At 49.3% G+C, this 56,865-nt stretch carries 57 protein-coding genes and 1 tRNA gene (1 of these 58 only partly in view); 31 read left to right on the plus strand and 27 right to left on the minus strand.

The features are described from left to right. On the minus strand, positions 1 to 235 hold a 235-nt coding region (locus tag KU392_RS09775), incomplete at its 3' end, for a hypothetical protein (RefSeq protein WP_217735265.1). On the opposite strand from KU392_RS09775, the gene KU392_RS09780 reads away from it, so the two are divergent. Both KU392_RS09780 and KU392_RS09785 read left to right on the plus strand, forming a co-directional pair. Continuing rightward, positions 157 to 924 carry a sulfite exporter TauE/SafE family protein gene (locus KU392_RS09780; RefSeq protein ID WP_217735190.1) on the plus strand — a complete coding sequence of 256 codons (768 nt, stop codon included), beginning with the start codon at positions 157 to 159 and terminating at the stop codon, positions 922 to 924. The two genes, KU392_RS09775 and KU392_RS09780, sit on opposite strands and share 79 nt — an antisense overlap. A gap of 288 nt (positions 925 to 1,212) precedes the next feature. Beyond that, the gene (locus KU392_RS09785; protein WP_246587423.1) at positions 1,213 to 1,866 is read left to right on the plus strand and encodes a class I SAM-dependent methyltransferase; all 654 of its coding nucleotides are present in this window, start codon (positions 1,213 to 1,215) and stop codon (positions 1,864 to 1,866) included. A 56-nt stretch (positions 1,867 to 1,922) separates the two neighbouring features. On the opposite strand, the gene KU392_RS09790 is transcribed toward KU392_RS09785, so the two are convergent. Further along, the gene (locus KU392_RS09790) at positions 1,923 to 2,396 is read right to left on the minus strand and encodes a T6SS immunity protein Tdi1 domain-containing protein (protein ID WP_169295002.1); all 474 of its coding nucleotides are present in this window, start codon (positions 2,394 to 2,396) and stop codon (positions 1,923 to 1,925) included. A 56-nt stretch (positions 2,397 to 2,452) separates the two neighbouring features. Then, complete coding sequence (locus tag KU392_RS09795; RefSeq protein WP_217735191.1) at positions 2,453 to 2,923, minus strand: TM2 domain-containing protein; 471 nt, start codon at positions 2,921 to 2,923, stop codon at positions 2,453 to 2,455. A 108-nt stretch (positions 2,924 to 3,031) separates the two neighbouring features. Here KU392_RS09795 and KU392_RS09800 point away from each other — a divergent pair, with 108 nt between their 5' ends. Together KU392_RS09800 and cueR are read left to right on the plus strand one after the other, a co-directional pair. Continuing rightward, positions 3,032 to 5,305, plus strand: a complete 2,274-nt coding sequence (locus KU392_RS09800) for a heavy metal translocating P-type ATPase (protein ID WP_217735192.1) — start codon at positions 3,032 to 3,034, stop codon at positions 5,303 to 5,305. An 18-nt stretch (positions 5,306 to 5,323) separates the two neighbouring features. Next, a complete protein-coding gene (gene cueR, locus KU392_RS09805) occupies positions 5,324 to 5,728 on the plus strand; it encodes a Cu(I)-responsive transcriptional regulator (RefSeq protein ID WP_169294999.1) in 405 nt (134 codons plus the stop codon). Here the strand turns inward: cueR and KU392_RS09810 are convergent. Together KU392_RS09810 and KU392_RS09815 are read right to left on the minus strand one after the other, a co-directional pair. Beyond that, a complete protein-coding gene (locus tag KU392_RS09810; protein ID WP_169294998.1) occupies positions 5,709 to 6,962 on the minus strand; it encodes a D-amino acid dehydrogenase in 1,254 nt (417 codons plus the stop codon). The two genes, cueR and KU392_RS09810, sit on opposite strands and share 20 nt — an antisense overlap. A gap of 23 nt (positions 6,963 to 6,985) precedes the next feature. Next, positions 6,986 to 7,777: a ferritin-like domain-containing protein gene (locus KU392_RS09815; protein ID WP_169294997.1), complete on the minus strand. Its 792-nt coding sequence runs from the start codon at positions 7,775 to 7,777 to the stop codon at positions 6,986 to 6,988. Positions 7,778 to 7,873: 96 nt separating this feature from the next. On the opposite strand from KU392_RS09815, the gene KU392_RS09820 reads away from it, so the two are divergent. The 5 genes from KU392_RS09820 (at position 7,874) to KU392_RS09840 (ending at position 13,884) form a co-directional block, all read left to right on the plus strand. After that, entirely contained in the window at positions 7,874 to 8,842 is a 969-nt protein-coding gene (locus tag KU392_RS09820) for a D-2-hydroxyacid dehydrogenase (RefSeq protein ID WP_217735193.1), read from the plus strand. 112 nt (positions 8,843 to 8,954) lie between these two features. Then, on the plus strand, positions 8,955 to 10,571 hold the full coding sequence (locus tag KU392_RS09825; RefSeq protein ID WP_169294995.1) for a GMC family oxidoreductase: 1,617 nt from the start codon (positions 8,955 to 8,957) through the stop codon (positions 10,569 to 10,571). Between the two features lie 202 nt (positions 10,572 to 10,773). Further along, positions 10,774 to 11,565 carry a phosphoadenylyl-sulfate reductase gene (locus tag KU392_RS09830; RefSeq protein WP_169294994.1) on the plus strand — a complete coding sequence of 264 codons (792 nt, stop codon included), beginning with the start codon at positions 10,774 to 10,776 and terminating at the stop codon, positions 11,563 to 11,565. A 39-nt stretch (positions 11,566 to 11,604) separates the two neighbouring features. Then, complete coding sequence (gene cysD, locus KU392_RS09835) at positions 11,605 to 12,555, plus strand: sulfate adenylyltransferase subunit CysD (protein WP_169294993.1); 951 nt, start codon at positions 11,605 to 11,607, stop codon at positions 12,553 to 12,555. Between the two features lie 24 nt (positions 12,556 to 12,579). Continuing rightward, positions 12,580 to 13,884 carry a sulfate adenylyltransferase subunit 1 gene (locus KU392_RS09840; RefSeq protein WP_169294992.1) on the plus strand — a complete coding sequence of 435 codons (1,305 nt, stop codon included), beginning with the start codon at positions 12,580 to 12,582 and terminating at the stop codon, positions 13,882 to 13,884. A gap of 192 nt (positions 13,885 to 14,076) precedes the next feature. Here the strand turns inward: KU392_RS09840 and KU392_RS09845 are convergent, their stop codons facing one another. From KU392_RS09845 to KU392_RS09860, 4 genes are read right to left on the minus strand one after another with little or no spacing between them, the layout of a single operon-like run. Then, the gene (locus KU392_RS09845; protein ID WP_217735194.1) at positions 14,077 to 15,144 is read right to left on the minus strand and encodes a sulfate/molybdate ABC transporter ATP-binding protein; all 1,068 of its coding nucleotides are present in this window, start codon (positions 15,142 to 15,144) and stop codon (positions 14,077 to 14,079) included. 12 nt (positions 15,145 to 15,156) lie between these two features. Continuing rightward, entirely contained in the window at positions 15,157 to 16,068 is a 912-nt protein-coding gene (gene cysW / locus KU392_RS09850) for a sulfate ABC transporter permease subunit CysW (RefSeq protein WP_169294990.1), read from the minus strand. A gap of 8 nt (positions 16,069 to 16,076) precedes the next feature. Beyond that, on the minus strand, positions 16,077 to 16,913 hold the full coding sequence (gene cysT / locus KU392_RS09855) for a sulfate ABC transporter permease subunit CysT (protein ID WP_217735195.1): 837 nt from the start codon (positions 16,911 to 16,913) through the stop codon (positions 16,077 to 16,079). Between the two features lie 22 nt (positions 16,914 to 16,935). Further along, positions 16,936 to 17,949 carry a sulfate ABC transporter substrate-binding protein gene (locus tag KU392_RS09860; protein WP_169294988.1) on the minus strand — a complete coding sequence of 338 codons (1,014 nt, stop codon included), beginning with the start codon at positions 17,947 to 17,949 and terminating at the stop codon, positions 16,936 to 16,938. Positions 17,950 to 18,226: 277 nt separating this feature from the next. Here KU392_RS09860 and KU392_RS09865 point away from each other — a divergent pair, with 277 nt between their 5' ends. After that, positions 18,227 to 20,029: an ABC transporter ATP-binding protein/permease gene (locus KU392_RS09865; protein WP_169294987.1), complete on the plus strand. Its 1,803-nt coding sequence runs from the start codon at positions 18,227 to 18,229 to the stop codon at positions 20,027 to 20,029. Positions 20,030 to 20,197: 168 nt separating this feature from the next. Here the strand turns inward: KU392_RS09865 and KU392_RS09870 are convergent, their stop codons facing one another. Next, on the minus strand, positions 20,198 to 20,578 hold the full coding sequence (locus KU392_RS09870; protein WP_169294986.1) for a SirB2 family protein: 381 nt from the start codon (positions 20,576 to 20,578) through the stop codon (positions 20,198 to 20,200). 148 nt (positions 20,579 to 20,726) lie between these two features. On the opposite strand from KU392_RS09870, the gene KU392_RS09875 reads away from it, so the two are divergent. From KU392_RS09875 to moaA, 6 genes are all read left to right on the plus strand, one after another. After that, a complete protein-coding gene (locus tag KU392_RS09875) occupies positions 20,727 to 21,488 on the plus strand; it encodes a TSUP family transporter (RefSeq protein ID WP_169294985.1) in 762 nt (253 codons plus the stop codon). Between the two features lie 142 nt (positions 21,489 to 21,630). Then, complete coding sequence (gene rnr, locus KU392_RS09880; protein ID WP_169294984.1) at positions 21,631 to 24,090, plus strand: ribonuclease R; 2,460 nt, start codon at positions 21,631 to 21,633, stop codon at positions 24,088 to 24,090. A gap of 21 nt (positions 24,091 to 24,111) precedes the next feature. Continuing rightward, on the plus strand, positions 24,112 to 24,852 hold the full coding sequence (gene rlmB, locus KU392_RS09885) for a 23S rRNA (guanosine(2251)-2'-O)-methyltransferase RlmB (RefSeq protein WP_217735196.1): 741 nt from the start codon (positions 24,112 to 24,114) through the stop codon (positions 24,850 to 24,852). Positions 24,853 to 24,881: 29 nt separating this feature from the next. Next, a complete protein-coding gene (locus KU392_RS09890) occupies positions 24,882 to 26,147 on the plus strand; it encodes a cystathionine gamma-synthase family protein (protein WP_169294982.1) in 1,266 nt (421 codons plus the stop codon). 192 nt (positions 26,148 to 26,339) lie between these two features. Then, positions 26,340 to 26,612 (plus strand): HU family DNA-binding protein, encoded by a 273-nt coding sequence (locus tag KU392_RS09895; RefSeq protein WP_169294981.1) that lies wholly within the window; start codon positions 26,340 to 26,342, stop codon positions 26,610 to 26,612. Between the two features lie 192 nt (positions 26,613 to 26,804). Then, the gene (moaA, locus tag KU392_RS09900; RefSeq protein ID WP_169294980.1) at positions 26,805 to 27,779 is read left to right on the plus strand and encodes a GTP 3',8-cyclase MoaA; all 975 of its coding nucleotides are present in this window, start codon (positions 26,805 to 26,807) and stop codon (positions 27,777 to 27,779) included. Between the two features lie 71 nt (positions 27,780 to 27,850). On the opposite strand, the gene mog is transcribed toward moaA, so the two are convergent. Beyond that, positions 27,851 to 28,414, minus strand: a complete 564-nt coding sequence (gene mog, locus KU392_RS09905; RefSeq protein WP_169294979.1) for a molybdopterin adenylyltransferase — start codon at positions 28,412 to 28,414, stop codon at positions 27,851 to 27,853. Between the two features lie 196 nt (positions 28,415 to 28,610). Between mog and moaC the strand changes: the two genes are divergently transcribed. The 9 genes from moaC (at position 28,611) to fdhE (ending at position 37,951) form a co-directional block, all read left to right on the plus strand. Then, positions 28,611 to 29,102: a cyclic pyranopterin monophosphate synthase MoaC gene (gene moaC / locus KU392_RS09910; protein ID WP_189385492.1), complete on the plus strand. Its 492-nt coding sequence runs from the start codon at positions 28,611 to 28,613 to the stop codon at positions 29,100 to 29,102. 108 nt (positions 29,103 to 29,210) lie between these two features. Then, positions 29,211 to 29,918 carry a molybdate ABC transporter substrate-binding protein gene (gene modA / locus KU392_RS09915; RefSeq protein WP_211182370.1) on the plus strand — a complete coding sequence of 236 codons (708 nt, stop codon included), beginning with the start codon at positions 29,211 to 29,213 and terminating at the stop codon, positions 29,916 to 29,918. 18 nt (positions 29,919 to 29,936) lie between these two features. Continuing rightward, positions 29,937 to 30,599, plus strand: a complete 663-nt coding sequence (gene modB / locus KU392_RS09920) for a molybdate ABC transporter permease subunit (protein WP_169294976.1) — start codon at positions 29,937 to 29,939, stop codon at positions 30,597 to 30,599. Between the two features lie 31 nt (positions 30,600 to 30,630). Then, positions 30,631 to 31,254, plus strand: coding sequence for an ATP-binding cassette domain-containing protein (locus KU392_RS09925; protein WP_246587424.1), 624 nt, complete (start codon positions 30,631 to 30,633; stop codon positions 31,252 to 31,254). A gap of 263 nt (positions 31,255 to 31,517) precedes the next feature. Further along, a complete protein-coding gene (gene fdnG, locus KU392_RS09930) occupies positions 31,518 to 34,634 on the plus strand; it encodes a formate dehydrogenase-N subunit alpha (protein WP_217735198.1) in 3,117 nt (1,038 codons plus the stop codon). Positions 34,635 to 34,645: 11 nt separating this feature from the next. After that, positions 34,646 to 35,560 (plus strand): formate dehydrogenase subunit beta, encoded by a 915-nt coding sequence (gene fdxH, locus KU392_RS09935; protein WP_169294973.1) that lies wholly within the window; start codon positions 34,646 to 34,648, stop codon positions 35,558 to 35,560. Then, positions 35,560 to 36,207 (plus strand): formate dehydrogenase subunit gamma, encoded by a 648-nt coding sequence (locus tag KU392_RS09940; protein ID WP_211182369.1) that lies wholly within the window; start codon positions 35,560 to 35,562, stop codon positions 36,205 to 36,207. The genes fdxH and KU392_RS09940 overlap by 1 nt, the downstream gene beginning before the upstream one ends. 1 nt (position 36,208) lies before the next feature. Beyond that, positions 36,209 to 37,015, plus strand: a complete 807-nt coding sequence (gene fdhD, locus KU392_RS09945; RefSeq protein ID WP_217735199.1) for a formate dehydrogenase accessory sulfurtransferase FdhD — start codon at positions 36,209 to 36,211, stop codon at positions 37,013 to 37,015. Positions 37,016 to 37,024: 9 nt separating this feature from the next. Beyond that, entirely contained in the window at positions 37,025 to 37,951 is a 927-nt protein-coding gene (gene fdhE / locus KU392_RS09950; RefSeq protein ID WP_169294971.1) for a formate dehydrogenase accessory protein FdhE, read from the plus strand. 125 nt (positions 37,952 to 38,076) lie between these two features. Here the strand turns inward: fdhE and KU392_RS09955 are convergent, their stop codons facing one another. Genes KU392_RS09955 through KU392_RS09970 form a run of 4 tightly spaced genes read right to left on the minus strand, consistent with a single transcriptional unit; the run spans position 38,077 to position 40,583 of the window. Beyond that, positions 38,077 to 39,285 carry a molybdopterin molybdotransferase MoeA gene (locus KU392_RS09955; protein ID WP_217735200.1) on the minus strand — a complete coding sequence of 403 codons (1,209 nt, stop codon included), beginning with the start codon at positions 39,283 to 39,285 and terminating at the stop codon, positions 38,077 to 38,079. Next, positions 39,285 to 39,890, minus strand: a complete 606-nt coding sequence (gene mobA, locus KU392_RS09960) for a molybdenum cofactor guanylyltransferase (protein WP_217735201.1) — start codon at positions 39,888 to 39,890, stop codon at positions 39,285 to 39,287. Before mobA ends, KU392_RS09955 begins: the two co-directional genes overlap by 1 nt. Continuing rightward, positions 39,887 to 40,348, minus strand: coding sequence for a molybdenum cofactor biosynthesis protein MoaE (locus tag KU392_RS09965; RefSeq protein WP_169294968.1), 462 nt, complete (start codon positions 40,346 to 40,348; stop codon positions 39,887 to 39,889). The genes mobA and KU392_RS09965 overlap by 4 nt, the downstream gene beginning before the upstream one ends. Positions 40,349 to 40,352: 4 nt before the next feature. Next, on the minus strand, positions 40,353 to 40,583 hold the full coding sequence (locus KU392_RS09970) for a MoaD/ThiS family protein (protein WP_246587425.1): 231 nt from the start codon (positions 40,581 to 40,583) through the stop codon (positions 40,353 to 40,355). A 249-nt stretch (positions 40,584 to 40,832) separates the two neighbouring features. On the opposite strand from KU392_RS09970, the gene KU392_RS09975 reads away from it, so the two are divergent. After that, positions 40,833 to 40,908 (plus strand) — tRNA-Val (locus tag KU392_RS09975). Between the two features lie 195 nt (positions 40,909 to 41,103). On the opposite strand, the gene KU392_RS09980 is transcribed toward KU392_RS09975, so the two are convergent. Then, positions 41,104 to 41,328, minus strand: a complete 225-nt coding sequence (locus KU392_RS09980) for a hypothetical protein (RefSeq protein WP_169294966.1) — start codon at positions 41,326 to 41,328, stop codon at positions 41,104 to 41,106. A gap of 270 nt (positions 41,329 to 41,598) precedes the next feature. Between KU392_RS09980 and KU392_RS09985 the strand changes: the two genes are divergently transcribed. Together KU392_RS09985 and KU392_RS09990 are read left to right on the plus strand one after the other, a co-directional pair. Beyond that, positions 41,599 to 42,768 carry an exonuclease SbcCD subunit D gene (locus KU392_RS09985; protein WP_211182367.1) on the plus strand — a complete coding sequence of 390 codons (1,170 nt, stop codon included), beginning with the start codon at positions 41,599 to 41,601 and terminating at the stop codon, positions 42,766 to 42,768. Next, positions 42,765 to 45,821, plus strand: a complete 3,057-nt coding sequence (locus KU392_RS09990; protein ID WP_217735203.1) for an AAA family ATPase — start codon at positions 42,765 to 42,767, stop codon at positions 45,819 to 45,821. Before KU392_RS09985 ends, KU392_RS09990 begins: the two co-directional genes overlap by 4 nt. Positions 45,822 to 45,848: 27 nt before the next feature. Here KU392_RS09990 and arsC read toward each other — a convergent pair whose 3' ends face one another. Together arsC and ogt are read right to left on the minus strand one after the other, a co-directional pair. Next, positions 45,849 to 46,277, minus strand: coding sequence for an arsenate reductase (glutaredoxin) (arsC, locus tag KU392_RS09995; protein WP_217735204.1), 429 nt, complete (start codon positions 46,275 to 46,277; stop codon positions 45,849 to 45,851). An 11-nt stretch (positions 46,278 to 46,288) separates the two neighbouring features. Further along, entirely contained in the window at positions 46,289 to 46,825 is a 537-nt protein-coding gene (gene ogt, locus KU392_RS10000) for a methylated-DNA--[protein]-cysteine S-methyltransferase (protein ID WP_246587426.1), read from the minus strand. A gap of 82 nt (positions 46,826 to 46,907) precedes the next feature. On the opposite strand from ogt, the gene KU392_RS10005 reads away from it, so the two are divergent. Both KU392_RS10005 and KU392_RS10010 read left to right on the plus strand, forming a co-directional pair. Next, positions 46,908 to 47,582 (plus strand): response regulator, encoded by a 675-nt coding sequence (locus KU392_RS10005; protein ID WP_169294962.1) that lies wholly within the window; start codon positions 46,908 to 46,910, stop codon positions 47,580 to 47,582. 62 nt (positions 47,583 to 47,644) lie between these two features. Further along, a complete protein-coding gene (locus KU392_RS10010; protein ID WP_169294961.1) occupies positions 47,645 to 48,772 on the plus strand; it encodes a sensor histidine kinase in 1,128 nt (375 codons plus the stop codon). 52 nt (positions 48,773 to 48,824) lie between these two features. On the opposite strand, the gene argG is transcribed toward KU392_RS10010, so the two are convergent. Continuing rightward, positions 48,825 to 50,168, minus strand: coding sequence for an argininosuccinate synthase (argG, locus tag KU392_RS10015; protein ID WP_217735205.1), 1,344 nt, complete (start codon positions 50,166 to 50,168; stop codon positions 48,825 to 48,827). A gap of 56 nt (positions 50,169 to 50,224) precedes the next feature. After that, on the minus strand, positions 50,225 to 51,169 hold the full coding sequence (argF, locus tag KU392_RS10020) for an ornithine carbamoyltransferase (RefSeq protein WP_169294959.1): 945 nt from the start codon (positions 51,167 to 51,169) through the stop codon (positions 50,225 to 50,227). A 154-nt stretch (positions 51,170 to 51,323) separates the two neighbouring features. Between argF and KU392_RS10025 the strand changes: the two genes are divergently transcribed. Continuing rightward, positions 51,324 to 51,638: a DUF3579 domain-containing protein gene (locus KU392_RS10025; RefSeq protein ID WP_169294958.1), complete on the plus strand. Its 315-nt coding sequence runs from the start codon at positions 51,324 to 51,326 to the stop codon at positions 51,636 to 51,638. Between the two features lie 61 nt (positions 51,639 to 51,699). On the opposite strand, the gene rpsT is transcribed toward KU392_RS10025, so the two are convergent. The 7 genes from rpsT to lpxK form a co-directional block, all read right to left on the minus strand. Next, complete coding sequence (gene rpsT, locus KU392_RS10030) at positions 51,700 to 51,963, minus strand: 30S ribosomal protein S20 (RefSeq protein WP_169294957.1); 264 nt, start codon at positions 51,961 to 51,963, stop codon at positions 51,700 to 51,702. A 139-nt stretch (positions 51,964 to 52,102) separates the two neighbouring features. Next, entirely contained in the window at positions 52,103 to 53,719 is a 1,617-nt protein-coding gene (gene murJ, locus KU392_RS10035; RefSeq protein WP_169294956.1) for a murein biosynthesis integral membrane protein MurJ, read from the minus strand. Positions 53,720 to 53,811: 92 nt separating this feature from the next. Continuing rightward, entirely contained in the window at positions 53,812 to 54,570 is a 759-nt protein-coding gene (locus tag KU392_RS10040) for a 3-hydroxyacyl-CoA dehydrogenase (protein ID WP_217735206.1), read from the minus strand. A 16-nt stretch (positions 54,571 to 54,586) separates the two neighbouring features. After that, the gene (gene adk, locus KU392_RS10045; protein ID WP_169294954.1) at positions 54,587 to 55,243 is read right to left on the minus strand and encodes an adenylate kinase; all 657 of its coding nucleotides are present in this window, start codon (positions 55,241 to 55,243) and stop codon (positions 54,587 to 54,589) included. 72 nt (positions 55,244 to 55,315) lie between these two features. After that, complete coding sequence (gene kdsB / locus KU392_RS10050; RefSeq protein ID WP_217735207.1) at positions 55,316 to 56,080, minus strand: 3-deoxy-manno-octulosonate cytidylyltransferase; 765 nt, start codon at positions 56,078 to 56,080, stop codon at positions 55,316 to 55,318. Continuing rightward, positions 56,077 to 56,265 (minus strand): Trm112 family protein, encoded by a 189-nt coding sequence (locus KU392_RS10055; RefSeq protein WP_169294952.1) that lies wholly within the window; start codon positions 56,263 to 56,265, stop codon positions 56,077 to 56,079. Before KU392_RS10055 ends, kdsB begins: the two co-directional genes overlap by 4 nt. 20 nt (positions 56,266 to 56,285) lie before the next feature. Further along, positions 56,286 to 56,865, minus strand: the 3' portion of a protein-coding gene (gene lpxK, locus KU392_RS10060) for a tetraacyldisaccharide 4'-kinase (RefSeq protein ID WP_217735208.1). Its footprint extends 479 nt past the window's final position; the window shows 580 of its 1,059 coding nt (coding positions 480-1,059); its start codon lies off the right edge, out of view — the gene reads right to left on this strand; the stop codon is at positions 56,286 to 56,288.

A 56,865-nucleotide genomic window follows, 5' to 3' on the forward strand; every position in this document is an offset into this window, starting at 1 on the left:
CCCGAACAGGACAGTGAAACGCCTTCGCGCCGATGATAGTGGATGGACATCCGTGAAAGTAGGTCATCGTCAGGCTCTTTATTACGAAAAACCCCTTCAGCACTACTGAAGGGGTTTTTTTATTGCCGGTCAAACTTGCTAAAAGGATGAAAATAAATGTTTGAATGGCTGTTTTTACCTGAAGAAATAAGCAGAACTTTTGCAATTGTACTGATTTTTGCCAGTTTTTTAACATCTGCTTTAACAGCAGCCATGGGACTTGGCGGTGGGGTTGCCTTATTGGCCTTGATGGGGACTGGTATGCCAGTGGCTAGTGTGCTTCCAGTTCATGCTATTGTGCAATTGGGTTCAAACCTGGGACGAACCGTTATTCAGTTCAAATATATTGTCTGGCCATTGGTCTTATGGTTTGTGGTTGGCAGTATCGTTGGCGTGGCAATGGGTGGGCCGGTTGTCATGTATATTCCGGATACCTTTGCCAAACTCTTATTAGCGGCTTTTATTTTATGGTCTGTTTTTGGTGCCAAAATTAAACAGGCTTCATCTATTAGCAAAACATATTTTATTCTGGGGGGAGCATTAACCAGTTTTGCTGCCATGATTGTTGGCGCTGCAGGGCCTATGGTGGCGGCCTTGATCGCCTCCAAGGGATATATTAAACAGCCTTTGGTGGCAACACATGCGACTTGCATGGTTTTTCAGCATGGACTGAAAATTTTGGCCTTTGGTGCCTTGGGCTTCGCATTCGCCCAATGGGTGCCCATGCTTATTGCCATGATTGTCAGTGGTTTGGTGGGAACCTATGTGGGTACCCGTTTACTTGATAATTTACCCGATAAAATCTTCCGATTGGGTTTCAGGGTAACAATGGTATTGTTAAGCTTGCAAATGATTTGGGGAGCTCTTCAATCTTTTTGGTTTTAATTTGTTTTCCATATCATTACAGGCCTTTGATATAGGGAATAAGAAAAACCATTTTAATTAAAAATCCGTTAAATTGCATTTATTTTTAATTAAATATCCGAAAAAATCCATTAAATTGCGGCTATCTTTTTGGTTTTTGCTAAATAAGATTTATTTATGAAAATATGGGGTATAGTAACCAATGTGTATATTGAATTGCAGGGGGCTATGCTTACATCCATACCATATAAAACCAAATTACGTACTATTCATATTCCAGGGCAAGCACCCTTGGAAATTTTCACTTTATTGGATAAACAGCAATATTACGATCCCAATGGGGCTGCCCAGCGTTTGGGAATTTGTTCAGCCGCCTGGCCACTGTTTGGCATGTTATGGCCCTCAGGTTTGCAGCTGGCCATTAAAGTGACTAAAGAGCCGATAGACCCTGAACAGCGTATTTTGGAAATAGGGTGCGGTTTGGGGCTGGCCAGCATGACGGCTCATCGCTTGGGTCGAAATGTAACCGCGAGTGACCGGCATCCATTGGCAAAGCATTTTTTATATAAAAATCTTAAAAACAATGATTTACCGCCCATCAACTACCGTTATGGCCAGTGGGGCCCTAATAGGCCGGTTTCTTTGGCAGATACGGGCGCGCCGGTGTTATCTGGCCGCTATGACCTGATCATGGGTAGTGATTTGCTTTATGAGCCCAGCAGTCCGGGGCAGGTGGCGAAATATATCCATGAGCATGCGCAGGCCTGCTCGGAAGTTTGGGTGATGGATCCAAACAGGGGGTATAGAAACCGCTTCACAAGAGAAATGTCAGCGTATGGCTTTGAATTGGCGGAAGATAAAAAAATCCACCGTCCTTACGCTTTTAAGATTGATAATGTGCCCGAATCCTATTCGGGAAGATTCCTGCGCTATCAACGGGATATCAGCCCTTCATTGCTATAAGAGGGGGCCAGGCAAAAGCCTGGCAGGCATTGGATCAAAAAAGCGTATGAAGATGGCTATTCTTCACGGTTTTCAGTACCTTCTTCATCCATGTCTATCTTGCCAATTTCCTCCCATAGCATACCCATGTCTGAAAAGTGATGTTCAACATCAAATATTTCCAGATTGTCGCTGTGGTATTGGCCGCCCAGTACCGGTGGTGTTTTGAGGCCGTAAACGGTATTCGGTGGCAATTGATGATGCAATAATGGGGCGATCAGTTCACAGGAAAAATAATCAATCACAAAGGCTTCATCTTCGAGTAACTGCTGGAAGGACTCAAGGGAGTCGGCCAGTACTTCAAGTTCGCCGTCCAGGGTATCCAGGAAAAGGATGGCACCGTTATCTTTTTCGATCAGGAATGCATCACCGGTTTGGGTAATCATGATGATTTCCGTTTCAAAAGGAATGAGCCATTCCCAGGCTTTCAGCAGCTTTTTGCTGTCAATGGTGGAAGTGTCAATCACCAGGTCTTTGATATTTAATTGCATGGTATGAAAAACCGGGCTTGTGCCCGGTTGTAATAATGGATTAAGGATAGTTAAGATTATGCCTTAATATTGGCTTTGTATTCTTCATCATTCATGAAAATGTATCTGACAGCATCAATCAGGCCCAGAAATACCGATAATGGCAGCCAAATAAAACTGAGTAGCAGGTACAACAAACCCATACCTATATGACCGGCATAGAAACGGTGCGCACCCAGCCAGCCCAGAAAAACAGCCAGAAAAATGCCTATTTTTCGTGAGTTGGCCTGGTTGTTCATTTCCTCACCCTTGTTTTTGTAAATCCAGATACAAACAATGGCGGTAATGACAATGGCAACCACAATTTTCACCGGATGTCTCGAAACATAAAGTGAAATTGTCCAGTAAAGATCCTGGAAATTATAAATAACGATACCGGTAATTTGACTTAACCATTGTGCCAGGGCTGTAAACACACCTTCTCCGAAGGTCAGGCCGATGAGCACGATGATAAATACAATCACCGGTAGCAAAAGTTTTTGCAGCATTAACAGTTTCTCCGTATGAGTCGGGCGCAAAACAGCTTGACCTTCCCATAGTGTGAGGGTTGATAATAAATCAGTTAATATGGATTATCCTTTATTTTTGTGATTATCATGACAAATTCAAAGTCCTTAGATGTTTCTCCCCATTACGAGTTCGTGGTTCATGGCATGACGTGCGCCTCTTGTGTAAGGCGAGTTGAAAGATCGATTGCCAAAATCGAGGGTGTTGAGAAAGTTAATGTTAACCTGGCCTCGGAAACCGCCCATGTTGAATTGAGCAATCCCGCGGTCCAGGCCGGGCAGATTATCGCCGTTATTGGCAAGGCCGGTTACGAAGCCGCGCTTGTTGAACGGGCAGACAAGCAGACCCAGGAGCAAATAGAACATCGTCAACGTGAGATTGCAGACCTGAAACGGGACTTGATGGTCGCAGCTGTTTTTACGATTCCTGTCTTTATTCTTGAAATGGGCGGGCATGTCATTCCCGGTTTTCATCATTGGTTGCATGCTTTTCTGCCCATGCAAACCAGCTGGATCATTCAATGGGTTCTGACCACGATTGTACTGGCTTTTCCTGGGCGGCGCTTTTTTACACTAGGGGTAAAAAGCTTCATGCAAAAATCGCCGGACATGAATGCCCTGGTGGCCATTGGTGCCGGTAGTGCGTATGTTTATTCAGCCATTGTGACGGTCATGCCCGGGTTGATCCCTGAAAATTCCCGTTTTGTGTATTTTGAGGCGGCTGCAGTGGTTAGCACCCTGATCTTGTTGGGCCGTTACCTGGAAGCCCGCAGCAAGGGACAAACCGGTCAGGCGATTGCCCGTCTGATTGGTTTACAGGCTAAAACAGCGCACCTGATCGAAAACGGCCAGGTGCGCGATATCCCGCTGGACGAATTAAAGGTGAACGATACGGTGCTGGTCCGGCCTGGGGAAACCGTGCCGGCCGATGGGGTCGTGATCAGTGGCCAGGCGCATATTAATGAATCCATGATGACCGGTGAACCCTTGCCGGTTAGCAAGACAAGCGGTGATAAAGTGGTGGGCAGCACGGTCAGCACCAATGGCAGCTTAACAGTCAAAGTGGAGCAGGTGGGTGAAAACACGGTCTTGGCCAATATCATCAGGATGGTGCAGCAGGCCCAGGCCGATAAATTGCCGATCCAAAATATTCTGGATGTGGTAACCAGCCGCTTTGTGCCGGCGGTGCTGCTGGTGGCCGTCTTCACGTTTATGGCCTGGATGATTTGGGGCCCTGAACCTTTGCTGCCGCATGCCTTGACTGCTACTGTAGCTGTGTTGATTATTGCATGCCCATGCGCCATGGGTCTGGCCGTGCCGGTTTCCATTATGGTGGCAACAGGTCGTGCGGCACAGCTGAATATCCTGTTTCGCAAAGCCAGTGCCCTGCAGCTATTAAAAGACACCAAAGTGGTCGTATTTGATAAAACGGGTACTTTGACGCATGGCTGTCCCGAATTGACCGATTTATATGTGGTGGAGGGTTTTGAGCAGGCACAGCTATTGGCTCATGTCGCCGCTATTGAGCAGCAATCCGAACACCCGATTGCCCTGGCGATTGTGAAAGCGTCACAAGAACAGGCGCTGCATTTACCACAGGTGGATGACTTTCGCAATATTCTGGGGGCCGGCATTCAGGCCCGTATTGGTCATGATGCTTACTTGATTGGATCGGAAACATTCCTGGCCAGCCAGGGGGTGGATATAAGGGATCTGGCTGAAAAAGGCACGGAGTTTTCACATGCCGGCAAAACACCCATTTTTGTGGCGGTCAATACCCGGGCAGTCGGCCTGTTTGTGATTGCCGATACCGTTAAAAAAGATGCGGCAAGTGTCATCGCACATTTGCACAATATGAATATTAAAACCGTGATGTTAACAGGCGATAACACGCAAACAGCACAGGCCATTGCCCGTCAGTTGAAGATTGATAAGGTGTATGCCCAGGCCTTGCCGGATGATAAAGTCAAATATGTAAATCAGATTAAACAGGAAATGGGCACCTTGGTTTTTGTGGGGGATGGCATTAATGATGCACCGGCTCTGGCCAACGCCGATGTGGGTGTGGCCATTGGTACCGGTACGGACATTGCCATTGAATCGGCCGATGTCGTGCTCATGGGCAAAAACATCCAGAATGTGGCACATGCGGTTTCATTGTCAAAGGCAACGTTCAGGAACATTTACCAGAATCTGTTCTGGGCATTTTCCTACAATGTGGCGCTTATTCCTATTGCCGCTGGTGTGCTGTATCCGGCCTATGGCCTGGGGCTGTCACCGGTGTTTGCTGCGGCTGCCATGGCCTTGTCCAGTGTATTTGTTGTGAGTAATGCATTAAGATTACGCAGGTTCTCGGTGAAATAACCCGGCAGGAAAACGTCCATGAATATTGGAGAAGCAGCCAGGCAAACAGGCATCTCGGCAAAAATGATCCGTTATTACGAGGATATTGGTTTAATCCATCCGGTCCATCGTAGTGATTCGGGCTACCGGCAATATGCGGAAAAAGATTTGCATGCCTTGCATTTTATACGCCGCTCACGGGATCTGGGGTTTTCAATTGCACAGATCCAGGAGTTGCTGGCCTTGTGGAATGACCAGAGGCGTGCCAGTGCCGATGTCAAGCAAATAACCCAGCAGCATATAAAGGCATTGCAGACCAAGATTCGGCAATTACAGGCCATGGTGGATACCTTGCAGCACCTGAATCGGCATTGCTCGGGTGACCAGCGTCCCAATTGCCCGATATTGGAGGATCTTGGCCAGATTACGCATTGCTCAGATTGAACATTGCCTCGGGAATCGAAGGCGTTTTTTCGCTGATTTTCTCTGCCAGCAATTTGCCCGAGCCGGTCGCCAGGGTAAAGCCCAGTGCACCCTGGCCAATATTCAGCCACAGGTTTTTGTATTGGGTGCCATCAATAATGGGTTTGCCCTTGGGGGTGGCGGGACGTAAGCCGGCCCATTGTTCTGCCTGGGCGTAATTGCCGGCCTCGGGGAAAACTGCCCTGGCTTCGTTGATCAGGGTTTTAATGCGGCTGGGATCAATATTTTTATTCATGCCAACCAGGTCAGCCATGCCTGCAATACGCAGGCGTTTGCCAATACGGGCATAAACCACCTTACGTTCAAAATCGGTAATGTTGATACGCGGTGCCTGGCTATCGTTCTGGATAGGCAGGGTAAGACTGTAGCCTTTAAGCGGGCGTACAGGCACATCTATATGAAGAGGTTTAAGCAAGGCGGTACTTTCGCAACCGAGTGCCACCACGATATGATCGGCTGAAAGCGTTTGCCGGTTTTTAAGCATGACGCTGACGTGTGATGAAGCGTTTTTTTGCAAAAGGGCAATTTCCTGGTTGAAAATAAATTCAACCCCCCGGCTTAATAACACCGTTTTCAGGCTTTGGCAAAATTTAAAGCAATCGGCGGCCTCTTCACTGGGGGTATAAATGCCACCGGTAATCAGGTTTTTTAAGGGGGCAAGAGAAGGCTCTTTTTCGATGCATTCATCGGTGTTCAGGGCAAATTGTTCGCAACCCAGCTGGCGTTGGAAATCAAGCAATTGGACTGCGCTGTTGAAGGATTCTTTACTGCGGTGCAGCACCATTTTGCCTGAAGCCTGAAAATCCATGTCCAGTTTTTCGGTTTGCATTAACTGATGCAACAGATCACGACTAAGAAAGGAAAGTTGCAGCAGCTCACGGGTGGTTTTATCACTTTGGGTGGCGTTGCAGGCTTTCATGAAGCGCAGGTTCCAGCAGATATCGGCCGGATCCAGGCTGGGCCGGAAGCGCAATGGAGAGTTGGGGTCAAGCAGCCATTTGGGGACTTTGCCAATGATGCCCGGACCCGCCAGCGGGGCAACATAGCTGTAAGAAAGCTGGGCACCGTTGGCATAGCTGGTTTCAAGACCGACATCGGGGTTTTTATCAAGAATACTTACTTTATGACCTTGTTCAGTAAGGTAGTATGCTGTTGTCAAACCGATTACACCTGCACCTAAAATAAGTATTTCCATGGTTATTCCTATGTATGAAACGATTAATCCGAGCTGAGCCAGGCCAGTTCCTCATCGGTAAAGCCCGCCTGTTTTCTGGCCTTTACGTTAAGGGGGCCTTTGGGTTTTGCCACATGGTAAGTGTGTACCATGTTGGCATAAGTGGCAATGGGGTCTTTTCCGGTTTGCTGGCACATGTAAAGATACCATTTGTTGCCTAATTCCACATGTCCCACTTCATCACGCAAAATAATATCCAGGATTTTGACGCCTTCGTGGTCATTGATGCTGGCCAGCTTGTTTTGTATGACCGGTGAAACATCCAGGCCACGTGCCTCAAGGGTTCTGGGAACCAGGGCAAGCCGGGCCATGAGATCGTTGGCGGTTTTTTCACATATTTCCCATAAACCGTTATGAGCCGTGAAATCACCGTACTCGTACCCCAGATTGCGTAAATGATCCCGAACCAGCGAGAAATGATAGGCTTCTTCCTTGGCAACCCGCAGCCAGTCGCGGTAAAAATCATCAGGCAAATCGGCAAAACGCCAGATAATATCCAGCGCCAGATTAATGGCATTGAATTCGATGTGGGCAATCGCATGAATAAGTGCCGCTTTGCCCTGTTCACTATGCACGGAACGATAGGTGACTTTTTGTGGCGGAACCAATTCGGGGCGCAAGGGGCGGCCCGGAATAGTCTGGCTTGGTGGTGTTATTACCTGTGTGTGAAGGAGGGTATCAAATGAAATTTTTTGGACAGCCGCAATTTTCTCATCAGGATCTGAAATGATCAGCGCCTGAAGGGCACTTTCACGAAGGGAAAGGGGGGAGGACATAAAACAATCATTCTTGGAGATGGTTGGTATTGACCCTATTTTAGCTAAATAAGGCTGATGATATAGTGAATGGTTTTAGTGTTGTGGATTATTATCATGAGTCGTGTTCCCCATATTGTATTTCTGGATCGAGCCACCATTCCGGATTTTATCCGGTTAAAACCCTTTGCTTTTGAGTGTAGGGTGGATATGCATGACAATACGCAGCCCCATCTGGTGGCCGAACGTATTGAAAATGCCGACATTGTGATTACCAACAAGGTCATGATTGATAATGACAGCCTGTCTCGTGCGGCCAGCCTGAAACTGATTGCGATTTCTGCAACCGGCACGAATGTCGTCGATCTTAGAGCCTGTGAAGTCAAGGGGTGTGTGGTCAGCAATATTCGAAATTATGCGGTCAATAGTGTGCCAGAGCATGTTTTGGCGCTTATTTTTGCCTTGCGCAGAAGTCTTATTCCCTATCATGCTTCTGTCAAGGCCGGACGTTGGCAACAAAGCGGTCAGTTTTGTTATTTTGATTATCCTATCAAGGACTTGGCCAATAGTACCCTGGGTATTTTTGGTTCGGGGGCCTTAGGCTCCTCCCTGGCCAGTCTGGCCAGGGGCTTGGGCATGAAAACCGTTTTTGCCTCACGTAAAGGGCAGGCACCACGTGATGAGAACTATCGCCCTTTTGATGAAGTACTTGAAACGTCAGACATTCTGAGCCTGCATCTGCCATTGACACCAGAGACCCGGAATATGATTTCAGACCCTGAGTTTGACAGAATGAAACCCTCTGCCTTGCTGGTGAATACCGCCAGAGGCGGTCTGGTTGATGAGGAGGCACTGGTGCGGGCTATTAAAGACGGGAAGATTGGTGGTGCGGCATTTGATGTGGTGACCACTGAACCCATGCCCGATTCACATCCGTTTATGGCATTGATGGATTATCCCAATTTTATTTTGACACCACATGTGGCATGGGCCAGTGAAGAAGCCATCCAGGCATTGGCTGACCAGTTGATTAATAACATTAATTCTTTTGTGCGGGGAGAAATTCGCAATCAGGTGTTCTCGTAATCATGTTGCCGGTGATGATGGATAGGTGTTTGCCCTTGTTGTGTCAAAAATTGTAAAGTTCTATGCTGGTTTCGCTTTCTTTGAAGTAAAAAACAGCGTCTCAGAGGCGGATATGCAAAATCAGAAACCGGTTTTATTTGGAGAGTTTGATTACATTATCGTAGGGGCTGGTTCGGCCGGGTGCCTGCTTGCCAACCGTTTATCTGCAAACCCCGAAAACAGGGTTTTATTGTTAGAAGCGGGAGGATCGGATTCCTGGCATTGGCTGCATATTCCGGTGGGATACTTGTATTGTATCGGCAATCCGCGAGCCGACTGGTGTTTTAATACAAGAGCTGATGCGGGACTGCATGATCGCAGTATTGCTTACCCACGTGGGCGGGTGCTGGGGGGCAGTTCGGCCATTAATGGCATGATTTATATGCGCGGACAAAAGCAGGATTACGACTATTGGGCCAGTCTGGGTAATGCCGGCTGGGCCTGGGATGATGTGCTGCCTTTGTTCAAAGCGTTTGAAAACCATCATTTAGGCAGTAATGACTGGCATGGTGCCAATGGGGAATTGCGGGTGGAAAGCCAACGCCTGCGTTGGGACATCCTGGATGCCTTCAGGGCTGCTGCTGCCCAGGCCGGTATTGCACCCATTGATGATTTCAATCGTGGTGATAATGAAGGCAGTGCTTATTTTGAGGTGACTCAAAAAAAAGGCTTGCGTTTCAGTGCGGCAAAGGCTTTTCTGCATCCGGTCAAGTCGCGGAAAAACCTGACGGTTCTTACGCATGCCATCTGTGATCGTATCGTCTTTGAGGGTAAGCGGGCACGGGGTATTCAGTATTATATTAATGGCAAACTGTATCAGGCCAACGCAGCGGCAGAACTGGTCTTGTCAGCCGGTGCCATTGGTTCAGTGCAAATATTGCAACGCTCGGGGGTTGGCCCGGCTTCTTACCTGAATAAACTGCAGATTCCGGTCGTGCATCATGCTCCGGGGGTTGGTAAAAACCTTCAGGACCATTTGCAATTGCGCATGATTTATAAAGTGTCTGGGGTAAAGACGCTGAATAAAATGATGCAATCCCCCCTGCAAAAGGCCTGGATGGGCCTGCAATATGCTTTGTTCCGCAAGGGGCCTTTAACCATGGCGCCTTCCCAATTGGGGGTTTTTGCCCGCTCCTCTGATGAGCAGGGCAGTGCCAATCTTGAATACCATGTGCAACCCCTGTCCCTGGAAAAGTTTGGCGAGCCTTTGCATACTTTTTCTGCCTTTACGGCTTCGGTGTGCAATTTAAGGCCTACCAGCCGGGGTGAGGTGAATATCGTTTCGCCTGCCTGTCACGACAAGCCCGATATCATATGCAACTACTTAAGTACCGATGAAGATATACGGATCGCCGTGCATAGTCTGAAACTGACCCGAAGAATAGTGTTTCAGGATGCTCTGGCAAAATATGATCCCATCGAATATAAACCGGGCACCATCTATCAAACAGAAGAAGATCTGGTCAGGGCTGCCAGTGAAATTGGCACCACCATTTTTCATCCGGTAGGAACATGTCGTATGGGGGTCGATGATAAAGCCGTGGTGGATCCGGAACTCAGGGTTAAGGGTCTGAGCGGATTGAGGGTGATTGATGCCTCTATCATGCCCCGGATTACATCGGGCAATACCAATGCACCTGTCATGATGATTGCCGAAAAAGGAGCCAGAATGATCCTGGCATCACGTTAGTCTATTCTTTTATTTGATTTTGGCCTGATTATTTCAGGCTTCATGAAAATGCCATGGATATAGCCTGTTTGAATATGCAAAGAAGTATTAGTTAGTTTGCGTTCGAGCGCTAACTCTATATTATAAAAACCTGATTTGTTATACCGAACCAGAATATAAATTGCAATATGCAAGAGGTTTGGTTTTTAAATTTAGGTTAACCATGTCTTTACAAACAGTCAGTGATTTTGCAGGAGGGTTTGAGCAGCCCCTGTTATGGTCACCCCCCAAAGGTCGTGTCAGCGCTACATTATTACAGGATAAAAGGGCGGTGCTGACAGAGCGGCTTCGTTTCATTGCCGGCAGTCATTCCCGCGTGAGGTTGGCTTCCAGTTTATCGGCAGAAGACCAAGTGTTGGCCGATATTATTTTGACAGACCTGAAAAATACCGTGAATCAGGGCATTGATATTTTTACGCTGGAAACCGGACGTCTGCACCAGGAAACCCTGGCTTTGCTTGAGCAGGTAAAACAGCGTTATGGCTATGAAATCAAACTGTACCGTCCTGAAACCGGGGCGCTGGCCGAATATGTGAATACTTATGGCCTTAACGGGTTTTACGATAGTCTTGAAGCCCGTAAAAAATGCTGTCAGATAAGAAAAATCGTTCCGCTTGACCAGGCGCTGGCACAGGCTGATGCCTGGATTACGGGACAACGCCGTGAGCAATCGGTAACTCGCACTGAGCTTGCTTTGCAAGAGCAGGATACGGCCAGAAATATCCTTAAATATAACCCCTTGTTTGACTGGACAGAGGCAGAGCTTTGGGCTTATGTCGATTTTTACGATTTGCCGGTTAATGTGTTGCACGACAAGGGTTACCCGAGTATTGGCTGTGAACCCTGTACCAAGGCGGTTCGTGCCGGTGAAGACCCTCGTGCCGGACGCTGGTGGTGGGAATCGCGGGACAGCAAGGAATGTGGCCTGCACGTCAGCCCGGCCCCCACAGCGTAAGCAGTAACCATGGAAATTTTAAGAACACCAGGATGAGTAATGAATAGCATAACTGAGACCGTGCATTTTGAGAAAGCACAATTGCATACCGAACATCTGAAACGGCTGGAAACCGAATCGATTTATATTATTCGTGAGGTGGTGGCCGAGTGCCGTTCACCGGCTTTGCTGTTTTCGGGCGGTAAGGATTCCGTGGTCTTGTTGCATCTGGCCATGAAGGCATTCCGGCTGGGAAATCGCAAGCTGAACCTGCCATTCCCGCTGGTGCATATTGATACCGGACATAATTACCCTGAAGTGATCGCCTTTCGCGATGAGCTGGTTAAAAAATATGGTTTGAACCTGGTGGTGGGGCATGTGGAAGACTCCATTCGCAAGGGTACCGTACGCTTGCGCCGTGAGAATGATTCGCGTAATGCCGCACAGGCCGTGACCTTGCTGGAAACCGTGGAGGAAAACGGCTTTGATGCCTTGATGGGGGGTGCCCGCCGCGATGAAGAAAAAGCGCGTGCCAAAGAGCGTATTTTTTCTTTCCGTGACGAGTTTGGTCAGTGGGATCCGAAGAACCAGCGCCCTGAGTTGTGGGACTTGTATAACGCCCGGATTCATCCCGGTGAGCAAATCCGCGTTTTCCCGATTTCAAACTGGACCGAGCTGGATATCTGGCAATACATTGAACAGGAAAACTTGAGCCTGCCTTCCATTTACTATGCCCATGAGCGTGAAGTGGTGCGTCGTAATAATTTGCTGGTGCCGGTAACGTCCTTAACGCCTAAAAAAGACGATGAGCAAAGCGAAGTGCTGACCGTACGCTTCCGTACCGTGGGCGATATCAGTTGCACCTGCCCGGTCTTAAGTACAGCGGCTTCACCGCAAGCCATTATCGAGGAAACCGCGATTACGGAAATTACCGAGCGCGGTGCCACTCGCATGGATGACCAGACCAGTGAAGCGTCAATGGAAAAACGCAAAAAAGAAGGCTACTTCTGATAAAGATTGGATAGTGAGAAAGATATGACAGAAAGAACAAATACCCGGGGCTTGTTGCGTTTCATTACCGCTGGCTCGGTGGATGATGGTAAAAGCACACTGATTGGCCGTTTGTTATATGACAGCAAATCGGTACTGACAGACCAGTTGCAAGCGATCCAGAAAGCCCGCCATAAAAGAACAGCCGGCGAACAGATTGATTTTTCTTTGCTGACTGACGGCCTGGAGGCTGAACGTGAGCAGGGCATTACGATTGACGTCGCTTACCGTTATTTTTCAACAGCAAACCGCAAGTTCATTATTGCGGATACCCCCGGGCATGAACAGTACACCCGTAATATGGTGACAGGCGCTTCTACCGCCGATGCCGCGATTGTGTTAATTGATATTGTGCGGGCCATTAAAGAAAATGGTGAGTTTGAATTGCTGGCGCAAACCAAGCGTCATACTGCCTTGATTAAACTGCTGGGTATCCGTCACGTATTGGTGGCAGTCAATAAAATGGACTTGGTGGGGTTTGATGAAGGGCGCTTCAATCAGGTAAAAACCGCTTATCTGGCATTGGCTCAGCAGCTTGGGCTGGATGCAAGCCAGATTCACTTCATTCCCGTATCGGCCCTGGGGGGCGACAATATCGTTTTCAAGAGCGCGCAAACCCCTTGGTATGATGGTGAGCCATTGTTATCTATTCTGGAGTCGCTGGATAATGGGGAGGAAGATGAGCTGAATACGCCTGAGGCCCTGCGCCTGCCGGTGCAACTGGTGATTCGCCAGGATGGCTCACAGGCGGATGACTTCAGAGGTTATATGGGCAAGGTGGCCCAGGGCAGCGTGTATGTGGGCCAGCAGATCAGGGTATTGCCCGCCAACCAGACAGCAACTGTCACAGAAATTATCACCCCCGACGGTAACGTGCAACAGGCATTGAAAGATGGTACGGTTACCATCCGCCTTGATGTGGATATTGATATTTCCCGTGGCGACATGCTGGTGGATGCACAGGCCGAGGTTGATTCTAGCAATACGCTGTCTGCCAATATCTGCTGGTTTGATGAATTCCCCTTGAACCTGAAAAGAAAGTATCTGCTGAAACATACCTCAGCCACCGTGCCGGTACGTGTTAACCAGATCCATCATGTGCTGGATGTACAAACCCTGCTGGACACGGCTGACAAAGAACAGCTGGGCCTGAATGATATTGGCAAGGTGGGCCTGTCTTTGCAAAAACCGCTGGTGGTGGATGCTTACGCACAAAACCAGATTATGGGTTCGTTTATCCTAATTGATGAAGCCAGCAATAACACGGTGGCGGCGGGTATTATTAATTAAGCTGTAGGCGTCCCCACGCAGGAGCATGGGGACGAGTCTTAAACACAGCCACTTTCCTGGCTTTCACATACACATTATCGCCCGGCATTAAGCCCAGGCTGTACTGGTTCCCATGCTCCTGCGTGGGAACCTTTGTCCATTTTCGTATTTGTGTCCAGACTCTCACACCTTGAGTATGGGAATCTGAATCACTCAAACACTGGCCGGGTCAAACACAGCCACTTTCCTGGCTTTCACATACACATTATCACCCGGCATTAAGCCCAGGCTACGGTAGCGTTCTTTGGTGAGGACCACTTCAATATTCTCGTCCCGGCCGTCGCGGGCAATTTCAACCCGGACAATCGGGCCAATCGAATGGATATGCTCTATTTGGCCATGGCCCAGGGCATTGGTGGCATCAAGGCTGATTTCAATATCATGCGGCCGGATGTAGGCAATGGCTTCAGTGCCGGTGAAATGTACGCTGTGCTGGCTGATCTCATGGCGGAAGTCACCGCTGGTGAAGTGTTTGTCCTGGATTCGGCCATGAAACAGGTTCACATCACCCAGGAACTGGGTCACGAATGGGCTGGCCGGAGTGTCATAAATCTCATCGGGGCTGCCGACTTGTTCGATATGACCGTGATTCATCACCACCACCCGGTCGGATACCTCCAGGGCCTCTTCCTGGTCGTGAGTGACGAAAATGCTGGTTAAATTGATCTCATCATGCAGGTCACGTAACCAGCGGCGCAGGTCTTTGCGTACCTTGGCATCCAAAGCGCCGAAAGGTTCGTCCAGCAATAATACCTGGGGTTCAACTGCCAAAGAACGCGCCAGGGCAATCCGCTGGCGTTGGCCACCAGACAATTGTGAGGGGTAGGCATTGGCCAGCCAGTCCAGTTGCACCATTTTTAGCAAAGCCATAACCTTTTCCCGGATCACCTCTTGGGAAGGACGCTCTTTGCGTGGCTTAACATTCAGGCCAAAGGCGATGTTGTCGAACACGGTCATGTGCCGGAACAGGGCATAATGCTGGAAAACAAAACCGATCTGGCGTTTGGAGACATGGGTATCGGTACTGTCTTGCCCGTTAAAAATGATTTTGCCCGAATCGGCCTTTTCAAGACCGGCAATGATGCGCAGCAGGGTGGTTTTACCGCAACCTGAAGGGCCCAGCAGGGCAAGCAGTTCACCGCTGTGGATGTCCAGGTTGATGTTGTCAAGCGCCGTAAACCCGGCAAACTTTTTTGAGATGTTTTGAACTTCTATACTCACGATAATTCCTGTTTATGATGCGGTTGCAACCTGCCGGGCAGGCATGGCAAATGCGGTTTTGGCAGACTTTGTGCGTGCCAGGGAGCGCGCGACCAGTGTATTTTGTCGCCACTCGATAATTGTTTTGATAACCAAGGTGGCAATAGCCAGCAAAGCCAGTACGGAAGCACATACAAATGCCCCGGCGATATTGAATTCATTATAAAGAATCTCGACATGAAGTGGGATGGTATTGGTGGCGCCGCGAATATGACCGGAAATAACACTGACGGCACCAAATTCACCCATGGCACGGGCATTGGTCAAAATAACGCCATACAGCAGTCCCCACTTGATCTTGGGAAGGGTGACTTTCAGAAAAGCCTGTAAACCGTTGGCGCCCAATACCATGGCCGCATGTTCCTCGTCCGAGCCCTGTGCCTGCATTAAGGGAATCAGTTCACGGGCCACAAAGGGAAAGGTCACAAATGTGGTGGCAATCACAATACCGGGGACGGCAAAAATTATTTTAAAATCATGCTCAATCAGCCAGGTACCCAGGGTGGATTGGCTGCCAAACAGTAACAGGTACATGAGACCGGCCACGACCGGTGAGACCGAGAAAGGCAAGTCGATGAGGGTAATTAAAAAGCTTTTGCCACGGAAGTTGAAGTGGGCAATCGCCCATGCCGCACAGGCCCCAAAAACCACATTCAGGGGGACGGCAATGGCGGCAGTGAGCAATGTTAATGAGATGGCGGCCATCGCATCACTATGCTGGATCGTCGTCAGGTAAAATTCAAATCCTTTGGAAATGGCTTCGCTGAAAATCAGGAAAAGGGGCAGTGCAATAAATATGAAGACAAAAGCCAGCGCGATGGTGGTTAATATCCATCGCGTCAAGGGCTGTTCTGTCCGGAAATCGGGCGTAGAGGAGTGGCTCATGGTTTTCTTTAATTCATGCCATAACGGCGGTTGCTCCAGCGCTGGATGAGGTTAATCAGAAGCAGGACAAGAAAGGAAATAAAAAGCATGGTAACGGCAATCGCGGTTGCCCCGTTGTAGTCAAACTGTTCAAGTTTGGCGGTAATCAGTAAAGGGGCAATTTCAGATACCATGGGAATATTGCCGGCAATAAAAATCACCGAACCGTATTCACCTGCTGCTCGGGCAAATGCCATGGCAGCCCCGGTCAGCAGGGCAGGTGTAATGGCCGGAAAAATTACTTTGCTGAAAATCTGCCAGCGGCTGGCCCCCAGGCAGGTCGCGGCATCCTCCAGTTCAACCTCAAGGTCTTCCAGCACGGGTTGTACGGTACGCACAATAAAAGGCAGGCTGATAAAAATAAGCGCTACCGTAATACCAGCGGGCGTAAAGGCTACTTTGATATCCAATTTTTGCAAAACCTGGCCAATCAGACCATTGGGGGCGTAAAGGGTGGTAAGCGCAATACCGGCAACCGCCGTGGGCAGGGCAAATGGCAGGTCAATAAAGGCATCCACAATTTTTTTGCCCGGGAATGTGTAACGAACCAGTACCCAGGCGGTAATCAGTCCAAATACCAGATTAACCAGTACGGCGGCCAGTGAGGTGCCAAAAGTGATTTTCAGGGCATGAAGCACCCGTTCGGAACCCACGACTTCCAGAAAATTGCCCAAGCCAAGTTGCCCGGCCTGCCCGAAAAGAACCGCGAAGGGAATCAGAACAATCAGGCATAACCATAATAAAGAAATGCCAAACGTCAGACCAAAACCGGGCAGGACCGAATATTGTTTTTGTAAAATATTCATCTAAACTCAATATAAGCGGTGCTTATTTTTTGATGTAAATCTGGTCAAATATGGCGTTATCGGCAAAATGCTTGTTATTGACCGCATCCCAGCCACCCAGCTCCTTGATGGATACGGTTTCCAGTTTTGGAAACTGTTTGGCGGCTTCTTCTTCCAGGGATTTATCGGTTGGACGATAAAAATGTTTAATTCCCACTTTTTGAGCCTCTGGGGTATAAAGGAAGTTCAGGTAAGCGGTTGCCACTTCACGGGTGCCCCGTTTGTCCACCACGGAATCCACCAGGGCTACGGGTGGTTCAGCCAAAATGGACAGGCTGGGCACCACAATATCAAACTGGCCGGTGCCCAGTTCTTTCTGGGCCAGAAACGCTTCGTTTTCCCAGGCCAGTAAAACATCTCCAATCTGGCGCTGTACAAATGTCAGGGTTGAACCCCGTGCACCGGAATCAAGAACGGGTACATTTGCATACAGTTTGTTCAGATAGTCTTTGGCGCTTTCTTCGGTGGCACCAGGCTGGCGCAAGGCCCATGACCAGGCTGCCAGGTAGTTCCAGCGTGCGCCTCCTGAGGTTTTGGGGTTGGGCGTAATGACCTGCACGCCGGGCTGGGCCAGATCACCCCAGTCCTTAATGTTTTTCGGGTTGCCTTTACGCACCAGGAAAACAATGGTAGAGGTGAAGGGGGTGCTGTTATGGGCAAAGTTCTTTTCCCAGTCGGGATTAAGGCGATTGCCGGTTTTGGCAATCGAATCGATATCAATTGCCAGGGCAAGGGTCACCACGTCTGCGTCCAGTCCGTTGGCAACAGAACGGGCCTGTGAACCTGAACCGCCATGGGATTGCTTGATCGTCAGGGTATCACCGGTTTTTTCTGTCCATTGTTTGGCAAAAATATTATCCAGTTCCTGATATAACTCACGGGTTGGATCATAAGAGACATTAAGCAGCGTTATATCTTTCGCGCACGCATAAGCAGAACTTAGTCCCAACATAATGGCAAGGGCGGTCAATTTCGTTTTTTTAAATCCGTAGGTCATATCAATCCTTCTGTTTTATGCAGTGTGAGGTATGGCTTAATGTCGTGTTAATGCAAGTGTAGAGACAGCGGCATAAAATCAGAACGAAAAAAAATTGATATTTATATGCTTAACGGCTATAAGCGAAACAGAAGCTGGTGCCGATTAAAATAGTTGGCATTTGAATAGGCATTATTTTTTTAACTACTATTTAATGCCTACTTCAGGTAAAGTGATGAACTTTATTGCCGATGGCAGACTCTATTTGCCCATGAGAAAAAAATGATAAGGAGTATCAATGAATTGGGGCCAAGAATTACAAGACAGTGCGCTTTGGATCTTGCAGGCTTTTGTAATCTCATCAGTCATGCTGGGACTGGTGGGTTTCATTCTGGTTAAAACAACCAAATGGGCAGGCCAGTTCTGGTTGTTGGCGGGTGATTACTTCAATCCCAAAAACAGCCTGCGTCCTTTATTGACATTTGGGGTGATTCTGTTTTTAAGCCTGTTCGGTGTGCGGGTCAGCGTGCTGTTCTCGAACTGGTACAACACGATGTATACCGCGTTGCAAGAACTGAATGAAGACGGATTCTGGATCCAGATGGGGGTGTTTGCCATACTGGCCGCGATCCATATCTCCCGGGTGCTGGTGTCTTATTATTTGCAACAGAGCTTCACCATCAGGTGGCGTGAGTCCCTGAATGAATCCCTGCTTTCGCAATGGCTGGAAAAAAGCAGCTATTATCGCTCTCATTATCTTGAAACACCGGCCGATAACCCCGATCAACGTATCCAGCAGGACGTGTCCAGTTTTGTAACCACGTCCCTGACGCTTTTGCTGGGTTTGGTCAGCTCCCTGGTTTCAGCCGTTGCCTTTACCATTATTCTTTGGGGGCTGTCCGGTGATTTAACCGTTTTGGGATTCACCCTGTCAAAAGGGATGGTCTTTGCCCTGTTTATTTATATCCTGATTGCCACGGTCTTTGCCTTCAAGATCGGGCGTCCGCTTATTCGCCTGAGCTTTCTTGATGAACGTTTTAATGCGGATTACCGTTATTCACTCGTGCGTGTGCGTGAATATGCCGAAAGCATTGCTTTTTATAAGGGTGAAGCGATTGAAGGGCAGAAACTGCGCAACCGTTTTGCCCGAGTGATTGGTAATGTATGGGCCATTGTTTTTCGTTCAGTCAAACTCCAGGGGTTCAACTTGCTGGTGTCGCAAACCGCGGTTATTTTCCCTTTCATTATTCAGGCAAAAAGGTTTTTTTCCCAGCAAATTACGCTGGGTGCGATGATCCAAACGGCGCAAGCCTTCGGTACTTTGCACGACAACCTGTCATTTTTCCGTGATGCCTATGATACGTTTGCCGGTTACCGGGCGGTTCTGGATCGTTTAAGCGGTTTTGTGCAAAATTCCCGTGCCGCTGATAAATTGCCGGTTCCTGAGGTCAAGGTAGAGCAGGATACGGTTGCGCTGCGTAATGTCAGCATTACCACACCATCGGGCAAATGCCTGGTAAAGGACTTGTCTTTTGTGGTGGAGCCTGGTCACTCTTTGTTGCTGCAAGGTCCTTCGGGGTCGGGTAAAACCACCATTCTGCGAACGATTGCCGGTTTGTGGCCTTATTCGAAAGGGCAGGTGGTGCGGCCTGATAATCAGGTATTGTTTTTGTCGCAAAAACCTTATTTGCCAGAAGGTTCATTGCTGGATGTGCTGTACTATCCCAACGAAGTACCTGAGGATGGTCATGAGCAGGCCCGCAAAGTCTTGCAGGATGTGAATCTGGGGCACTTGGTCAATCGTTTGGATGAAGTGGTGAGCTGGACCAATATTCTTTCCTTGGGCGAGCAGCAAAGAATTGCGTTTGGCCGTTTGCTGCTGGCCAAACCGGTTGCCGCATTCATAGACGAAGCCACCTCAGCGATGGATGAGGGTCTTGAAGATGCCATGTACCGGCTGATTGCCGAACGACTGCCTGAATTGCGTCTGATTAGTGTGGGGCATCGCAGCACCCTGTACGCACATCATACGCATTTACTGTATTTGCGTGGAGAGGGCATCTGGGACTTCAAGCCTTTGCAGGCTGAGGCAACGGCTTAAGGCCCAAGGCGCTGTTTTCCGGGTTGGGCCGCCTGTTTTAGCGTTCTTTTGCCGGCTTTGGAAAACAGCTGAAAAATCAACCGTTTAAAAAAACCGTCTTCGCCGCAAACCGGATGATATCCAAATGCGATAAAGGCGGTTTTGTTGTTATTGTGCCAGATCTTTCGTTTAAACGAACCAGGACAGGGCGCTTTTGTTAATGGCGGCACCAATGATATACAGGAAAATCAGGCCGGCAATAACGGTGGCAATTAATTTTTGCACAGGCGTTTTTCCTCGTTTGATGGCTATTGTGCCCACGCCAATATAGGCAATCAGCGCCACTATTTTGGCAAGAATAAAGGGTTGGTTGGGCCCGATCATGGCTGCCAGGATAAAACCGCATATGAGCAGGACGGAATCAATCACATGCGGAGCCACCTTGACAAAGCCGATGTGCAGCATGCGTGAGCCTGTAATTGACCAAAAGGCGCGAATCAGGAAAAAAGTGATGCTCAGATAGGCACAGGTCATGTGCAGGTGCTTGATGGGTAGATAATAATCAGCCATAATCTCGATTTTAAAAAAGTCAAATACTGGAAGTTGAATATTTTAACTGATGGATATTGTTTTTGATTTTTTACCCTACGGTTTATCGGCTTAATGCGTTCGGATTGGCGTTTTTCTGATATTCAAGTCTTTTTTATCCGGATGCAGCATGGATTTTGTTGTTGGGCCTGATGTTTTACTGATTCTTTTCCTGGTTGCCATGCTGGCCGGTTTTGTCGATACCATCGCCGGTGGCGGTGGCCTGATCACTATTCCGGTGTTATTGCTGGCCCAGGTTCCTCCCATTAATGCCTTGGCCACCAATAAGTTGCAAGGCAGTTTTGGGACACTGACTTCCTCGCTGACCATGCTCAGAAAAAGAGTCGTGCGCTTTGAGGATGTTTGGAAACCGGCGCTTTTGGCTTTTGCAGGGGCAGCATTGGGTACTTTTATCATTCAGCTGGTTGATGTCTCGGTGCTGGATATTGTGATTCCTGTCGTGCTGATAATGATCGGGCTGTATTTCTTATTTACACCGTCTGCCGGCAAGCTGGAGCGGTCGCCACGCATGAACGCCAGGCTTTTCAATTGTACCGTTGTGCCACTTATTGCTTTTTATGATGGTGTTTTTGGTCCGGGAACCGGTTCCTTCTTTTCCCTGGCCAATGTGGCGTTACGGGGACAGCAAATCATCAAGGCAACGGCCAATGCCAAGGTGTTTAATTTTGCCAGCAATGTCGCTTCAGTAGCACTTTTTGTGCTGGGTGGCAAAGTCTTGTGGCTGATCGGTGGTATCATGATTGTTGGGCAAATAATTGGTGCTTATGCCGGTTCTTTAATGGTCATCAGTCATGGCAGCAAGTTTATTCGTCCGCTTATTGTGCTGGTCTGTTTTGTCATGGTCACCCGTTACCTGCTTGAAAAACTTTAGAAAACAGCAGGTGGTTGGCCGCTGATTTTTCAAATGGCAGGGCCGTCATGTAAGTATCATAAAGCCGTAATAGGATAGTATGGTTTTATAAGCATTTATTGCATCATAAATCATAAATTGAAATAACCAGGAAGTGACTGTATTGGCAAATCGAACCACCACAAAAAACCCGACAAACAGGCCTGCCCAGGCAAACAGTTCTCTTACGGACAGCACGCCAGACTTTGATCCCGATGTTCCAAGCCGTGAAAATATTCTTCAGGTGTTCCGGGATTCAAAACTTCCCCTGAACGTGAATGCCCTGATTGGCGCATTCGGGCTGTCTCGAGACGCCAGCATTGTGGGGCTTGAAAGACGTTTGGGTGCCATGCAAAGAGATGGTCAGCTTGAGCAAACGCCAAGTGGTTGGCAGCTGTCCCAACAGAAAAATTTTGTAATCGGTAAAGTCCAGGGGCATCGGGATGGATTCGGTTTTCTGATTCCAGAAGACGGTTCACAGGATTTGTTCCTGTCACCCCGTGAAATGCTGAAGGTCTTGCACGGCGACCGGGTCCAGGTAAAACCCACGGGTGAATATAAAGGCAAGCTTGAAGGCACCATTGTAGAAGTTCTGGAGCGCGGCACAACACGGCTGGTAGGTCGTTTGCTGCATGAGCAGGGTCTTTATGTCGTGGTGCCCGAAGACCAGCGTATCAAGCACGACATCATTGTACAGAATGCAGACCTGGGCGGGGCCCGGCACGGGCAGGTGGTGACGGTTGAGATTATTCAGCAGCCAACCCGCCATACCCAGCCCTTGGGGAAAATCATTGAAGTGCTGGGTGAAATTGATGACCCGGGTATGGAAATTGAAATTGCGGTGCGCAAATTTGATGTCCCGGTTGAGTTTTCCGATACCACCCTCATACAGGCGGAAAGCCTGCCCGATGAGGTGCAGCCCCAGGATCTTAAAGGCCGTATCGATTTGCGGGATGTACCATTCATCACGATTGACGGTGAGGATGCTCGTGACTTTGATGATGCCGTATATGCCGAGGTGGTAAACATCGGTACTGAGAAACGCCGAAAAATGGCATGGCGGCTTTTAGTGGCCATTGCCGATGTTTCCCATTATGTCAAACCTGGCGATGCCATTGACCGGGATGCCATAGAGCGCGGAACCAGTGTGTATTTCCCGCGCCGGGTCATTCCCATGTTGCCCGAAAAGCTTTCCAATGGTCTGTGCTCCCTGAATCCGGAGGTCGACCGTCTGGTTCTGGTGTGCGATATGGTTATTCCCATGACGGGGGCCAAAGCGGGAACAGTGACGGCATACCAGTTTTACAATGCGGTTATCAACTCACATGCGCGTACCACTTATACGCAAATCTGGAATGCCTTGCAGCAGCCAACGGGCCCCGCGGGTACCGAATTGGGCGATTTGCTGCCACATGTCCAGGATTTATATGCTTTATATGAGGCGCTTGAGAAAAAACGCGAACAGCGTGGAGCGATGGATTTTGACACCATCGAAACCCGGATTCTCTGCAATGAAATGGGCAAGATAGAGCAAATTGTTCCGTTTATCAGGAATAATGCGCATAAGTTGATTGAAGAATGCATGTTGGCGGCTAACACCTGTGCAGCCGATTTCGTATTAAGAAACAAACGGCAGGGACTGTACCGTATTCATGAGGGCCCAACGCCTGAAAAACTCGAGGCCTTGCGTGAGTTCTTGCGTACCATTGGATTGACGCTGGGCGGGGGCGACGATCCTTCCGGCAAGGACTATGCCGCTGTGCTTGATGCCGGGCGTTCACGCCCCGACTTCCAGATTATTCAGACCATGTGTCTAAGATCCATGCAGCAGGCCATGTACAGTCCTGACAACGTAGGGCACTTTGGTCTGGCGTATGAACAATATACGCATTTCACTTCACCCATTCGCCGTTATCCTGACTTGCTCACGCATCGGGTTATCAAGTCTATTCTTGCTCACCGGCACTATACCCCCGAGTTGTCGGGTGTACCCAAAGAGCCGGGTGAAACCCATAAAGAGCATGAACATGCTGTCTGGGATAGTCTGGGAATGATGCTGTCTGCGTACGAGCGTCGGGCTGATGATGCCTCACGCGATGTGGAGGCCTGGCTTAAATGCTGGTATGTGCGTGAGCATGTGGGTGAAGTTTTCAGTGGACGGGTAAGCGGTGTTGCGCCTTTTGGCTTGTTCGTCACACTTGAAACCCTGTTTGTTGAGGGGTTGGTGCATGTTTCGGAATTGGGTACCGACTATTTCCAATACAATGAAGGCTTGCACGAATTGCGCGGAGAGCGCACGGGTATGCGTTACCGCTTGACGGATCCGGTGCAGGTGCAGGTGACACGGGTGGATCTGGAGGCCCGGCGAATTGAGTTTTCGCTGGTCAAGGGCACCACTTTCGAGTCATTGCGTAAAGATGCCCAGCGTGCTGAGTCCGCGCCGCGGCAGTTAAAGCGCCCGGCCAAGCCCAAACCCGAAGCCCTGAAGGGGCAAAACGCACATCAAAGACGGGCAGAGCTGAAAAAGTCAACTCGACCCGCTACCGTGCAAAAAAACAAAAAATCAACGCGTAAGCGAAGGTAAATACAAAGGTAATCAATTTATATGTCAAGCAGTCAAATTCTGGCAGGATTTCATGCGGTAGTTGCCCGCATGCGCCATGCACCCGATTCAATCCGGGAAATATATATCGAAGCATCACGCAAAGACAAGCGCATGCAAAGCCTGGTTGATCAGGCGGAAAAAAACAAAATCCGCATTCATCCGGTTCCTGTGGAGCGTCTTGATGGTCTGGCCAAAGGTGTTCGTCACCAAGGTGTGGTGGCGTTGGCCAAACATAAGCAGCTGGCGGTCAATATTGATGACGTCCTGGATGTGATCGAGGGGCCTGCTCATTTGTTGATTCTGGACGGTGTGACCGATCCTCATAACCTGGGCGCGTGCCTGCGTACGGCCGATGCTGCCGGGGTTCATGCCGTGATTGCGCCCAAGGACAAGGCGGTGGGCATTAATGCCACCGTTCAGCGTGTGGCCTGTGGTGCCGCCGATACCGTTCCTTACATCATGGTAACCAATCTTGCCCGAACCATGCGTCAGCTCAAAGAGCGGGATGTCTGGCTGATAGGCACCGATGACCAGGCCAGCGGCACCTTTCATGAGGTGGATGCCACCCGTTCCATTGCCTGGGTCATGGGGGCGGAGGGCGAGGGAATGCGACGTCTGACACGGGAAACCTGTGATGAGCTGGTGCGTATTCCCATGCAGGGGTCGGTTGAAAGCCTTAACGTCAGTGTAGCCAGTGCGGTTTGTCTGTTTGAAACTGTCCGTCAGCGCCAGGTAAAATAAATTAAAATTCAATCTTTCACAGTCATATCATGTCAAAAAACGAACATAGCGGGTTTACCACCTCCATCCTTCACGCGGACCGTCGTAAAGCGGTCGAGCACGGTGCCATTCACAAGCCATTGCATACCTCAACCGAATACGCTTTTGCCGATGCCAGAGAGCTGGCGGCGGTTTTTCAGGGTAAGTCGGGCTATACCTATGCCCGACAGGGAACCCCGACTACAGCCGCGCTTGAAGACAAAATCACCTTGATGGAAGGGGGTATTGGTTCAGTCACTTTTGCGACGGGTATGGCGGCCTTGTCTTCCATTTTCATGACGCTGTTAAAACAGGGAGATCATCTGGTTTCCAGTCAGTTTGTTTTTGGCAATACCAACAGCCTGCTGGGAACGCTTGACCGGCTTGGCGTAACAGTGACTTTTGTGGATCCTACCGATGCGCAACAGGTCAAAGATGCCATTCGTCCCGAAACAAAAATGGTGTTTACCGAAACCATTGCCAATCCGGGAACGCAAATTGCCGATTTGTCGGCCATTGGTGATATTTGTGAAACGCATAAGCTGGTGTATGTGATAGACAATACCTTAACCTCACCGTGGTTGTTGCAGGGAAAAAGCGTCAAGGCCTCCCTGGTCATGAATTCATTGTCCAAATATATCTGTGGTCATGGCAATGCATTGGGTGGTGCCGTTACCAATACAGGTTTATACGACTGGTCTGGTTATGCCAATATTTATGATAGCTATAAAACCGGTCCTGCAAACACCTGGGGCCTGACCCAAATCAAGAAAAAAGGTTTGCGTGACATGGGAGCAACGCTTTCGTCCGATGCGGCCCACCGTATTGCCGTGGGCGCTGAAACACTTGCTTTAAGGCTGAAGCAGTCCTGTTCAAATGCATTGGCGCTTGCCCGTTTTCTTGAAACCCATCCTGGAATCGCCAGTGTGCGTTATCCCGGCTTAATCCAGCATCCGCAGCATGAACGTGCGGCTATCCTGTTTAACAATCGTTTTGGTGCGTTGCTGGGCGTCGAGCTTGTCGATGGCATTGATTGCTTTGAATTTTTGAATAGGTTGAATGTGGTTGTGCTGGCCACGCATTTGGGCGATGCCAGGACGCTGGCTTTACCTGTGGCGCATACCATTTATTACGAGATGGGGCCTGCCCGAAGGGCTGAGATGGGTATTGGTGATAATTTGCTGCGTGTTTCTGTCGGTATTGAAGATGAGGAAGACCTGATCAATGATTTCAGGCAGGCACTTGCACAATGCATGAATGACGCGTCATTAAGGTAGAGCGTGGTTTTGATCGACCTTGTACGGGTGTATAAAAAATCATACAAATTAATTGCTTTCCATTGATAATGGCCGCAAGACTAGTAAATATGCGGGGTTTGCTGTGTTTTTTTCTTGACAGCCAATAAGATTAAAGGGAAGATACGCGTGATGATTTACATCAGAGTTAATTTAGAAAAGGGGTTTTCCTGAATGAATAAGACAGAATTGGTTGAATACATTGCATCTAAGGCAGATATTTCCAAAGCAGCGGCTGGCCGCTCTCTGGATGCAATGATCGCTGCAGTGAAAGCAACACTGAAAAAAGGCGAGACGGTAACCTTGGTTGGTTTTGGTACATTTGCCGTTTCTACTCGTGCAGCCCGTACTGGTCGTAACCCACGCACAGGCGAAGCCATCAAAATCAAAAAAGCCAAAGTACCTAAATTCCGTCCAGGTAAAGCACTGAAAGACGCGGTAAACTAAATGCCAAATGGCAAACACGGTTTGTCATACATGAGGTCATTTATTTTGTTTTTTTATAAGTGACGCATTTGAAAGTGTAGATAAACCCTGTTGGGCAAACAGCACCCCACCAATCAGATTTTTATATGATTTGTGGGGTTTTTCTATGGTAGACTGCATTTAATTAATTAATACAATGGATATAAGCGCAGAATGCTGATTGACAGGTTTGGTCGAAAAATTGATTATTTACGCCTCTCATTGATAGATAAGTGTGATTTGCGATGTTCTTACTGTATTCCCAAGGGATTCAAAGAGTTTGAACGTCCTGCGAATTGGTTGTCTTTTGATGAGATAGTGCGTGTGGTCGCTGCCTTTTCCCGCATGGGAACCCGTCGTTTCAGGTTAACAGGCGGAGAGCCGCTGCTGCGCAAAGACCTGCCCGAGCTGGTTGCCCGCCTGTCGGCGTTGGAAGGAGTGGAAGACCTGTCTATGTCCACCAATGGCACACAATTGAAAAAATATGCACAACCCTTGCGTGATGCCGGTTTGCACCGTTTGAACGTCAGTCTGGATTCCTTGCGTCGTGAATGTGTTGAGGAAATTTCGGGCAGCGACAGTTTGTCTAAAGTCATGGCAGGACTGGAGGCAGCCAGGCAGGCCGGTTTTACGAGAATTAAAATCAATATGGTCCCGCTGGCCGGTATTAATATCTCTGATATCGAAGATATGATTCAGTACTGTATCCAGAATCAGTTTGTACTGCGCCTTATTGAAGTGATGCCCATGGGCGTAACCGGGCAAAAACAGGTACCGGTTAATTTGCAGGAAATTATTGAACAGGTCAAAGACAAGTTTGGTTTGCAAGAATCCAACAAGGTATGGGGTGGGGGGCCAGCCCGTTATTGGGAAACACCCAACAGTGATTTTACGCTTGGCTTTATAACGCCCAAATCCCAGCATTTCTGTGAAACCTGCAATCGGGTCCGGCTTGCGGTTGACGGGCATTTGTACTTGTGTTTAGGGCAGGAAGACAAATTTAACCTGTTGCCATATTTGCGTGATAATTGCAGCGATGCCGAGCTTGAACAGGCCATTCGCGAAGCGATAGAGCTGAAACCCGAACGGCATGAATTCAATAGCCGGCCAGAGAAAATCATCCGTATTATGTCGATGACGGGTGGTTAAATTTTTTAAGTGAAGCTTTCATTAATAAAAAAAGCGGCCTGTGAGCCGCTTTGCTTATAGGGTAGAAAAGCTTATTTCGGACGTACCGATTTGCAGATGTCCGGGTTGGTTTCAACCAACGGGCCGCCAACGGCATCCACACAAATAGGTACCGATGCAAAAATACCATGAATGATTTGTTTGCCTTGTTCATCTTTGACGCCACCGAGCGTTTCGGCGATTGCATTTGGACGGCCTGGCAAATTCAGAATCAGACTGTTGCCGCGGATAACACCCACTTGGCGGGATAAAATGGCGGTAGGCGTGAAGTGAAGGCTGATTTGTCGCATTTGTTCGCCAAACCCGGGGATGATGCGATCAGCAACAGCCAGGGTGGCCTCAGGGGTTACATCACGCAAATAAGGGCCTGTACCCCCGGTAGTTAAAATCAAGGGGCATTTTTGAATGTCGGACAACTCAATTAGGGTTTGTTCAATCATGGGCTGTTCATCGGGAATTAAATGCGCTACAAATTCCAGCGGGTTCAGGACTGCAGCGCCTAACCAGGATTTCAATGCAGGCAAGCCCTGATCTTCATAGGTTTTGTTGAAGGCCCGATCGCTGATAGAGACGATACCAATGCGTAGTGTTTCCATACTGATTCCTTTGACTGCATTTGCTTTTGATGAATAGCGGAGATTGTTTATAAAGATAAAGATGTGCTTTTGCCAGGCACTGGCCTAATTTATGCCAGAATACATGGCCTAAATTTTTACCATCAAAAGAATTGTATTCTATAACATTAAAATTATCTTATTCCCCCTGTTCTAGACAGTATTAAGGATATAAAACGTGACAGATCAACAATTAACGCATTTTGACAGTCAGGGCCAGGCCCATATGGTTGATATTTCAGAAAAAAAAGAAACAAGGCGGGTTGCCCGCGCCAGTGGGAAAATAAGCATGAACGAAGTGGCTTACCGTTTGCTGGTTTCCGGTGAAAGCAAAAAAGGGGATGTGCTGGGTATTGCACGCATTGCCGCCATCCAGGGTTCCAAGCATACCAGTTTGCTGATTCCCTTGTGCCATCCTTTAAGTCTTACGCACGTGAGCATTGAGTTCAATCTGGCCGAACAGACGCGATCCGTGGAAGTGGTGGCAACGACTGAAACCACCGGTAAAACGGGCGTTGAAATGGAAGCCCTGACAGCGGTCTCAACCGGTTTGCTGACTATTTACGATATGTTAAAAGCGGTTGATAAGGGAATGCAAATAAGCCATATTCATTTGCTTGAGAAAAAGGGGGGCAAGTCAGGTGATTGGCGTGCCCGGCAAGAGGCTTGACGTGGCTGTGACCTTGTGTTTTTTATGACGTTTTTTTATCATCTTCAGGTATTTCAAAGAGGTAGGTTGATGTTCAGACGAGTATGGCTGTTTTTGGCATGTGTGACAATGACGGGCAGTGTCTCGGCAGCAACCATAACGGTTTCCGCTGCGTCCAGCCTGAAAGACGTGTTTCAGGAAATTGGCCGGAAATTTGAACAGGTGCATCAAGGTCACACCATTGATTTCAATTTTGGCGGTTCAGGCAGTCTGCTTCAGCAAATCCGTCATGGTGCTCCTGTCGATGTTTTGGCCAGTGCCGACCTTGCCAATATGCAGGCTGCCAATGAGGGCGGGATTTTGCAAAATAACCGGCATACCCATTTCGTCAAAAACGAACTGGTGTTGATTGTGCCGGCAGACAGCGATTTAAAACTGGAAACCCTGAATGATTTGCAAAACGATGCCGTCAATCGTATTGCCATTGGCAACCCGTCCAGTGTGCCGGCCGGACGCTATACGGCAGGGGCGCTTAAAAAGGCCGGTCTTGATGAAACACTGAAAGACAAAACAGTTTTTACGCAAAATGTCCGACAGGCCCTGGAGTACGTGGCCAGTGCGAACGTGGAGGCCGGTTTTGTTTATGGCACCGATGCCAAAATCCTGCCAGACAAGGTCAAGGTTGCGTTTAGTGTTGAGCTGGAACAACCGGTTGTATATCCGATTGCCGTGTTAAAAGACAGCCAAGAGCCCGATCTTGCCCGGCAATTTGTTGATTACGTATTATCGGAAGAAAGCCGGGCTATTTTTGATCAATACGGTTTTGTGCGTCCATAACAGCAAGGGAATCAGTTAATGCAGTCGATCATGATACCTTTATTTTTGTCTGTCAAAGTGGCTGTCTGGGCTACGATGATCAATCTTGTACTGGGTATTGCTTTTGGCTGGTATCTGTCACGGAAGCGTAGTTTTTGCAGACAGGTGCTTGATGTGATGGCCACTTTGCCAATGGTATTGCCACCAACGGTATTGGGATATTATTTGCTGGTTTTGTTTGGTAACAAAACCGGTTTAAGCAAGTGGCTTGAAGCCAACTTTGGGTTTGGTCTTGTTTTTTCCCTTAATGGTGCCATTATTGCCGCGGCAATCGTCACTTTTCCGCTTGTTTTCAAACCGGCACGGGCCGCTTTTGAGTCGGTTGATGAGCAATTGCAGCAGGTTGGCTGGGTATTGGGTGTTTCCAAAAGCGCTGTTTTTTTTCGGGTTTTTCTGCCTTTGGCCTGGCGAGGAATTCTTGCAGGTTTGTTACTGGGCTTTGTTCGCGCATTGGGCGAGTTTGGGGCGACCTTAATGGTGGCTGGCAGCATTCCCGGCAAAACCCAAACACTTTCAATTGCCATTTATGATGCGGTTCAGGCCGGACAGGATGCTGAAGTCAATCAATTGGTTTTGCTGATATCGGTTGTGTGTATTGCAGTTTTGTCGTTGGCTTATTATCTATCTCCAAAGCGTGCCTGAAATGATTTTTGATATCGCTATCCGGAAAAAAATGCTTTCAGCTTCAAGAACATTCATGCTGGATATTCAAGTACGCAGTCACCGGGAACAGGTGATTTTATTTGGCCCTTCCGGGGTTGGTAAATCCCTGACGGTAAAATGCATAGCGGGCTTATTGACACCTGACAGTGGTACCATAAAAATTAAAAACAGCGTGCTGTTTGATAAACAGAATAATATAAATATTGCACCGCAGGCGCGTAATGTCGGTTATATCCTGCAAAACTATGCCTTGTTTCCTCATTTGACTATAGAGCAAAATGTGGGCTTCGGGCTAAACCGTAAGGGCTGGTTTAACAGGATTTCACCTGATAACCTTGAGAAAATCCACCACTGGTTGAGCCGGTTTCAGATTGCCGATCTGGCCCGTCAGTATCCAGACCAATTGTCCGGTGGCCAGCAGCAGCGGGTTGCCCTTGCCAGGGCGCTTATCATAGAACCTGAATTGCTGCTTCTTGATGAGCCGTTTTCCGCACTTGATAAAAAATTGCGCAGACATATGCGTGAAGAAGTAAAAGAGTTGCTGGAAGAGTTGAGAATTCCTCTTATGCTGATTACTCATGACGAGGAAGATATACAAGCGTTTTCGGCAGAGTTGATTGAATTAAAACCTTGAGAGCATTAAATAAAATACATGCGCGCCCAGTCATATTTTCCTTTCTAAAAAAATTGAATGTAGTCAATTGGCTTGGCGGGTTTTCTTGTATTCTTGAAATGACCGGCTTGAATTGTTGTTGAAATAAGCATGTGATTTTTATGCTCATGTTTGTTAATTTGTAAATATTTAAAGTGATAATTTTTTCCAACTAAATTGTTACTTATAATAGCCCCCATTGATCATAGGGTCTTAAATACATACACGATAGGAGCATCATCGCAATGAAGATGACCAGACGACAGTTTTTTAAAGTTACGGCAGGCGGTGTTGGTGCGACAAGTCTTGCCGTAATGGGGGCCGCGCCAACCAACGCGTGGGCTGAAGTTCGCCAGTACAAATTGTTAAGGGCGGTTGAAACACGAAATAACTGTACTTATTGTTCGGTTGGATGTGGAACCTTGCTGTATAGCCTGGGAGATGGTGCCAAGAACGTCACCAAGAAAATATTTCATATTGAGGGTGATCCCGACCATCCGGTCAGCAGGGGCAGTCTTTGCCCGAAAGGGGCTGGCCTGATTGATTACATTAACAGCCCCAAACGTTTGCACTACCCGGAAGTTCGTGAAGCCGGTACCAATGAATGGAAGCGAATCTCATGGGATGATGCTTTTGATCGTATTGCCCGCCTGATTAAAGAGGAGCGTGATGAACATTTTGTTGTAAAAAACGACAAAGGCGTCACGGTTAACCGTCTTGAGGCAGTAGGAATGGCCTGTACGTCCGCCGGTTCTAACGAAGCCGGTATTCTGACCCAAAAATTCATTCGCTCTTTGGGTATCGTGGCGGCAGACTCGCAGGCACGTGTTTGCCATGCGCCCACTGTGTCTGCACTGGCCTCTACATTTGGCCGGGGGGCAATGACCAATACTTTCTGTGACATGCAGAATGCCGATTTTATTCTGGTCATGGGCGGCAATCCGGCAGAAGCGCATCCGGTTGGTTTCAAATGGGTCATTGAGGCGAAGAAGAAAAAGGGTACCAAACTCATTGTTTGTGATCCGCGTTTTAACCGAACCGCTGCGGTGGCAGACCATTACCTGCCGATTCGTTCAGGAAGTGATATTGCCTTTTTGGGGGCGGTCATTAACTGGCTGATTGAAAACGATAAGATTCAGTGGGAATATGTAAAAGCTTATACCAATGCCAGTTTCATTGTTGATGAAAGATATGGCTTCCATGAGGGCCTGTTTACAGGTCATCCCGATTACTCCGAGACCAGTGATGCCACGGCAGCCAATGCAGATCCGCTGGCTGATACGCATGCGCCCGAAAACACCACTTACGATACGAGCTCATGGACTTACGAGCTTGATGAAAACGGTTATGCCAAGGTTGACCCAACACTGACACATCCGCGCTGTGTATGGAATTTAATGAAAGAACATTATTCCCGCTACACGGCCGAGATGATGACAAAAATCACGGGAACACCGATTGAGGACTTCCTGTTGGTGTGCCAGGCTTTGGGTGAAACCAGTGTGCCTGACAAGACCGGAACGATTCTTTACGCCCTGGGTTGGACGCAGCATACTTATGGAACCCAGAATATCCGTACGATGGCCATGATCCAGCTTATGCTGGGTAATATCGGTATGGCTGGCGGTGGCGTCAACGCCTTGCGTGGGCATTCCAATATTCAGGGTTTGTCTGATCTGGGCGTGCTGTCCACGAGCTTGCCAGGCTATCTGGTGCTGCCCAATGAAAATCAGCATCCCACTTTTGATGATTACCTGCAAAAACAAACACCCAAACCCTTCCGTCCAGGCCAGCTGAATTACTGGAGCAATACACCCAAGTTCATGGTTAGCCTGCTTAAATGGTTCTTTGGTGAAAAGGCCACTAAAGAAAATGACTGGGGTTATGACTGGTTGCCTAAATGGGACAAGATGTACGATAGCCTGCAAATGACCGACATGATTTATCAGGGACAAATGCACGGCCTGTTGGTGCAGGGTTTCAACATTACCAGTTCATTCCCCGACTCAAAACGGGTCACCGAGGCTTTCTCGAAGTTGAAATTCCTGGTGGTGATGGACCCCTTGAATACTGAAACAGCCACTTTCTGGGAAAATCATGGTGAACATCACGATGTTGATCCTGCCAGTATCCAGACGACGGTTTTCCGTTTGCCAACGCCCTGTTTTGCAGAAGAAGAAGGCTCCATCGTCAACTCATCACGCTGGTTGCAGTGGCACTGGGCCGGGGCACATCCTCCGGGCGATGCCAAGCCTGACCTGGAAATTCTGGCTGAAATCCATCAACGGCTTAAAAAGTTATATCTGGAAGAGGGTGGTACGGTACCAGAGCCAATTGTTAATCTTGATTGGCAGTACCAGAATCCGCTTAGCCCCTTGCCGCATGAGATGGCCAAGGAGTTTAATGGTCGTGCCCTTGAGGACATCAAAGACGAGATGGGCAATATCGTCATACCCAAAGGCCAGTTGCTGGATGGTTTCCATCAGCTGCGCGATGATGGAAGCACCTCGTGTGCCTGCTGGGTTTTTTCAGGTAGCTGGACTAAAAACGGCAACCAGATGGCCCGTCGCGACAATACCGATTCCGGTTTAGGCAATACGCCCGGATGGGCCTGGGCCTGGCCGGCTAACCGCCGCATTCTGTATAACCGTGCATCGTGCGACCCCAGTGGCAATCCATGGGATAAAAACCGTACATTGATCGAGTGGGATGGCCGAAAATGGGTGGGTGCCGATATACCTGACTTCAAGGCGGATGAGGCACCTGGTACGGACATGAATCCGTTTATCATGAACGAAGAGGGTGTTGGCCGTTTGTTCTGTGCCAGAAAATTGGTGGATGGTCCTTTCCCCGAGTCTTATGAGCCTATGGAAACGCCATTGGGCACCAATCTGCTGCACCCCGGCGTAGTGCACTCACCGGCCGTGCGCATGTTTGACAGTGCCAGAAACCGTTTTGGCAAGAAAGACAAGTATCCCTATGTGGGTACTACTTACCGCCTCACCGAACACTTCCAGTTCTGGACCAAGTCTGTCAAGCTGCTGATGATTGCCCAACCCGAGCAATTTGTTGAAATTAGCGAAGAGCTGGCCAAAGAGAAGGGAATTGAAAAAGGCGATTGGGTAACCGTTAGCACGATCCGGGGCTCTATTAAGGCCAGGGCGGTTGTCACGAAACGGATCCGGCCTTTGCTGGTTAATGGAGAAACCCTGCACCAGGTCGGTATTCCCTTGCATGGTGGATGGGTGAATGTATCGGACAGAAAACAGTATTTAGTAAATACCTTGACGCCTTTTGTGGGTGACTGTAATGCACAGACACCCGAATACAAAACATTTTTAGTGAACGTGGAAAAGGCTTAAGGAGTTAGAAAATGGCATTGCAATCTTTAGATATCCGTCGTCGTTCCGCGACAGCTGAAATGACACCACCTCCCGGCGTTCGTCAACCGGAAGAAGTGGCAAAATTAATTGACGTGACAACCTGTATTGGCTGCAAAGCCTGTCAGGTAGCCTGTTCCGAATGGAACGATTTGCGAGATGATATCGGGATCAACCATGGTGTGTATGACAACCCGATAGATTTGACGGCAGACAGCTGGACCGTTATGCGTTTTGCCGAAACCGAGGAAAACGGCAAGCTTGAATGGTTGATCCGCAAGGATGGCTGCATGCATTGCACCGATCCGGGCTGTCTGAAAGCCTGCCCTTCACCCGGTGCCATTATTCAGTATGAAAATGGTATTGTCGATTTCCACCAGGAAAACTGTATCGGTTGCGGTTACTGTATCGCGGGCTGCCCATTCAATATTCCACGGATTTCCAAAAAGGATAACCGTGCTTATAAATGCAGTTTGTGTTCAGACCGCGTGGCGGTTGGACAAGAGCCGGCTTGTGTAAAAACCTGTCCTACCGGAGCCATTCAGTTTGGCACCAAAGATGACATGAAATTGGTTGCCGAAAAAAGGATTGAGGATTTGCAAAATCGTGGCTATCAAAATGCCGGTTTGTATGATCCCGAAGGGGTTGGTGGTACTCACGTCATGTATGTTTTACATCATGCCGACAAGCCCCAGCTCTATAATGATCTTCCCAAAGATCCTGAAATCAGTACTACAGTCAGTTTATGGAAGGGTCTTCTCAAGCCGTTGGCGACGGTTGGTATTGCCCTGGCGGGTGTCGTAGGCTGGTTGCACTACATCACCATCGGTCCAAACCGGACCGTAGAGGAAAAGCCCGAAATCATTGGCAAAGACGGAGATACGCTTAAAAACGAGGGGGATGCATAATGAAAGAGAAACTGATTCAGCGCTATAACAAAGCCGAACGGGTCAATCACTGGATTGTGGCCGGCTGCTTTGTGTTGCTGGCGATTTCCGGCCTGGCTTTTTTCTATCCGGCTTTTTTCTGGCTGACCGGCGTGTTTGGAACGCCGCAGCTGGCCCGCATTATTCACCCTTTTGTTGGGGTGGTTATGTTTCTTGGCTTTTTTATCCAGTTTTTCCGCTATTGGAAATACAACTTAATGGAAAAAGAAGATGTTAAGTGGCTTACATCAGTTGGTCAAATCCTGAAAGGCGAAGAAGTGGGTGATACTGGCAAGTATAATGCTGGCCAGAAAATAATGTTCTGGCTAATGACTGTTTGTATGTTGACTTTGCTGGCAACCGGGTTTATTGCCTGGCGCCCTTATTTTGCCGACATGTTCCCGATTCCGCTTATTCGGATTGCTTTGTTGCTGCATGCCGTGTCAGCCCTGGTGCTGATTGCCGGAATTATTGTGCATGTCTATGCGGCAATCTGGATTAAAGGCACCATTCGTGCAATGGTGGAAGGTGTGGTCACCCAAGCGTGGGCCAAGGCGCATCACCCCCGCTGGTATCGTGAAATTATGGCAAAAAAGAAAGCCAAGGATGAGGCTGCCGGGCGTTTATAGTATGACCGCAACACCACTTAAAACTTTAACCGTCTGGCGCCTGAAGCAAGGCCGGATTGACGAGACCGATGATTGCCTGAGCAATGAAGTGCCGGTAGCCCTTGTTTACAACGGCATTTCACATGTGGTTTTAATGGCAACCCCGCAAGACTTGCCAGAGCTCGCTTTGGGATTTAGCCTGACTGAAGGGATTTTATCCTCGGCATCCCAACTTTATGATGTGGAAGTGTTGCAAACCCCAGCAGGCATGCTGGTTAATATGGACATTGCCTCGGCAGCGTTTTTGCAACTGAAGGGACGGCGGCGTAATTTAAGCGGTCGTACCGGGTGTGGCTTATGTGGCATAGAAAGCCTGGATGTGGTCAAACCGGTTATCACTCCTGTTAAGGTAAGGCCCAAGGTATCTGCAGCGCATATTTCAGATGCGCTTGATGCGTTTGCCTCGTTGCAGCCATTGCGTGCGCAAACCGGGTCTGTGCACGGGGTTGCCTGGGTAAATGGCAGCGGTCATATACAAGCCCTGTTTGAAGATGTGGGGCGACATAATGCCCTGGATAAATTGCTGGGGTTTGGTGCCAGGGCTGGCTGGAACTGGTCAGAGGGTTTTGTGCTGGTATCCAGTCGTGCCAGCTACGAAATGGTGGTCAAGTCTGCTGTTTTGGGGGTTGGGTGCCTGGTCGCCGTTTCAGCCCCCACTGCACTGGCGGTTCAATTGGCGCAAGAGGCCAATATGACGTTGATAGGCTTTGCCAGGCCAGGTCAGCAGGTGATTTACACCGGTCATGAATACATTACTTTGGCAGATTAAAGGGTTTAAATGGATCACATTAAATTAAAACCAAAAGAAGAAATTGAAAAATCTTTTTTTCATATTCCATTTTGGATCGCGCCAGATAAACATCTGTTTTTGTCCCGCAGTGAGCGTTTCACAAAATTGGCCAAACTGGAGAAATCCGACTGGAAATTGTATTTGCAGCTGTTGGCTGGCTTGTCTCGGGTTCAGCATGGTTTGCTGGCTGACGCAGATGCCGTTGTCCCGGAGCTCAAGCGTAATGAGACGGCTTCCATGTTAAATGTTCACAATACCCCGATTCCGTCCTGCTTTACGCCCATGTTGCATGCCTTGTACGAGCGTATCAAGGGTGAATTGTCTGATCATATGGAACAAACCTGGCAACGCCTGCTGGCCATGCCGGTGCCTGATCAGGAAGCGCTGGCCCGGCGCCTGCTGCAACACGAAGCCGACGTAACTGACCAGGAATACAGTATTTGGGTGCATGCCGTTTTGCAAGTGATCTGGACTTACTGGGCGATGCAATTGCAGGAAACTGATGTGCCTTCACGTGATGAGCGTGTACAGTGTCCCTGCTGTGGCAGTGATGCGGTTGCCAGTATTGTTTTGAAAAGCGGTGAGCAGGAAAACCTGCGTTACCTGCATTGCAATTTATGCAACAGTCGCTGGAATGCCTTAAGGGCAAAGTGTACTTTCTGTGGTAATACGAAAGACATGACCTTGCAGTCGGTGGAGGGTGTCACCGAAGGCGCTTTGCATGGAGCCAGCGGTGAAACCTGTGATGTTTGCCAGGGTTACCGTAAAATGTTCAGCCTCAGCAAAGAGCAGCATGCCGATCCGGTTGCCGATGACCTGGGGTCGTTGGCTCTGGATATGATGCTGGGTGAAAAAGGCTATTCCCGGGGTGGTGCCAATCCTTTCCTGATGATGGAAAAAGAAGTGCCACATTAATCATGCCCAAAGCTGGTGCGGCTGCTTGCCGAACCAGACGGCTGTGATAACGCACCGTGGTTCATGTTGTTTGCTTGCCCGGTAACGGTTGTGTTATCGGGCTTTTTTGTGGAAATGAGGTGGGCTTAAAACGAGTGTGACAACGGATAAACATCAATCCATTGGCCGTGTTCGACATTGGTGTGCGCAGGAACCTCGATTAAGACATCCGCATTGACACAGCCGGAAAGCATATGCGAGCCCTGGCCTTTGACGGGCGCTGCCCAGACACCGGTGTCTGTCATGGTAAGCGCACCACGCCAGAAATCACGGCGACCTTGTTTGTTGTTGGGAATTGAAAAATCCGCCTGGGCTTTCCATTTTTGGGGACGGGCTTTTTCAATTGAAAGTCCGGCAAGATATTTAATGGCCGGTAGGGTCATGAGCAGGGTGGTGGCATAACTGGCCACCGGGTTGCCGGGTAGCAGAAATACTTTGCAGCGATTGTTGATGTTTCCCCAGGCAAAGGGTTTGCCGGGCTTGATGGCCAGTTTCCAGTGTTCAAGGGTACCCAATTCGTCCAGAACCTGTTTGACATAGTCTTTGTCCCCCACCGATGCCCCGCCAGAGCAGATGATGATGTCCGCGTTGGCGGCGGCCTGATGCAAAGCCTGCTTGATGGTGTCATAGTCATCAGGTAAAACACCGCCATTGACCACCTTCAGGTAGGCATAATGCTTAAGCCAGCCAAGCAGCATGGGGCGGTTTGAATCATAAATTTTACCGGGTGCCAGTGGTTCGGTAAGGGAAAGCAGTTCATCACCGGTAGAGAACAGGGTAAGGGTGAGTGGCTTGAAGCAGCTGACACTGGCATAGCCCTGACTGGCCAACAGCCCGATGGCGGCGGGTGAAATAACGGTATGAGATGAAACCAGTACATCTCCTTTTTTCAATTCTTCACCTTGGCGGCGGATATTGGCGCTGGGTTTCAGTGCTTGCTCAACCGACACACGGCTGTCGGTGACGGTGGTGTTTTCTTGTGGAACCACGCTGTCGGTATTGGCCGGTATGCCTGCGCCGGTAAAAATGCGAACGGCCTGTCCGGGCTCAAGGCGGGTTGCGGTAACGTCATCACCCGCGGCAACCACGCCAATAATTTCCCATTCGGTCCGGTTCAGGTCGCAAACTGCGTAGCCGTCCATGGCACTGTTGTCAAACATGGGGGCATCATAATTCACCGTTAATGCTTCGGCCAGGATATAGCCTTCAGCCTCTTCCAGGGAGCGGTCTTCTGTTTGGTGGGTTGTTTGGGTTTTGGAAAGCAGTTCTTCAAGAGCTTCGTAGTAATCACGCATTATGCATTACCTTGTAATGAATCCCAGAGCTTGAGTGATTCTGGATTGTTAAAATTGATGAAAAAATCTTCCTGCTCAAAATTGACCAATGTATGGGCGTTGTCCAAAACAAAGGAGCGCAGGCGTAATTTGTCCACGTGTTGATCAAGTCGTCGTTTCAGGTCGGGCAGTAGCGAGCGTCTGAATTGGATAATGCTGGGGTGCTGGTTGCTGCCACTGATTGCCATGGCAATATCGGTATTGGTTTGCAACAGGGCCGTATGCAGCTGTTCCACCAGGTGGTCAGGCAGGAAAGGCGTATCACAGGGAACGACCTGGATGAATGTAATGTTTTCAGGCAGCTGCATGCTGGCGCTGTAAATGCCGCCCAGCGGACCCATCCCCGTGTATTGGGGCTGGTCCTGGATGACAGGGTGTCCATAAGCGGCATATTGATCCAGATTGCGGTTTGCACTAATGACAATGCAATCCAGTGTTCTTTGCAAAAGCGCCAGCGGGTATTCAACCAGTGGTTTATGCTTGAACAGAACCATTCCTTTGTCCAGGTGGTTCATTCTGCTGCCAAGGCCACCGGCAAGAATAAGTCCGGCTGTATTGGATATCATGCCTGGTTCCATCGCTGTGTGTGATCCAGATCGGACTTTTTCATATCCACCCAATGAGCGTCTCCGTTGGCAAAGCATTCTTTTTTCCAGAAAGGCGCTTCTGTTTTCAGGTAATCCATAATAAATTCGTTGGCCTGGTAGGCGTCTTTGCGATGTTCGCTGGCGGTCAGGACCAGCACAATTTTTTCACCGGTTTTGATTTCGCCAATACGATGGATGACTTTTACGTACTGTAAAGGCCATTTCTGTTGTGCCGTCAGAATGATTTTTTCAATTTCCTGTTCGGTGACCCCGGGAAAGTGCTCCAGGTACAAATGACTGAGCAATTGCTCGTGGTCTTTGCCGCGAACCTTTCCAACGAAGCTTACAAGCGCACCACAGTTGCTTGAGGACTGTTCGGCCAATTGTTCTTCGGTTTCAAGGTTGAAGTCTGTGGATTGGATACTGATGGCATACATGGTTTCAGCCTCCGGTAACCGGGGGAAGCAGGGCGACTTCAGCGTTTTCCGGTATGTGGGCATTTTGATGAACAATGCTATTGTTGATGGCTATTTTGTATACGTTTTCGGGGGCCAGGGTTTCGTGCCACAGTTGATTGCGGCTGCGTAATAACTGGATCAGTTCATCGCGGGTGCCGCCAGGCCACTCAATGGTTTCTTCGGCAATGGACAATTGTTCTTTTAGTTTTGCCATATAGATGATTTTTAACATAGGATGTAATGCCATGGTTATGATGGTAGACAGGGCATTATAACCAAAGTTGGTGGAGTTGCCTTATTGTGAGCTTTGTGGGCATGTGGGTGAATTTTGTATGGGGAAACATTGTTTTTTTATGTTTGTTGTAAATTGGTCATGTTTTTTTGTGTAATTTGAATATATTTTCAATAAAAGCTTGTCAGCCTATGAAAGGCTCTATATAATTTAATTCTTCAGTTAAGCAATGGGTGCTTAGCTCAGTTGGTAGAGCGGCGCCCTTACAAGGCGTAGGTCACAGGTTCGACCCCTGTAGCACCCACCATTGCAAAATTGGCAAATCAGGCACTTACATTGGTAAGTGCTTTTTTTATGCCTGTTTATTTTTTGCCTGTTTAAATAACACCTTGTCAGGTGCGCGGTTAAATGGGTCTCAAAAGTGGTGGGTTTCAAAAGCGTTGCTTGATAATCCTGGCGTTGTTTTCCGGTTAAACAATTTAACCGGAAAACAGAGGCCGGGTTATGAATGGTCGAACCAGCTTTTGAATAACTGGATTATTTCGGGGTTGCCCGATTGGGTTTGGCTGGGATCGAGTTCCAGAATGGCATCCTGATCAACCGGGAAGTATTCGTTGGCAATCCGGGTGGCCATCTCGTAAATGGGTTCCAGTTCAAAGCCTGGCTTGGCAATAGCATCCAGAAAAGTTTCAAGTGCGTATCTGCCCTTTTCATTTAACTTATACATATTCGTCTCCTGTAAAGCAGAATAGATGGGATGTCACGTGGATGTCGCAAAGGCATATCATAATTCTATTGTTTTCTACAGGGGGGAGCAATGAGAATATTTGTCAAGCGTGTTTATGGCTGCTTAGTCTTTTGTGTCAATGTGATTGGTGTGTGGGCGGTTGATGTGGTCAACGCCGATATGTCGGCACAAGATGAGTAAGGGATTGGGGAAAATATTCCTGGTGCTGACAGGATGTTAAAATGCTCTTGCGGTCATTGTTGACCGTCAATGCAAATAGAAAAAAATTACGACGCTTACATGAAATTCATTCATACCTCTGACTGGCACTTGGGCCGTCAGTTTGCCAGCCGTATTCTGATTGAAGACCAGGAGTATGTGCTGGACCAGATCATTGCTTACCTTGAGCAGCATCAGGTGCAGGCTTTGCTGATTAGCGGCGACATCTATGATCGTTCGGTGCCACCGGTGTCAGCGGTGGCTTTGCTGGATAAAACCTTAAACCGGATAGGGCAACTGAATATTCCGGTCATCATGATTCCTGGCAATCACGACAGTGCGCAGCGTTTGGGGTTTGCCGCTCAACAGTTAAGGGCGTCCGGTGTGCATATCATTGCCGATTTTGATCAGATGATCAAGCCGGTTGTGATTGATGACAAGGGTGAGCGGGTTGATTTTTATGGCATACCTTTTAATGATCCCGAGCTGGTACGCAATTATTTTCAGGCGCCGGTCAGCACTTATGAAGCGGCGCATCGCCTGCTGGCAGAAAAAATCAGACAGGTGATGGACGCGGAGCGGGTCAATGTATTGCTGGCTCACTGTTTTCTGGAAGGGGCGGTTAACTCCGAGTCTGAGCGGCCTTTGTCAATTGGCGGGTCTGATGTAGTGCCTCATACGGTTTTTGATGGTTTTGATTATGTGGCGCTGGGCCATTTGCATGCGCCCCAGTATAAAGGGGCAGAGCATATCCGTTATTCGGGTTCTATTCTTAAATACAGTTTTTCCGAGCAGTTTCACAACAAGGGCGTTACCCTGGTGGAGCTGGATACAAATGGCAAGGCAAGCATGCAAAACTTGCCCCTGAAACCCTTGCGCGATGTGCGGACCCTGGAAGGGACATTGGCAGATATTGTTGAAATGGGCCGGCAAGACCCCAATGCGCACGATTACGTGTTGGTAAAGCTTGCGGATACCCATGCCGTGCTGGATCCGATAGGGAAAATCCGCGAGGTATATCCTAATGTATTGCAACTGGAAAAACCTGGTCTGTATCGTGCCGAAGCAGAGGTGCTGGCACCGGGGCAGGCCCTGAAGCGTGATGAGTACGATCTGTTTTGTGACTTTTTTGAGCAGGTGGCCGGACAGCCTCTGAGTGAACCCCAGAAGCAGGCAGTCAAGGAAGTGATTCTTGAAGTGCGCAAAGAGGAGCAGGCATGAAACCCGTTTATTTAAGCATGCAGGCTTTTGGGCCTTTCGCGGGAAAAGAAGAGGTTGATTTCACCCGCTTGGGTGAAAACCCCCTGTTCCTGATTAATGGGCCAACCGGTGCCGGTAAAAGTACTTTGCTGGATGCCATCTGTTTTGCCCTGTATGGTCAGGCGGCCGATGATGATCGGGATCCGGCTGCCCTGCGCTCGGATATGGCGGCTTCTCATTCCTTAACCGAAGTTGAGTTCTTGTTTGCTTTGGGTGAAAAGCAATACCGGATTTTCAGGATGCCGGCCCAGGACAGGCCCAAGCAGCGGGGTGAAGGTTTTACCATGCAAGCGACCGAGGCCAAATTGTGGGAAATACAGGCGGATGGCAATGAGATTTTGCTGATTCCCAAAAAGGCCACCGAGGTAACGGAAAGGGTGGTTGAGCTGACCGGTCTTACCGCTGAGCAGTTCAGGCAGGTCATGGTCTTGCCTCAGGGTAAGTTCAGGGAGTTGTTATTGGCCAACTCCCAACAAAGAGAAAGTATTTTCAGTCAGCTGTTCCAAACCTCCATTTACCGTAAAATAGAAGAAAAACTCAAGCAGCGGGCTGCGGATATCGAAGAAAGCAAAAAAAAACATGACCAGAAAATTGCCGGTTTGCTGGAGTCGGCCGATTGCAGCTCGGAAGCGGCCCTGAAAGAAAAAATCAGTCAACTTGCGCCACTGGTTGAGGAACTTGAAACGAAAAAAAACCTCGCCTTTGAACAATTCATGTTGTTTGAAAAAGAGCGTTCCGCTGCAATGGCTTTGCAGGAATTGTTCAGGCAGAAAGAAAGTTGCCTGCATTCGCTGGCCACACTTGAGCAATCACGCGGGCAATTGCGGCAAACCGAACATAAGCTTGCGCGCTCCAGCCAGGCCACTTTGTTGATGCCATTGATCCAGGCACGTGAAGAAGCGGAAAAATACAGCGAAAGTCTGCAGCAGGCATTGCAGGCGCTGGCGCTGCAAATGGTTGGTGCCGGGAAAAAGCTTGAGCAAACCCGCCAGCAATTTGAGCTGGCCACAAGCCAGTACCGGCAAAAAGATGATTTGAATGTTCAAATCCATGAACTTGAGCGTTATCGTGAAAAAATGCGCCTGCTTCAGGAAAAGCAAGTGGAAAATGAGCGCCTGCAGGCAGTATGGCGTCAAATTAACCAGACGCATGATGAGCAGTTGCTTGCCCGGCAACATAAACAGCAACAACTGGAGCAGGCCAGGGAAAAAATTGTCGAGTTGCGGGTTTTTGTTGAGGCGCTGCCTGAAGCTGTGCAGCAACTGGATCAGGCGGAACATGTTCTGCAATTAAAAAAACAGTACGATGCGCTGCTGGATAAAAGTCAGGCCTTGCAAGCGCGGGCGATGGCGGGCATCGCCTCGGTGGAGGAAACGCGGCAAAGCTGGCAGGCCCTGCACGAAGAAGATACCCGGCTGCAAATTCAGTGGCACCAGGAGCAGGCGGCACAATTGGCCAGTCGTTTGCAGTTGAATGAACCTTGCCCGGTTTGTGGCAGCACCATGCATCCGCAACCGGCACAGGCACAACAGGCCTTGCTGGAGAAGGCAGATCTAGAACAGTCTGCACAAAGACTTGAAAAAGCACGTCAGCAGCTGCAAAACATGGAAAACACCCTGGTTCAGGTTCGTACCTTGCAAGAGGCATTGGCGGGGCAAATTAATGAGCAGCTGGCAGCGCTGGGTGACAGTGCCAGCGTACCCGCTCCCACTTTGCTGGACGTGTGTGAGCAGGCCCGCAAACGGGTTAAGCAATGCACCCAGGCCAGACAGTCGCAGTCTTTGTTGCAAGAGCAGCTGGCTGTATTTGAAAAGGCGCTGTCGCAGCTGGACGAAACCTTGCAGCAGACCCGGGAAAAGCAGCAGACCATCAGGCTTTCCCTGGCTTCCCTGGAGAATGAGCTCAAGCTTCGGCTGGCCGAATTGCCCGAGTCGTTTCGTGATGCCAACGTGCTGGCGCAAACGTTGCTCGATGTCAGGCAACGTCTGGCTTTGCTGCAAAAAGAATATGAAATGTCCCGGCAGGCATTTGAGTTGGCCAGCCAGGAACATGTTCAGTTGCAGGAACGCAAGGCTGGCCTGGAAAGCCGGCAGGAGCAGGCAATCGTTGCCCTGCAACAGGCGCGGCAGACCTGCCAGGATCAGCTTGGGCAGCATGCTTTTGATAGTGAACAGGCATGCAGGCTGGCGGTGCTGAGTGCGCATGAAAGGCAAGCGCTTGAGCAGTATGTGGCGCAATTTAACCGTCAACAGTATGAGCTTGAAGGGCAGTGTAAGAATATTTGTGCTCAGCTTGAGGGTAAAACCCCGCCTGATTTGACGCAAATGGAAACCAGGCATGAACAGATGAAGCAATTGCGTGACCAGGCCCAATCTGCCTGGCAGCAGCATAACGAGACATTGAATCAATTGAAATCGGTGGCGGCAAAAATTGACCGCATGCATGAGCAAAATGCCGAGCTTGAACGGGAGTATGCCATTTATGGCACGCTCAGCCATGTTGCCAATGGGCGCGCAGACAGCCGGATCAGTCTGCAGCGGTTTGTGTTAAGTGTTTTGCTGGATGATGTGCTGGCCGATGCTACGGTGCGCCTGCGTTTGATGAGCAAGGGGCGTTATCAATTGATCCGGAAAGAGGACCGTGCCAAGGGCAATAGCCGCTCGGGGCTGGACCTGGAAGTCATGGATGAATACACGGGCATTGCCCGGCCGGTAGCCACCTTGTCGGGGGGCGAATCGTTCATGGCGGCGCTGTCGCTGGCGCTGGGCTTGTCGGATGTGGTTCAGGCCTATGCCGGTGGCATCAGGTTGGATACCCTGTTTATTGATGAAGGGTTTGGTAGCCTGGATATGGATTCTTTGGAATTGGCCATTCGTACCTTGCTGGATTTGCAGGCCAGCGGCCGTACTATCGGGATTATTTCCCATGTGACCGAGTTGAAAGAGCAAATGGCGCTGCGTATTGATGTGCTGCCCTCGGCACGGGGCAGCCGTATTCAGGTTCATGGCGTTTGAAGAAAACCGTTTGCCTGGGCAGGCGCTTTATACGATGCGCTTGCCGTTCTCATCAATAACCGCTTCGCCATTTTCTTTGTTGAATGCCTTCAGCTGGGGCAAGGGCAGGATGTCAAGCACTTCCTCACAGGGGCGGCACAGCCTGGCGGTTTCATTGTCAACCACCACAATGGGTCGGTTGATTAAAATGGGGTGTTTGACCATGAAATCCAATAGTTCATCGTCGGTCCATTTGGGGTTGGCCAGATCCAGTTCCTGATAAATGGCTTCTTTGGCGCGAATGATGTCCCTGACGGTATGGGTGGATTTTGCGACAATGTCGGCCAGTGCCTGTTTGCTGGGCGTGTTCTTGAGGTATTCAATCACCTCAGGTTCAATACCGGTATTGCGGATAAGTGCCAGCGTGTTGCGTGAAGTGCCACAACGTGGATTATGGTAAATCGTTATCTTGCTCATGTCGGCTCCTGTTAACTCATGGGTGGATGGCTGGGCATCATACCAGAGAAAGGGGCTTCATGGCGCAACAGCCATATTTTGCGCTCCAGGCCACCGCCATAGCCGGTCATGCTGCCGTCTTTGCCAATCACCCGGTGGCAGGGAATAACAATTGAAATGGGGTTGGCACCGTTGGCCAGGCCAATGGCCCGCGATGCATTCGGGTTGCCAACCTTGGCCGCCAGCTCTCCGTAACTCATGGTTTGGCTATGGGGGATTTCCTGCAGGGCCTGCCATACCGCCCGCTGGAATGGGGTGCCACCGGTTGCGACCGGAATGGTGTTTAGGGCATCGAGGTCGCCATTGAAATAATCGTGCAAGTTCTTTTCATAGGGGCAGGGCGTGCTGGCTGGAATGATTTCCGTGTGTTTGTATTGCCGATGCAGCAAGTCAAGCATCCGTTGTTCATGATCGGCAAAATCAAGCACCCTGAGCCTGTTTTCGTCATCGGTCATCAGGATGATTGTTCCCAGCGGGGAGTCCATGCTGGACATATAGAGTTTCATCATATTCCGCCTGAAGATTAAATTTTGCTTAAATTGAGATACCATTCATTATTCTAAAGCGATTAATTCAACAAGATAGCTCAAAATGAGAATATTGGTAATTGAAGATGACAGTATCCTGGGTTCTGCCTTGCAGGAATTCCTGCGGGCGCAGGGGTATGCGGTGGACTGGGTCAGTACCGGCAGTCAGGCATTGGGGGCGGTATCGGCACAAACTTATGATTTGCTGGTGCTGGACCTGAATTTGCCGGACATGAGCGGGCTGGATGTCCTGAGACAGTCAAGAAAGCAGGGGCAGCAAGCACCTACCCTGATTTTAACTGCTCGCGATGGGGTGGAGGATCGTGTGGCGGGTCTGGATGCCGGGGCGGATGATTATGTGACCAAACCCTTTGAGTTGGCCGAACTTGCCGCCCGCGTTCGTGTGTTTGCCCGCAGGCAGTCGGGTCAGCCCAGTCCGATCCTTGAGGTGGGCCCTCTGGCCTTTGATATGGTGGGCAGAGAGGTCAGGGCCGGGAGCGAGCGCCTGAATTTATCGGTTCGCGAGTTATCGGTGCTGGAGATGCTTATGGTCAGGGCGGGCAGGGTGGTAACCAAGCGTCAGATCGTGAATTCCCTGTCCGCCTGGGATGCCGATTTCAGCGAAAATGCCGTTGAAGTGTATGTGTATCGTTTACGCAAGCGGCTTGAAGGGCTGGGGGTCAGTATCCAGACGGTACGTGGTTTTGGTTATCTGCTTGAAATTGATGCCGAGGCCTGACCCGGTGCGGCTGGCGAGCCAAGGTGCCGGCTTGTGGTGCTTTGTTTTGCGAAAGGTTATCCATGCATAATCTCAATTCCCTGAAAATATTGAAAAAGAATACCCGGATTTTGTCAAAAGGTTCCCTTTCGCGATATCTGATTATCCGCTTGATGCCTGCTCTGCTGGTTTTGTTCCTGCTGGATTTTAGCGTGACCTGGTTTATTACCCATGAGTTTTCGGTGGCCTACTGGGATTTGCAGGATATCCTGCTGTTAATCCTGGCAGGTCAGGTCATTCTGGTTGTTTTGTTTGCCTGGCTGGTGGTGTACGGGATTCGTTCCGGCCTGCATTCGGTGAATCTTATTTCCACCCAGATCGCACAGCGCAATGAAGAAGATCTGCAGGCCATTGATATGACTAATGTGCCTACCGAACTTGCTCCGTTGGTGTCGCGGATTAATGAACTGTTCAGAAGGCTTGATGAGTCGATGGCGGCGCAAAGGCGCTTTATTGGTCATGCAGCCCATCAGCTCAGGACACCCCTGTCGGGTTTGCGGCTTGAGTCCGAACTCATGCTGGCGCAGCCTTTGCCCGACGATGTCAGAAAAAGAGCCGAAAGGATTAAATCCATCAGTAACCGGATGATTCACTTGGGACAGCAGTTGTTGGTGCTGGCCCGGGCCGACCCCGGGATACGGCCGCAAAACAGCTTTATCCGGATAGATTTGTGTGAGTGGGTGCAAACCAGCGGCTCAGAATGGGTCCCTAAAACCCGCCAGCAACATATTGATCTCTTGCTGGAGGCGCCTTCTTCCGCCGTCTGGATTGATGGTGACCCTTTATTGCTGGAGGAGTTGCTGGGCAACCTGATTGATAACGCCCTGAAATATGCCAAAGGTGCGAAACACATTGTGCTGACAGTGGGTCAGAATCCGCCTTCCCTGTCGGTTGAAGATGATGGTTGCGGTATAGAGCCGGAAGATCGACAACATGTTTTTGAGGCGTTTTATCGTGCCTCTGGGGTGGGAAGCAGTGGCTCGGGTCTTGGGCTTCAGGTAGTGCAGGAAATTGCCAGGGCGCATGGAGCCGGCTGGAGTCTGGTCAGCAAGCCGGCCATCAAAGGTACGCGCATTACGATTGTTTTTCCTGGTCCCAGGATTGGGACACAGCTGTCACGCCAGGAAAAGAGTGTTTCAATGCCGACCTGACGGGGAAGCGCTGCGCTTGCAATGCCTGGGCAGCGCCATCCCCGATGGGGCATCAGCCTTCTTTGTTGTGACCAATGAAGGGGGTGACTTCGCCTTCTTTATTGGTGCTGAGCAGACCAATATTGCTGTAAATATGAAGCTTGTCACGGGTGTCACGGATATCCATGTTGCGCATGGTTAACTGACCGATCCGGTCCAGTGGCGTGAATGAATCCTCGCCTTCTTTTTCCATGGTGAGACGCTCTGGATGGTAAGTCAGGTTGGGGCTGGTCATGTCTAACAGGGAATAGTCGTTGCCACGGCGCAGTTCAAGGGCGACTTCACCGGTAATGGCACTGGCTACCCAGCGTTGGGTGGTGTCACGCAACATCATGGATTGTGTGTCGAACCAGCGGCCTTCATAAAGCAGGCGGCCCAGACGACGGCCATTGGTACGGTATTGCTCAATGGTGCCTTCGTTGTGAATGCCGCTTAGCAGTCGTTCATAGGCAATATGCAGCAGGGCCATTCCGGGGGCTTCATAGATGCCGCGGCTTTTTGCTTCGATGATGCGGTTTTCAATCTGGTCGGACATGCCCAGACCGTGACGCCCACCGACTTCATTGGCGTAATAGAAGAGGTCAACGATATTGTCGAATTCTTTGCCATTGATGGCTACGGGACGACCTGCCTCGAAGCGAATGGTGACTTCTTCTGCATCAACCTTGACATCATCTTTCCAGAATGCAACACCCATGATTGGCTCGACAATGCGAATGCCTTTGTTCAGGAACTCAAGGTCTTTGGCTTCGTGTGTGGCACCAAGGATATTGGAGTCGGTGGAGTAAGCTTTTTCGACGTTCATTTTGTAGCTGAAGCCGTTGGCATTCAGGTACTCTGACATTTCCTTGCGTCCGCCCAGTTCATCGATGAAGTTCTGATCCAGCCAGGGTTTGTAAATTTGCAGGTTTGGATTGGCAAGCAGGCCGTAGCGGTAGAAACGCTCGATATCGTTGCCTTTATAGGTACTGCCGTCGCCCCAGATATTGACGTTGTCTTCACGCATGGCGGTCACCAGCATGGTGCCGGTAACGGCACGACCCAGAGGGGTGGTGTTGAAGTAAGTGGCACCAGCGGTCGTGATGTGGAAAGCACCGCATTGGATAGCGGCAATGCCTTCCTCAACCAACTGTTTGCGGCAGTCAATCAGACGGGCTTTTTCGGCGCCATATTCCATTGCCTTGCGGGGAATATCGTCGTAGTTGTCTTCGTCAGGTTGACCCAGATTGGCGGTGTAAGCGCAGGGGAATGCACCTTTTGCTTTCATCCAGTGAACAGCGACGCTGGTGTCCAGACCGCCGGAAAACGCAATACCCACACGCTGCCCGATGGGCAGGTGTTGCAAAATTGTACTCATATTATTTAGTGCTCCAATAAAGATGCAAAATTTTAACCCATTTGTGTGTTGTTTACTTACTGTTTGGGGTCTTTACCCAGTAACAGGAACTCCATCAAGGCTTTTTGTGCGTGCAAACGGTTTTCCGCTTCATCCCAAACCACGCTTTGGGGGCCATCAATCACTTCAGCGGTAACTTCCTCGCCCCGGTGGGCGGGCAGGCAGTGCATGAAAATGGCATCTTCAGAAGCGACTTTCATCATATCTTCGTCTACGCACCAATCGGCAAAGGCAATACGACGCTTTTCGTTTTCATCTTCAAAGCCCATGCTGGTCCAGACATCAGTAGTAATAAGATGGGCGCCTTTGCAGGCCTCGATGGGGTCATCAAATTCTTTCAGGGTATTTTCACTGATGTTGCCAATCCGTTTGTGATCCAGTTGATAGCCTTTGGGGGCGGATACATGTAGGGTGAAGTTAAGCATTTGGGCGGCCTGGATCCAGGTATAGGCCATATTGTTGGCATCGCCTATCCAGGCAACGGTCTTGCCTTCGATGGGGCCACGGTGCTCAAAAAAAGTAAGTAAATCGGCCAGGATTTGGCAGGGATGGAATTCATTGGTAAGGCCATTGATGACCGGAACCCGTGAGTGGGCGGCAAAGCGTTCAAGCCGTGTTTGCTCAAAGGTGCGGATCATGACGATATCAACCATACGGGAGATGACGCGGGCGGTGTCTTCAATCGGTTCGGAGCGGCCCAGCTGGGAATCGCCCGAGGTGAGGTTGATGACAGAGCCGCCCAGCTGATACATACCCGCTTCAAAAGAAACCCGGGTACGGGTGCTGGCTTTTTCAAATACCATGGCAAGCGTTCGGTCATGCAGGGGCATATGAGGTTCGTAGCGCTTGAATTTTTCTTTAATAAGCAGGGCGCGTTTGAGAACGTACAGGATTTCTTCAGATGTAAAATCCTGGAATTGCAAAAAGTGCCGCATGGGGCCGGTAATATGAGAGCTTGTCATGGGTACAAAGTGAGAAAGAAAATTGAATATGGTTTAAAATAGAACGATAGCTGTATTTGTATATTTCTTTATCATATACAATTCTGGGTTTAGTATGTCCATCTTCCTGTATTTGTTTTTAAAAAAGTACAGGGTTCTCGTAAAGTCTGATTAAGTGCAACAACTAATTATTCACGGTGTAACACAGCAAGGTCATCGTTTTCGTCCCAGTGACTGGGCCGAACGTTTAGCTGGTGTAATGTCACAATTTCGTCCTGCCGGGTTTGCGGGCAGCCATCTAACTTATTCGCCTTATGTCGTGCCAAATGTTCTTAATGGGGTTAAATGTGTGATTGTAGATACGCGCTTGCGCGAATTGGAGCCGAAGGCTTGGAAATTTGTCGTTGATTTTGCAAACGATAATAACCTGACCACGTCAATGAAGAAGATTGAGGAAATAGAGGCCGAAAAAAATAAAAGGACGCAATAGCGTCCTTTTATTTTTGCTGAAAAACTCGACAGCTTGTAAAAGCTGTCAGAGTGAAGCAAACTTAAGCGATTGCTTTGATGGCAGCTGCCAAACGGCTTTTTTGACGTGCTGCTTTGTTTTTGTGGATGATGTTTTTATCAGCCACGCGATCGATTACGCTGGTTGCCTTGACAAAAATTTCATTTGCCTTGGCTTGGTCACCGGCTTCAATGGCTTTGCGAACGTGCTTGATGTTTGTGCGCAGCAAAGAACGCAGGCTGGAGTTGTGTTTATTGCGTGCTACAGATTGACGTGCACGTTTACGAGCTTGGGCAGTATTGGCCATGATCAGATTCTTCTATTAAGTTAATTCAGCAAAGTTCGTTATTTTATCATAAACTTCACTTTTTGCAAGATTTCTTTTTAATTACACGAATTTACGTGAAGTCTGCCATTATTGCGTTTGCCTGGAACAACATTTGATTTTATTTGCGGCGGGTGAAATCATGCTTTCTGAAGCCACAGGCCAGCAGTACACCAAAATAAATAATACCGCATCCAATCAGAACCAGTGCAAGAGTAATAAGTCTTGAAACGGGAAATACAAAAGCAGACTCGCCAATAATACCAGAAATAAAGCCGCCAATAACGTGGATAAGCGTATTTGGACTGGCTTCTGTCCAATTGATATATTGCTGGATGAATAAGAGCCAGCCTGTCATGCATAACAGGGCCGGTGTCAGGCGAATGAAAAAGGTAAGCCAGTTGCCCTGGGGGGTATAGATTTTTTTTCTGCGCAGGCCAATATAAAGGCAAAGCGCATTAAGGGTTGCGCCTAATCCAATGGACAGGGCAAGCCCGGCATGACTCAGAAACGGTACAAAAATAAGATTTAGTATTTGGGTGCTGATTAAAACAAATATGGCAATTTTTACTGGTGTACGTATATCCTGTTTGGCATAAAAGCCGGGGGCCAGAATCTTGACGCTGAGTATGCCAATTAGTCCAACAGCATAGGCCATGACTGCGCTACGGGTGGAAAACACATCATCGCTGCCGAAGGCGCCATAATTGAACAGGGTGGCGACCAGGCCATCAGCCAGGAAAGCCATGCCCAGTGCGGCAGGCATGCCAAGCATGAAAACCAGTTTTAAACCCCAATCCATGAGCTGGCTGTAGGCCCGGGTGTCTTCTTTGGCATGGGCGGCAGACAGACTGGGCAATAATACGGTCCCCAGGGCAACACCCAGCAGGGCAGTAGGGAACTCCATTAAGCGGTCGGCAAATGAAAGCCATGTGACACTGCCCGCTGCCAGCCAGGTGGCAATGTTGGTGTTGATGAGGATGGAGATTTGCGCCACGGACACCCCCAGGGTTGCCGGACCCATTTGTTTGACGATACGCCGAACGACCGGATCTTGCCAGGCTTGACCAACCTTGAGTGACAGGCGTGGCACCAACCCCAGCTTTGCCAGGGCCAGCCATTGTATGGTAAGTTGGGCAATGCCGCCTAGCATGACGCCTGCTGCCAGGGCATAGATGGGGGTTGAAAAATAACCGGTTAAAAAAAGGCTGCCCAGTATCATCGAGATATTCAGCAATACAGGGGTAAAGGCCGGGATGGCAAACTTGCGCCAGGTATTGAGTACGCCCGAAGCAAAGGCCACCAGTGACATACACAAAATATAGGGAAACATGACACGGGTCATCCAGGTGGCGGCTTCAAAGGCCGTCTGGTTTTCGGGGCGTGTCATGCCAGAGGCCATTATCGTGACAATCCAGGGTGTGGCAATAATGCCCAGCAGGGTTACCAGCATCAGGGTAACGGTTAGCAATGAGGCAACATGATCCAGCAGGGTTTTTACTTTTTCTTCCGAATGATTGTTGCGTGCTTCACCAAGGATGGGAACAAAAGCCTGGGCAAAAGCGCCTTCGGCAAACAGGCGACGCAGGAGGTTGGGAATACGGAAGGCCACCCAGAATGCGTCAGTCAGGGGACTTGCTCCAAATGTTCTTGCAATCAGGATATCTCTGGCCAGCCCGGTAATTCGGGATAAAAGGGTAAGGCCGCTGATGGTTGCCGCAGAACGGAGTAAGCTCATGATGAAATTAAATGAAAAGTTAAAAAATTAGCGCCCGTAAAACCCATGATGGGACATGGTGATGGGCGCTAATTGTACTGGATTGAAAATGATTATTTGGGCTGCAGGCGAATGGCCCCGTCAAGGCGAATGGTTTCACCGTTAATCATTTCATTGGTAATGATACTGTACACCAGTTTGGCGTAGTCTTCGGGAGTACCCAGGCGTGAAGGGAATGGAATGTTCGCAGCCAGGGAATCCTGGACTTCCTGTGGCATGCCAAACATCATGGGCGTGCCGAAAATGCCAGGAGCAATGGTGTTGCAACGAATGCCAGAGCGGGCCAGATCACGGGCGATGGGCAGTGTCATGCCCACCACACCCCCTTTGGATGCGGAGTACGCGGCCTGACCAATTTGGCCTTCGTAGGCAGCCACCGATGCCGTGTTGATGATTACACCCCGTTCACCAGTAGCTTCAGGCGTGTTTTTTTCCATGGCAGCGGCAGCCAGACGCAGCATATTGAATGAACCAATCAAGTTGATGGAGACGACTTTCTGGAACAATTCAAGAGGATGTGGGCCTTGTTTGCCAACGGTACGGGCAGCCGGTGCAATGCCAGCACAGTTGACCAGACCAAACAAGGGACCCAGTTCGGTAGCTGCATCGATAGCTGCTTGTGCATCGGCTTCGTTGGTGACATCGCAGTGAACATATTTTTGGTTCAGTTCAGTTGCAATTTGATGACCTGCTTCGTCTTGCAGGTCGGCAATGACAACCTTGGCGCCATTTTTAACCAGCATTCTGGCAGTGCCGGCACCCAGGCCAGAGGCTCCACCGGTAACAACGAAAACTTTTCCTTGAATATCCATGTCTTCTCCTGATTGGTTATTTGGACAATGCTTCTTGTATGCGTTTTGTGATTTCTTCTACTTTACCCAGGCCGGATACTTTGACGTATTTAGGCGCTTTAGGGTCATTCTGGGCTGCCCAGCTTGAGTAGTAGTCCACCAGGGGGCGCGTTTGATTTCGATAGACCTCAAGGCGTTTTCTGACGGTTTCCTCTTGGTCGTCATCACGCTGAACCAGGGGTTCACCGGTGATGTCGTCTTTACCTTCAACTTTGGGTGGGTTGAATTTGGTATGGTATGAACGACCACTGGCCGGGTGGATGCGACGACCGCTCATGCGCTCGATGATGTCTTCTTCGGGGACATCGATTTCAATCACGTAGTCCAGGCTGATATTGGCGGATTTCAGGGCATCGGCCTGAGGAATGGTGCGGGGAAACCCGTCAAACAGATAACCTTTTTCACAGTCTGGAGACTGAAGGCGATCTTTGACCAGCCGGATGATGATGTCATCGGAAACCAGGCCGCCATTATCCATGATTTGTTTGGCTTCCAGGCCAACGGGTGTTTGGGCCTTGACCGCGGCACGCAGCATGTCACCGGTGGAAATTTGGGGAATGGAATATTCCTGAGTGATAAAGCTGGCTTGAGTGCCTTTGCCGGCACCAGGTGGCCCTAACAGTATTAAACGCATGAATCCCTCCTAGGTAAAAATATATCAGTTTATAAATAAATGAGAGTATTTTATATGATGCATTGCAAAAAGTTACCGGTTTTCCAGAAAATTTCTAACTCTTTCCAGATCTTCCGGGGTGTCAACACCGGCCAAAGGGGCCTGCCGTGTTTGCAGCACGTAAATTTTGTGTCCATGCTCAAGCGCCCTGAGCTGTTCCAGGGCTTCGGTTGTTTCAAGCATGCCTTGGGGAAGTAATGGAAATTGCTTCAGGAAAAATGAACGGTAGGCATACATGCCAATATGGTGCAATGCGGAAAAAGATGCGGGTAACTGTGAGCGGTCGCGGTTGAAAGCGTCCCGGGCCCAGGGAATGGGAGCCCTTGAAAAGTAGATGGCAAAACCCTGGGTATCGCACACCACCTTGACCACATTTGGATTGAAAAACTGTTCGCTGCTGCTGATGGGGTAAGCGCAGGTGGCAATGGATGCATCGGGGTGAGCGGCCAGGGCATGGGCCGTCTGATTGATCAGTTCGGGATCAATCAGGGGTTCGTCACCCTGTACATTGACAATAATTTGTGTATCGTCAAAGCCCAGGGTGCTGGCCACTTCTGCCAGCCGGTCGGTGCCCGAAGGGTGGTTTTCCCGGGTAAGCAGGGTTTCAAAGCCATGTTGACGGGCGCAGTTTTCAATTTGCCGGTCATCGGTTGCAATAATGACCCTGCTGGCCTCGGAGGCCCGGGCCCGTTCTGCTGCATGGATGACAAGGGGTTTGCCGGCAATATCGGCCAGCATTTTGCCGGGCAGGCGGGTAGAGGCTGCCCGGGCGGGTATGACAGTGATAAAGTGGCTCATGCTGAAGCGGGTTGGTCGGGTTCTGAGAGGGAGCGGGCTTCGCCGGGTAACATAATGGGGATGCCATCACGAATCGGGTACGCCTGTTTATCGTTTTCGCAGATGAGTTCCTGCGCTTTGGGGTCGTACTTGAGAGGCCCCTTGCAAACGGGACAAACCAGTTTATCTAATGGAGATGTTTTCATTTTATTGCTTGAATTATTGGTTAATTCGAAGAGTATAACGGCAACTGACGGATTTTTTCTTCAATTAGATCAAAAAAATGTGTATTCGAAAAATTCGGTTCCACATTCACAGACCATAATCGCTCTTCTGAAAAGGTATTGCATTTGCTGGCATCCTTGCTGGTCATCAGGATGATATCCGTGTTGATGGTCTTGAAATCATCGGCTGTGTAGGTGTAATGGTCGGGAAAAGGGATGGTTTGTGAAACCGGTAATTGAAGTTGTGCCAGTGTGGCAAAAAAACGATCGGGCTGGCCGATGCCGGCAATGGCGGTAATGCGTTGGTTTTTGTGTTCGTCGAAAAACTGCTGAGGGGAAATAACTTTGCCGGTTGCAAGGTGTATAAAGGACACCGGTTCCAGTATCATGGCAATTTCATGGTCGAACTCAGCCTGGAAATGGCTTAACGGTGTGGATTTTAGATTGGTGACAATAAAATCAACCTCCTTCAGCCGGGATGCGGGTTCACGCAGCGGGCCTGCGGGTAACAGTTTGCCATTGCCGGTCCGGCGGTTGTCTTGCACGACAATTTCAATATCCCGTTGCAGTTTCAAGTGCTGG

Source organism: Advenella alkanexedens, assembly GCF_019132845.1.
Classification (GTDB): domain Bacteria; phylum Pseudomonadota; class Gammaproteobacteria; order Burkholderiales; family Burkholderiaceae_B; genus Advenella; species Advenella alkanexedens.

Coding starts and splice junctions, on each gene's coding strand:
- mobA (WP_217735201.1), bottom strand. CDS start 39,890: ATGATATCCAATACAGCCGGACTTATTCTTGCCGGTGGCCTTGGCAGC.
- KU392_RS09830 (WP_169294994.1), top strand. CDS start 10,774: ATGTCTTTACAAACAGTCAGTGATTTTGCAGGAGGGTTTGAGCAGCCC.
- cueR (WP_169294999.1), top strand. CDS start 5,324: ATGAATATTGGAGAAGCAGCCAGGCAAACAGGCATCTCGGCAAAAATG.
- KU392_RS10010 (WP_169294961.1), top strand. CDS start 47,645: ATGCATAATCTCAATTCCCTGAAAATATTGAAAAAGAATACCCGGATT.
- KU392_RS09940 (WP_211182369.1), top strand. CDS start 35,560: ATGAAAGAGAAACTGATTCAGCGCTATAACAAAGCCGAACGGGTCAAT.
- KU392_RS09965 (WP_169294968.1), bottom strand. CDS start 40,348: ATGTATGCCATCAGTATCCAATCCACAGACTTCAACCTTGAAACCGAA.
- KU392_RS09810 (WP_169294998.1), bottom strand. CDS start 6,962: ATGGAAATACTTATTTTAGGTGCAGGTGTAATCGGTTTGACAACAGCA.
- ogt (WP_246587426.1), bottom strand. CDS start 46,825: ATGATGAAACTCTATATGTCCAGCATGGACTCCCCGCTGGGAACAATC.
- KU392_RS09780 (WP_217735190.1), top strand. CDS start 157: ATGTTTGAATGGCTGTTTTTACCTGAAGAAATAAGCAGAACTTTTGCA.
- modB (WP_169294976.1), top strand. CDS start 29,937: ATGCAGTCGATCATGATACCTTTATTTTTGTCTGTCAAAGTGGCTGTC.
- KU392_RS09825 (WP_169294995.1), top strand. CDS start 8,955: ATGCAAAATCAGAAACCGGTTTTATTTGGAGAGTTTGATTACATTATC.
- KU392_RS09865 (WP_169294987.1), top strand. CDS start 18,227: ATGAATTGGGGCCAAGAATTACAAGACAGTGCGCTTTGGATCTTGCAG.
- KU392_RS09985 (WP_211182367.1), top strand. CDS start 41,599: ATGCAAATAGAAAAAAATTACGACGCTTACATGAAATTCATTCATACC.
- adk (WP_169294954.1), bottom strand. CDS start 55,243: ATGCGTTTAATACTGTTAGGGCCACCTGGTGCCGGCAAAGGCACTCAA.
- KU392_RS09820 (WP_217735193.1), top strand. CDS start 7,874: ATGAGTCGTGTTCCCCATATTGTATTTCTGGATCGAGCCACCATTCCG.
- kdsB (WP_217735207.1), bottom strand. CDS start 56,080: ATGAGCCACTTTATCACTGTCATACCCGCCCGGGCAGCCTCTACCCGC.
- KU392_RS09890 (WP_169294982.1), top strand. CDS start 24,882: ATGTCAAAAAACGAACATAGCGGGTTTACCACCTCCATCCTTCACGCG.
- KU392_RS10055 (WP_169294952.1), bottom strand. CDS start 56,265: ATGAAAACATCTCCATTAGATAAACTGGTTTGTCCCGTTTGCAAGGGG.
- argF (WP_169294959.1), bottom strand. CDS start 51,169: ATGACAAGCTCTCATATTACCGGCCCCATGCGGCACTTTTTGCAATTC.
- rlmB (WP_217735196.1), top strand. CDS start 24,112: ATGTCAAGCAGTCAAATTCTGGCAGGATTTCATGCGGTAGTTGCCCGC.
- KU392_RS09840 (WP_169294992.1), top strand. CDS start 12,580: ATGACAGAAAGAACAAATACCCGGGGCTTGTTGCGTTTCATTACCGCT.
- mog (WP_169294979.1), bottom strand. CDS start 28,414: ATGGAAACACTACGCATTGGTATCGTCTCTATCAGCGATCGGGCCTTC.
- arsC (WP_217735204.1), bottom strand. CDS start 46,277: ATGAGCAAGATAACGATTTACCATAATCCACGTTGTGGCACTTCACGC.
- modA (WP_211182370.1), top strand. CDS start 29,211: ATGACGGGCAGTGTCTCGGCAGCAACCATAACGGTTTCCGCTGCGTCC.
- fdnG (WP_217735198.1), top strand. CDS start 31,518: ATGAAGATGACCAGACGACAGTTTTTTAAAGTTACGGCAGGCGGTGTT.
- rpsT (WP_169294957.1), bottom strand. CDS start 51,963: ATGGCCAATACTGCCCAAGCTCGTAAACGTGCACGTCAATCTGTAGCA.
- KU392_RS09895 (WP_169294981.1), top strand. CDS start 26,340: ATGAATAAGACAGAATTGGTTGAATACATTGCATCTAAGGCAGATATT.
- KU392_RS09970 (WP_246587425.1), bottom strand. CDS start 40,583: ATGGCAAAACTAAAAGAACAATTGTCCATTGCCGAAGAAACCATTGAG.
- KU392_RS09870 (WP_169294986.1), bottom strand. CDS start 20,578: ATGGCTGATTATTATCTACCCATCAAGCACCTGCACATGACCTGTGCC.
- KU392_RS09980 (WP_169294966.1), bottom strand. CDS start 41,328: ATGTATAAGTTAAATGAAAAGGGCAGATACGCACTTGAAACTTTTCTG.
- KU392_RS09955 (WP_217735200.1), bottom strand. CDS start 39,285: ATGCGTGATTACTACGAAGCTCTTGAAGAACTGCTTTCCAAAACCCAA.
- KU392_RS09790 (WP_169295002.1), bottom strand. CDS start 2,396: ATGCAATTAAATATCAAAGACCTGGTGATTGACACTTCCACCATTGAC.
- KU392_RS09800 (WP_217735192.1), top strand. CDS start 3,032: ATGACAAATTCAAAGTCCTTAGATGTTTCTCCCCATTACGAGTTCGTG.
- cysD (WP_169294993.1), top strand. CDS start 11,605: ATGAATAGCATAACTGAGACCGTGCATTTTGAGAAAGCACAATTGCAT.
- KU392_RS10005 (WP_169294962.1), top strand. CDS start 46,908: ATGAGAATATTGGTAATTGAAGATGACAGTATCCTGGGTTCTGCCTTG.
- KU392_RS09795 (WP_217735191.1), bottom strand. CDS start 2,923: ATGCTGCAAAAACTTTTGCTACCGGTGATTGTATTTATCATCGTGCTC.
- KU392_RS09815 (WP_169294997.1), bottom strand. CDS start 7,777: ATGTCCTCCCCCCTTTCCCTTCGTGAAAGTGCCCTTCAGGCGCTGATC.
- fdxH (WP_169294973.1), top strand. CDS start 34,646: ATGGCATTGCAATCTTTAGATATCCGTCGTCGTTCCGCGACAGCTGAA.
- moaA (WP_169294980.1), top strand. CDS start 26,805: ATGCTGATTGACAGGTTTGGTCGAAAAATTGATTATTTACGCCTCTCA.
- cysW (WP_169294990.1), bottom strand. CDS start 16,068: ATGAGCCACTCCTCTACGCCCGATTTCCGGACAGAACAGCCCTTGACG.
- cysT (WP_217735195.1), bottom strand. CDS start 16,913: ATGAATATTTTACAAAAACAATATTCGGTCCTGCCCGGTTTTGGTCTG.
- argG (WP_217735205.1), bottom strand. CDS start 50,168: ATGAGTACAATTTTGCAACACCTGCCCATCGGGCAGCGTGTGGGTATT.
- KU392_RS09875 (WP_169294985.1), top strand. CDS start 20,727: ATGGATTTTGTTGTTGGGCCTGATGTTTTACTGATTCTTTTCCTGGTT.
- KU392_RS09925 (WP_246587424.1), top strand. CDS start 30,631: ATGCTTTCAGCTTCAAGAACATTCATGCTGGATATTCAAGTACGCAGT.
- KU392_RS10040 (WP_217735206.1), bottom strand. CDS start 54,570: ATGGATATTCAAGGAAAAGTTTTCGTTGTTACCGGTGGAGCCTCTGGC.
- KU392_RS09990 (WP_217735203.1), top strand. CDS start 42,765: ATGAAACCCGTTTATTTAAGCATGCAGGCTTTTGGGCCTTTCGCGGGA.
- fdhE (WP_169294971.1), top strand. CDS start 37,025: ATGGATCACATTAAATTAAAACCAAAAGAAGAAATTGAAAAATCTTTT.
- KU392_RS09860 (WP_169294988.1), bottom strand. CDS start 17,949: ATGACCTACGGATTTAAAAAAACGAAATTGACCGCCCTTGCCATTATG.
- fdhD (WP_217735199.1), top strand. CDS start 36,209: ATGACCGCAACACCACTTAAAACTTTAACCGTCTGGCGCCTGAAGCAA.
- murJ (WP_169294956.1), bottom strand. CDS start 53,719: ATGAGCTTACTCCGTTCTGCGGCAACCATCAGCGGCCTTACCCTTTTA.